This window comes from Shimia gijangensis, assembly GCF_900142085.1.
GTDB lineage: Bacteria > Pseudomonadota > Alphaproteobacteria > Rhodobacterales > Rhodobacteraceae > Shimia > Shimia gijangensis.
Genome location: NZ_FQZQ01000005.1, coordinates 115,344 through 171,680, shown reverse-complemented (window position 1 = coordinate 171,680; position 56,337 = coordinate 115,344). Strand labels below are relative to the sequence as shown.

Genomic DNA, 56,337 nt, shown 5'->3' with positions numbered 1-56,337 from the left:
GCCTGCGGCCATGCCGTTCATTTTCAATGGGCTCAAAATTTCAACAACGCTGGCGCTTATTGGTGCTATTGTGGCCGAATTCTTTGGTTCGCCCATCAAGGGCATGGGATTTCGTATTTCGACCGAGGTGGGACGGCTGGCATTGGATATGGTCTGGGCTGAGATCGTTGTCGCGGCGATCGTAGGGTCGGCATTTTATGGGGGTGTTGCGTTGCTGGAAAAGGCGGTGACCTTCTGGCACCCGTCGCAACGAGGGCAAGAGTAACAATAACAAGTACAAAAAAATCAAGTTCAACAAGGAGAGTGTAAAAAATGAAAATGATCATCAAAACATTAGGCGCAGCGGCTTTGGGGCTGGCGGCCTCAATCGCGAATGCGGCCGATGATGTGACGCTGCAGTTGAAATGGGTCACGCAAGCCCAGTTTGCGGGCTATTACGTGGCGCTGGACAAAGGCTTTTATGCCGACGAAGGCCTGAATGTAACGATCAAACCGGGCGGTCCTGATATCGCTCCGGCGCAAGTGATCGCGGGTGGCGGTGCTGATGTGGTTCTGGACTGGATGCCGTCTGCTCTGGCGTCCCGCGAAAAAGGTCTGGCGCTGGTTAACATTGCGCAACCTTTCAAATCGTCGGGCATGATGCTGACCTGTCGCAAGGATGCAGGCGTGTCTTCACCTGATGACTTCGCAGGCAAAACACTGGGCGTTTGGTTCTTTGGTAACGAATATCCGTTCCTCAGCTGGATGAGCAAACTGGGTCTGGCAACAGATGGCTCAGATGGTGGCGTCACCGTTCTGAAGCAAGGCTTTAACGTTGATCCCATCCTGCAAGGTCAGGCGGCTTGTGTGTCCACCATGACCTATAATGAATATTGGCAGATCATTGATGCCGGTCTGACACCAGAAGAGTTGATGGTGTTCAAATACGAAGACCAAGGCGTCGCGACACTTGAGGATGGCATGTATGTCATGGAAGAAAACCTCAAGGATGCCGCGTTCCAGGACAAGATGGTGCGCTTTGTGCGGGCGTCGATGAAGGGCTGGAAATGGGCTGAATCGAACCCAGATGATGCCGCCATGATCGTTCTGGACAATGACGCGTCGGGTGCTCAAACCGAAGAGCACCAAAAGCGTATGATGTCTGAAGTGGCCAAGCTGACCGCCGGTTCAAACGGCGCGCTGGACCCGGCAGACTTTGACCGCACCGTAGACAGCCTGATGTCGGGCGGTTCTGATCCTGTCATCACCAAGAAACCTGAGGGCGCATGGACCCATGCGATCACAGATAAGGCGCTGAACTAAGCGTTTCTTCCACGGGGAGTGGAGGAGGGTCAGAGGGAAACCTCTGGCCCCTTTTTTTTGGTGCAGGGTTCAAAATGCCAGAGGTGTGCCCTAAATATGCAAAAAGAGCGATGTTAAGGAAATAACCGATGAGCGGCAAGAAGCTGACGTGCCTCGACTGTGGTCAGGTAAACCGTGTGCCAGTGGACAAGCTGGGGGCAGGAGCAAAATGCGGCACCTGCGGCAGCCGGTTGCTGTCGGGCAAAGTGGTCGAGGTTGATCTGGCTACGTTGCAAAAGGCTGCGCGCAATGACGATGTGCCGCTGGTGGTAGATTTCTGGGCGCCCTGGTGCGGGCCCTGTCGTCAAATGGCGCCGCAGTTCACGCAGGCGGCCAACGACTTGGGCGGCCAGGCGCGCTTGGTCAAGTTGAACACCGAGGACCACCCGCAGGCGGGCGCAAAATATGGCATTCGGGGTATTCCTACGATGGCGGCTTTCGCAGGTGGCAAGGAAAAGGCGCGCCAGTCCGGGGCGATGCCGTCTGCTTCAATCGTCAGTTGGGTCCGTCAGAATCTGTGACCGCCTAGCCGGTTCACCACAAGCCGAGGCAAACGCCGTAGCATATTGCGGGCCAGTTCCGGATATTCTACCTGACCGGCAAGAAGTTGCAGATATTGCGTTCGCAAGGTGCCGGAACGGCGAAAGGCGCCAACAAAGGTTTGTTGCCAGCCCGGCGCAAAAACGATGCGTCGTATCCCGCGTGCAATACGCAAAGAGCGATGCATGTCTTTCAAAGCGACCTGATAGCGGTCCAATGCGGTTTCCGGAGCGCTTGCGTTGATCGCGTCCAAAGCAGCCCGAGCCGCCAAATGCCCGCTTTCCATAGCCAAGGCGATACCTTCGCCGGTGATCGGATCAACCAGCCCCGCCGCATCCCCTGCCAGCAAAACCGCGCCCCGTCCCGGTACGACGCGAAAATCTCCGAAAGGCAGGTAATGCCCTTTAAAGCGCCTGGGGTCGTGATCAAGGCCTTGAGCCTTAAGGTAGGTCGAAAACTGTCCCTTCATATCCGGGTTGGAGTTCAAAAGCCCTCCGACTCCGACCGTGGTTGAACCCTGTTTGGGAAAGGACCACCCGTAGCCCCAATTGGCAGCGCCAAAATCGACGCGTAAGGGTTGTTCCGTGGGGATTTGTTCATCCGGTGCCACTTCGACTTCTAGTCCAAAGCCAATGGTAGACTTATCAAAAGGCGCTCCGAAAAGGGCCCGCGCGGTTATGGAGTTGACGCCGTCCGCACCGATCAAAACACGTCCCCGGATTGTGCAACCGTCACGAAATGTCACGTCAGTACCGTCGAGTGATGCGATGGATTTGCCCGAAAAATCATGGGCTCCGTCTTCAATTGCGTGCGTAAAAAGCCTCTTGTCGAGATCGATCCGCATGGTCAGGTGCATTGGCGGCACATCAGGCAGGGATGACAGGCATTTGTTGTCGTGCCAAAATTCAATTTCGCGTCGAGTGACAGCGTGTGAAAAATCAAACTGCCGATCAAAGACCTTGCAATAGGTCTGATGGCTGCGTTCTGTGAACAACCCACCACAAAGCTTCGTGCGCGGAAAGCTCGCTTTGTCGACCAACGCGACAGTGGCCCCATGGCGCGCCGCCCTACTGGCTGCAGCACTGCCCGCAGGCCCGGCGCCGATCACAATAATATCGAACTCAGGTGAATTGGTTTGATCCATACGCATGTTTTTACCAACTTTCCTATGACGCGCCAGAGGGGTAGGGTGTCTGGCGAGCAGAAAGGGCAATCCATGCGTGAAGAAATCCAACCCACGGGCGAAGCAACCTTGCGAACAGTTGCCATGCCATCTGATGTCAACGTCAACGGAGATATCTTTGGCGGCTGGGTACTGGCCCAGATGGATATTGCCAGCGGCATCAAGGCGGCACAGCGGGCCAAGGGCCGTGTTACCACGGTTGCCGTGGACGCAATGCAATTCATTCGTCCCGTCGGTATCGGCGATATTCTGGGTGTTTGGGCCTGGGTCGAGCGCGAAGGGCGCACGTCAATGGGCATTAGGATCGAAGCCTGGGCCGTGCGTCACAAAACCGGTCAGTCGGAAAAAGTAACCGAAGCTGTGTTTACCTATGTCGCTATCGACGATGATGGTCGCCCGCGCGTTTTGCCGGCGGACGACTAAAGGCTTGCGTGCGTTAGCGCAGACCTTCGTTGATGCTTTTCAACACTTTGCTGCCCGGGCATAGCTCGTCTTTGCCCAGTTCATTCAAGGGGCGCGTGGCCAGCTCAAGCGAGGTGCTGAGGTTCTGCGTGTCGGGATCAAGGAACAACAGCCCGGTGAGAATCCGGGCCTTGTCTTCGTTAGACTTGATCGTATTCAGCGCGGACTGACGGTCGTTGGTTGCAAGGCCGGAAACAGCCTTTCTCAGATGAATGACCGAGCCGTCATGCAGGGTTACACTTTGGCTGGTGCCCTCGGCGTATTGCGTGCGGATTTCATCGCGCATGGGTACGAAATCAACCGGCATGGCATCCAGATGATCACGGGTTTCGGCATAGCTTTTGGTTGAACCATTATGATTGTTGAAAGTCACGCAAGGGCTGACAACATCGATAAAAGCAAAGCCATTGTGCGCCATCGCAGCACGGATCAGGGGTTCAAGCTGTTCTTTGTCGCCGGAAAAGCTGCGGGCCACAAAACTGGCACCCTGAAGGATCGCAAGGCTGGCCAGATCAATGCCGTCAAAGCCGTTTACATCGCCGTATTTGCTGATCGATCCAAGGTCAGCGGTGGCGCTGTCCTGCCCTTTGGTAAGGCCGTAGCAGCCATTGTTGGCGACAATGTAGGTCATGTTTACGTTGCGGCGCATCAGGTGGATGAATTGCCCCATCCCGATAGAGGCCGTGTCGCCGTCACCGGAAACCCCAACATAAGTCAGATCACGATTGGCAAGGCTTGCGCCGGTGGCCACCGATGGCATCCGCCCATGCACCGAGTTAAAGCCGTGCGAGCGGCTTAGGAAATAGGTCGGCATTTTTGACGAACAGCCAATGCCGGAAATCTTGGCAATGCGATGCGGATGCAGAGATGATTTGAAACAGGCGTTGCGGATCGAGGCCGAAATGCTGTCATGTCCGCAGCCTGCGCAAAGCGTTGAAATCGCGCCGTCATAATCCGCAATCGTGTAGCCCAGATTGTTGGTGGGCAGACGGGGGTGGCGGAATTTGGGTTTGATATATGACATCAGGCGGTCTCCGCATGCAGGGGCACGATCTTGGCGCTTTTGGTGTTCAGGCTGGTACGTATCTGATTGGCAATATCACGCGCGGTGATGGGCGTGCCCGAATAGTTCAGGATCGACGTCAGCTTGGTCGGCGCAATCTGACACTCGTTCATAATCAGCTGACGCATCTGGCCATCGCGGTTCTGCTCGATGACAAACACCAGGTCGTGGTCGTGAATGAATTGATCCAGATCGTTGTGAAACGGGAAGGCGCGGATGCGCATCGTGTCGATGGGATAGCCTTCGGGTGCCAGCATTTCGACCGCTTCATAACTTGGCGAGGCCGAAGTGCCAAAGAACAGAGCCCCAAGTTTTAGCTTGGTCTTGGGCTTCTTGACCTCAATCGGCGGGTGGGTTTTCGGCTGAGGGACCAGATCTTTGGCCGTTTCAAATTTGCGCAAAAGCCGATCCACGTTTCTTACGTAGTCGTCTCCGCTTTCGGAATACACGGCCATTTCGTTTTTGGATGATCCGCGGGTGAAATAGGCGCCCTTGGTCGGATGGGCGCCGGGCAGAGTGCGATAACAAATGCCATCCCCATCCACATCCAGATAACGGCCCCATTTCTTGGCGTCGTCCAGACCTTGGGCATCCAGAACCTTGCCCCGGTCCATTTCATAGTTGTCGTCCCATTCAAGCGGTGGCGACATCCAGTCATTCATGCCCAGATCAAGGTCCGACATCATGATAATCGGCGTTTGCAAACGCTCGGAAAGGTCAAAGGCATTGACCGTCATCTCAAAGCACTCTTGCGGTGTGGCCGGGAACAACAACACCTGTTTTGTGTCGCCATGGCTGGCATAGGCTGCCGCCAGAACATCAGACTGCTGGCTGCGCGTTGGCATCCCGGTTGACGGGCCCGAGCGTTGTACGTTGATCAACACCACGGGCACTTCGGCGAAATAGGCCAGACCCAGAAATTCACTCATCAGCGAGACACCTGGCCCGGATGTGGCTGTAAAGGCACGCGCGCCATTCCAACCGGCCCCGACAACCATGCCCATCGCGGCCAGTTCGTCCTCGGCCTGCACAACGGCGTAGTTTTTCTTGCCGCTACCGGCATCAATACGCAGGCGTTTGGCATATGTGGCAAATGAATCGATGACCGACGTCGATGGCGTGATCGGATACCAAGCAGCCACCGTTGCCCCACCATAGATCGCACCCAATGCAGCGGCCGTGTTACCGTTCATCAGGATATGCGGCGTCTCAAGAATATGCGGCGCAACATTGCCGCCCTTTTTCAACTTGATCGGCAGCGGGCACTGAAAGTTTTCAGTTGCGTATTGGTAACCCATTTCCAGCGCATGCACATTGGATGAGATCAGCTTTTCTTTGCCTTTGAACTGGTCGTTCAAAAGACCTTTGAGAACACCAAAGTCGATATCCAGAAGGGCGGCGAGCGCGCCCACATAAACCACGTTTTTCAACAGCTGCTGAAGACGGGGCACCGAGTATTCGCGCATACACATTTCGGTAAAGGGAATACCAAAGAAATGGATGTCATCGCGTTTTAGATGCGGCGCAAGCGGTTTGGTGTTGTCGTAGACAAAGTACCCACCCGGTTCCACGCTGGCGATGTCTTGCTCCATGCTTTGCGGGTTAACGCATACCATGAGATCCACCCCCCCGCGACGCCCAAGATAGCCTTTGGAGCTGACACGGACTTCGTACCACGTTGGCAGGCCCTGAATGTTTGAAGGAAAGATATTGCGGGGGGAGACCGGAATACCCATGCGGAAAATCGCCTTGGCAAACAAATGGTTGGCCGACGCCGACCCAGTGCCGTTCACATTGGCGAATTTGACGACAAAGTCGTTGGTGCCTTTGATCTGTTTCATTCTGCGGCCTCCAGCAGGTCTGGTGTGGCTTTGGCCATCGTGTAGAAGAATTTCTGCATATCCCATGCGGCTGTTGGGCAGCGCTCTGCACAAAGTCCGCAGTGCAGGCAGACGTCTTCGTCTTTGACCATCACTTTTCCGGTGGGAAGATTACCCGAGACATACAAGTCCTGTTCCTCGTTGGTGGCAGGTACCAGAAGTCGGGCACGCAGATCTTCCTCGGAGCCGTTTTCCACAAAGCTGATGCAGCTGGTTGGACAGATGTCCGTGCAGGCGTCACACTCAATACAGGTGCTTTCCGTGAACACGGTCTGCGCGTCGCAATTGAGACAACGTTCGGCCTGAACAAAAGCGGTTTCTACATCAAAACCCAGTTCAACCTCGAGTGTTTTGCTTTTTAGCGCTTTTTCCAGATCGACCAATGGAACGGCTTCGCGTTTGTCATCGATCGGAATGCTGTCATAGCTCCACTCGTGGATACCCATTTTTTGGCTGACCAAAGTGAACCGCGGATCGGGGCGATCAACCTCGGGGTTTTCGCCACGGCAGAACATATCAATCGATACGGCGGCCTTATGACCATGCGCCACGGCGGTGATGATGTTAGCGGGGCCAAAAGCCGAGTCGCCGCCAAAGAACACGTTCTTGCGTGTGGACTGGAACGTCTCATCATCATTGATGATCGGGGTGCCCCAGCTGGTGAAGCGAACGCCAGTGGACTTTTCGATCCACGGGAAGGCGTTTTCCTGACCGATGGCGACCAGAACGTCGTCACAGGGGTAGAACGCGGGCTCTTCTCCGGTTGAAATCAGTTCGCGGTTGCCATCTGCATCATAGACCGCTTCGACCCTGTCAAAGGTCATGCCAACCAGTTTGCCTTTTTCGACGACAAACTCTTTGGGGACATGGTTGTCGATAATTGGGATGCCTTCGTGAATGGCGTCTTCTTTTTCCCAAGGGCTGGCTTTCATGTCCGCAAAGGGCGAACGCACGATCACTTTGACGTCTTCACCGCCCATCCGGCGCGAGGTGCGACAGCAGTCCATAGCGGTATTGCCACCACCCAGAACGATGACTTTCTTGCCAATTTTCTTGGTGTGCTCGAAGGCCACGTTGGATAGCCAGTCAAGGCCGACGTGAATATTCTTTTCGCCTGCGTTGCGGCCCTTTACGTTGGGCAGATCGCGACCACGCGGGGCTCCGGAGCCGACAAATATCGCGTCATATTTTTTGTCGATGATGCTTTGCAGACTGTCGATGTAAGTGTTGAAGTGGGCCGTGATGCCCATATCCAGAACATAGCCGACCTCTTCGTCGAGCACCGAATCCGGCAGGCGGAACGACGGAATTTCCGACCGCATAAAGCCGCCGCCCTTGGCTTGGGCGTCAAACAAATGCATCTCATAGCCCAACGGGGCAAGGTCGCGCGCAACGGTGAGCGAGGCAGGGCCTCCACCGATCAGGGCGATCTTCTTACCGTTCTTTGGGCCCGCCTTGGGCATCAGGGCGCTGACGTCATCCTTGAAATCAGCGGCGACGCGCTTCAGGCGACAGATGGCGACAGGTTCTTCCTCGACCCGACCACGGCGGCACGCGGGCTCGCAGGGGCGGTCACAGGTGCGGCCCAATACACCGGGAAAGACGTTGCTTTCCCAGTTCACCATATAGGCGTCAGTATAGCGTTCCTGAGCGATGAGACGGATGTATTCCGGCACAGGGGTGTGTGCGGGACAGGCGAATTGGCAGTCAACGACCCGGTGAAAATATTCAGGGTCGGCCGTATTCGTGGGTTTCATGTCGCCTCCTTTGCGGCGATGATACGTGGTGTACGACGGTATACGTACCTTTCTCTTTCTGGGGGCTAGTGTAAAGAGCGAATTGTAAACATGGGGAGAATTGTTGCTGGCCGGTATTTACGCTCACTCTCCGAAAGACAGATGCGTCACACTGCGTCTTCCAAGGCTCTTCAATTCGACCACAAACAGGTCACCGTATTTCAACGGTGGCTCTCCGGATGCGCCGAGGTCTTTCCACAAGGCCTTGAGATTATCCTTGTTTCCCACCCAAACCACTGTGCCATTGGGATAAGCGGTGGTCATCTGACCAGCGGCATTGTCGGTGATGATCTGGGTCACAGGCAGGCCCGTGGCCTTGGACAGAGGCGCGGCTGTGTCCAGGTTTCGTTGGATATCCGGGGCAAAGATCGCGTCGATGTCATAGCCTTCAAGCGCCGCCGGAAGAGCGGCGGAACGGGCGCGCCCCTTGGCATTCAGCTCGGTGCCATCGCGGTCCGCGTGGCGCAGGGCGATGATGGTGGTTCGGGCATTGTTTGGCACGGTGACCGAAGAACAGGCCAGCAAGGTGACAGACAAAGCGGCAAGCAGCAGCAGGCGAAATCTGGTCATGGAAACCTCCCTTTTGGGCGCGCGGTTCCTGTGCAGAGTGGCAAATCCAAACCTGTGCTGTCTAGGGGGGTGTTGAGCGCGCAAAGGGCAAGGTCACCGGTTTGTACAAAAGTTTTTGGCCGAATGTCCGTTTTGTACAAATTGAAAACAGCGGTTTTGGTCAGAGATATGACCAAAGGGTTAACGATTGTCAGGGCAGGGTCAGGCGGCTTTGCGCAGGGTCAGCTGAACCAGTGAGAAGCACATCGCAGCGGCCATGACAGCGATGCCAATCCAGCCGAAATACCAAAGTTTCCCCGCCAGTGTGTCCTCGGCATAAGAGGCCGCGAACTGGGTCTGGCCGTATTTGGTGATGCCAAACGCGGCGAGGGTGAACAGGGCAAATAAAACGGTGCGGGGCAGGGGGGCGATCACACGGGCCGAGAGCGCGCCAAGGATCAGGCCGATGGGCGCGCCGATCATCAGGGTTTTTTGCGACCACCACGGATGCGCGCCAAGCGGTTTGGCGATGTCCAGCGCGATGAGGGCCGCCATGAGGAGGATGGTGACGATGAGAGTGAGGATGAAACGCATGAGGGGCCTCCGAGGGGATGTGTGGTGAAGGATGTCAATGCGAGGGTGCCAAGACCAGAGGAGACAGGTTTGGATCACGGGAATGTGACAGGGTGCCCGGGCCCTGTAGGGCGGGGTTTCACCCCGCCGTTTGTTGGAGGTGTAGTGGGTGTGGTGGGTTTGGTGGGCTGGAAGGTTTGGCGGGGTGAAACCCCGCCCTACGGATTTTAGGAAGTGCCGCGCGTCCGGCACGGGGTGGGTGCGGAACGCGCCCGCCCATGGGGCGGGTCGGACGCGTAGCCCGCTTTGCGGGCTTTTGAATGAAAACCTATTTTGACTGAGGTGGAGAAATCCGCTTCCCCAAGGCGAGTGAAGTAGTTAGTAATTGCCATCGAGGGTTGAATAATTTCGGAATGAACATGACAACTTCGGCGCAAGCATTAAACCAAGTTTTGGCTCACGTTAATAAAAGAGGTCAGCCAAAAGACAGATTTCTTAAATGCGCGGCAGAGTACTTTGGACTTGAAGGGGAATTGGCTGAACCCGAAGCGGTTAAGTATTTTTATAAAATCCATGCTGATATTAGTCGTGACATTGAAGGTTTGCCGTTGGATGATGGCGAAAAGAAGTACTTGAATAGTTATCTAAGTCCGTTCAACGGACTGCGCTCATTTGCACATGTTCATATGGACGTGCAAACAGCCAAAAACAATTTCCTTAAGGATAGCAACCTCGTCGGTTTAATAAATATTCATATGGCAATTAGTGGTCACAAGAGACGGCCAGAACTGGACTTGGAAACCATCGAGCTGGCAAGTCTGGCAGATGAGCTTGCCGAAGCCGTTCGCAACTCAAGTTTGCCTGACCACTTGAAAGAGACTCTTGCATATCGACTCCTACAAATTTCAGCTAGTTTGAAGCACTTCCTGTTCTTTGGGTCCGACAAACTGGAAGTGGAGTTAGCGGCTTTGTTGGGGGAGCTTGCGATAAACCGCGATGTCGCGGAGGAGTCCGGAAATCAAGAAACTTTCGGACGTATTTTTGAGTTTTTTGGACGTTGCGCAGAAGGTCTTTCTAAGGCTGACAAGACTTATTCCGTCGCCCAGAGCTTACTCGAAAAAGGTCAGCAGATTTTCAGCCTGCTGACCTAATGTATATACTTACCGCGTAAACTTCTTATGCTTCAACCGCTTTGGCATCCCTGCCACCGAGCCTTCTCAACGGGGTGCGCACGCGTGTTTTCTTTGAAAACAAGCTTTCGCGCACGCCTTGACCCCAAGCGGCAACCCCAAGAAACGCACCCTAGCGGGTGAATTTCTTGTGCTTGAGGCGTTTAGGTTCAAGGGCATCTGCGCCCAGTCGACGTTTCTTGTCTTCCTCGTAGTCCTCAAAGTTGCCTTCGAACCATTCCACGTGGGCGTCGCCTTCGAACGCCAGCATGTGGGTGCAAATCCGGTCGAGGAAAAAGCGGTCGTGGGAGATGACCACGGCGCAGCCGGCGAAATCGACGAGCGCGTCTTCGAGCGCGCGCAGGGTTTCGACGTCGAGGTCGTTGGTCGGCTCATCGAGCAAAAGCACGTTGCCGCCTTCTTTCAACAGACGCGCCATGTGCACGCGGTTGCGTTCACCGCCTGACAACAGGTTCAGCGGTTTTTGCTGATCGCCGCCCTTAAAGTTGAAGGATGAGCAATAAGCGCGGGAATTGACCTGCGCGTCACCGAGTTCGATGATTTCAGCACCGCCGGAAATCGCCTCCCAGACGGTTTCGTTGTCTTTCAGGTCATCGCGGGATTGGTCGACGTAGGACAATTGCACTGTGTCGCCGTATTCAACCGAGCCTTCGTCAGGCTGTTCCTGACCGGTCAGCATTTTGAACAGGGTCGATTTACCCGCACCGTTGGGGCCGATGACGCCGACAATACCACCGGGGGGCAGGGAAAACTCAAGGTTCTCAATCAGTTGCTTGTCGCCATAGTGTTTTGACAGGCCCGAGACCTCGATCACTTTGGACCCCAAACGCGGACCGTTTGGAATAACGATCTGGGCGCGGCCGACTTTTTCACGTTCGGACTGGTTGGCCATCTCGTTATAAGACGAAATACGCGCCTTGGATTTGGCCTGACGGGCCTTGGCGCCCTGACGCATCCATTCGAGTTCCCGTTCCAGCGTCTTTTGCTTGGACTTGTCTTCGCGGGCTTCTTGTTCCAGACGTTTGGCCTTTTGTTCCAGCCAAGCGGAATAATTGCCCTCGTAAGGGATGCCCTTGCCGCGATCCAGTTCCAGAATCCAGCTGGTGATGTCATCGAGGAAATAACGGTCGTGGGTGACGATCAGGATGGTGCCTTTGTAGTCGATCAGGTGCTGTTGCAGCCAGGCGATGGTTTCCGCATCAAGGTGGTTGGTCGGCTCATCGAGCAAGAGCATGTCGGGCGCTTCCAGGAGGAGTTTGCAGAGCGCGACCCGGCGGGCCTCACCACCGGAAAGATCGGCGATACGCGCGTCATCGGGGGGGCAGCGCAGGGCTTCCATCGACACGTCAATCTGGCTGTCGAGATCCCAGAGGTTCTCGGCGTCGATCTTGTCCTGCAGTTCGGCCATTTCGTCGGCGGTTTCGTCCGAATAGTTCATGGCGAGGTCGTTATAGCGATCCATAATGGCCTTTTTGTCGGCCACACCCAGCATGACGTTTTCGCGCACAGACAGGCTGTCGTCGAGTTTTGGCTCCTGCGGGAGATAGCCAACCTTGGCGCCCTCGGCGGCCCATGCCTCGCCGGTGAAATCCTTGTCGAGACCGGCCATGATCTTCATCAGGGTCGATTTACCGGCACCGTTGACGCCAACCACACCGATTTTCACGCCGGGCAGGAAGGACAGGTGAATGTTCTCAAAGCATTTCTTGCCACCGGGATAAGTCTTGGAGACCCCCTGCATGTGATAGACGTATTGATAAGCGGCCATGGGACGACTCCGGGTTGGGTGTTTCTCGCGTTAGAGGGGGTGATAGCGGATGGGGTCAGGGGGGGCAATGCAGGCTGAGTGTTTCGCGGTGCGTTAATCGAACACGTCGATGATCATTTTGGTCAAACCTTGGCTGCTTTCTAACGAGATACCGCGTTCTTCTAGGTTTTTGGCAAGGCGTGCTGTGGATTTTTTTGCCGCAGTTTCGCGCGTTGACCGGATGGCCGCGGCATTGGCGAGCAGGAATTTGGATGTGTTGGCGAACACTTTCTTGCCCGTTGGAGACGAATAAAAGCGGGCCAGGTCGCGCATTTCTGAGGCGGTGTAGGTTTTGTGATAATACGCCGCGATTTCATCCTGCATGAGGGCGATGAATTCAACAACAAAGGCTTCGAACAAGAGATCAAAAAAGGGTTCGGGTTCTGCGATGTCAATCCCGAACGTTCGTAGCCTGCGCACCACCTCAAACATAATCGTGCGCATGTCTGACTGATAAATCTCGTTAAAATGCTCGACCGTAATGGTGTGTTCTACGATAAACCGAATATCGCTTTCTTTGTCTGCGTTGGCAGGTTGGGCCAGCCCAAGAAGCATCCAAGTCAGGGTGGGAATGAGCCAAGCAGCTTTTGGTTTTCGAAAATACGACATATCCTTTGTTGTAGCGTGGAAATGCGCGCAGTAAAGGACGTCATGACCGGAACACAAAGTGGATACCGTGGCCAAACCATTGGCCTGCTCGGCGGCTCTTTTGATCCGCCGCACGCGGGTCATGTGCATATCACGCGCGAAGCCTTGAAACGCTTCGGGTTGGATCGGGTGTGGTGGCTGGTGTCTCCGGGCAATCCTTTGAAGGATCGCGGGCCCGCCAGATTAGAGCGACGGATGGCGGCGGCACGGGCGCTGATGGATCATCCGCGCGTTGAGATCAGCGATTTTGAGACAAGGGCCGGGACGAGGTACACCGCAGAAACCATTGCGGCCTTGCAGCAGACCCATCCGGGCGTGCGGTTTGTGTGGCTGATGGGCGCGGATAATCTGGCGCAGTTGCATCGCTGGAAGGACTGGCAAGAGATTGCCTTGCGCGTGCCCATGGGGGTGTTAGCGCGCCCCGGAGACCGGGTGGAAGCGCGCACAGCCAAGGCGGCGCAGGTGTTTCGACATGCGCGGTTGCATCCGCGTTCCAGTCAGCTTTTGGGGCAATGTGATGCGCCAGCGTGGTGTTTTGTGAATGTGCCGATGCAGGATATCAGCTCAACCCGGATACGGGCCCACGGGGACTGGGCGCGCGACTAGGGGCGGGGTCTGGTGGCGGCCAGGGCCGAGGCGATGCCCGCGCCGACAATCAGGGTCAGGCCAACGATGGTAAACCCGTCTGGCAGGTCTTCGAACACCAGCCACCCCAAAGCCACGGCAGCGATCAGTTGGAAGTAGACATAGGGCGCCAGCGAGGTCGCAGAGGCGCGCGCGTAGGCAAACAACAACAGGAAATTGCCGCCCATGGAAAACAGCGCGCTGAGGGTTGTCAGCCCAAGGATGGGCGCGGTGATCGGGGGCGCTGAATTCCAGCAAATCGGCGTCATCATCACAAAGCTGAGGAACAGTTGCGTGAACAACAGGCTGCCCGGTCGGCTCACCGGGGCCAGCCAACGCGAAGAGGTCAGGAAGGCCCCGTAACACAGGCCCGCCAGCACGGCGAAAATCAGCCCCGGTTCCATGTCAAAGCCGGGCCTCACGACCAACAGAACGCCTGCAAAACCCAACAACATCAGAAGGCTGCGCAATAGCGTGACTTTTTCCCCAAGCAAAAGCACGGACAGTCCATAGCTGAAAATCGGGCCGATAAAGAAGGCGGCAAAGGTGTCGGCCAGCGGGATGGTGGCCAAGGCGGTCTGAATCGACAGAATTCCCCCGGTCAAAAGCATAGCCCGAAGCCAAATGCGCCAATCGGCCAAGAGCCGGATGGTGTCGGCCCGCAAAAGGGGCAGGGCGACCAATGCGCCAATCGCAAATCGCGACCAGGCGACATAGTGCGGGCTGGCGTCATGCGCGTTCATCAGCAGCTTTCCGGCCGTATCGCCTGCCGGGATCATCGACATCGCGATGAACATGATGAAAAGAGCCTGCCACATAAGGCGGCCCTTAGCATGGTGTGCGATAGGCGGCCATGGGCAAATTCAGGTCTGCTCTATCCGCCGGAGTGGTCTCGACGCTCGTCGGGCCATGTCGCATTCTGCAAGCGGGCTTCGGAACGAGGCAGGACAGGGGATGATGTGTGCGCCATGTTGCAGACAAACCACGGAGACTGCCCATGACTGAGACTGCTACACCCACCCGCTCTCGTGCCGGAGGCCGTGCGGCGCGGCGCGCCATTCGGTCTGCCCCGAATTTTGAGATGTTGCCGGGGCTGACGCGCAACATTCCGGTCTGCGAGGTCATGGATGCGGGCCAGGTTGAACGGATTGATGCCGCGTCGATGGATATTCTTGAAAACGTGGGTGTGGTGTTTCGTGATGATATTGCGTTGGCGGACTGGAAACGGGCAGGGGCCAAAGTTGTCGGCGATACGGTCTATCTGGACCGGGGGTTGGTGCGCGATCTGATCACGACGATTCCGGCGGATTTCACCTATCACGCCCGCGACCCAAAGAAGAATGTGCGCCTGGGCGGCAAACATTCGGTGTTTGTGCCGATGACGGGTGCGCCTTTCTTGCGGGATCTGAACGATGAGCGGCGCAATCCATTGCTCGAAGATCTGGCGATGTTTCACAAGCTCAGTCACATGATGCCCAGCCTGCACAGTTCGGCGCATCACATTGTGGAACCTTACGATCATCCGATCAGTCAGCGGCATCTACGCATCACCTATTCGTCGATGAAGCATTCCGATAAGATGTTCATGGGCATGACCACCAGCCCCAAGAATGCCGAAGACGTGCTGGACATGTGCGCCATCCTGTTTGGTGAGGAGTTTATCGATCAAAACCCTGTCACCACGGGCAATATCAACGGTAACTCGCCACTGGTCTGGGATGAGACTATGCTGGGGGCGATGCGGGCGTTTTGTCGGCGGAACCAACCGGTTCTGTGTTCGCCTTTTGTGTTGGGCGGGGCCAATACACCGGCGTCCGTGGCGGCCTCTGTGGCGCAGTTGAATGCCGAGGCGTTGTCGGCATTGGCTTACACACAAGTTATTCGCAAAGGGGCTCCGGCGATTTACGGCCATTACCTGTCGACCGTGTCGATGAAGTCTGGCGCACCGATGGCGGGCACGCCGGAAATCAGTTTGATGAACTTTATGATTGGTCAGATGGCGCGGTATTATGACGTACCGTGGCGCACCTCAAACACGCTCGGCGGGGCCAAAACCTTTGACGCACAGGCGGGATACGAGAGTGCCACCACCCTGTCGGCGGTGATGCATGCCGGGGCGAATTACATCTGGCATTCAGCGGGCTGGAATGAGGCCGGGATGCATTGTTCGGTGGCCAAGTTTATTGTCGATGCCGAACAATGCGCGATGGCCTACCGGATGGCGCAGGGGCCGAACTGGGATGATTTTGACGCCGCGCTGGCGGCGGTGCCGGACGTGGGTCCGGGTGGGCATTATCTGGGGCATCCGCACACGCAGGAGAACTTTCAGTCGGCGTTTTTCATGCCCGAGATGTTCGACAATAACTCGATCGAACAATGGCAGGCCGAAGGCGGGATCGAGATCACCGAACGTGCGCTGAACCATGCCAAAAAGCTGCTGCGCGAATATCAGGAGCCGACGCTGGATGTGGCCAAGAACGAAGAGCTGCTGGAGTATATCGCGCGCCGCGAGCGTGAAATTCCTGCGAGCGATGAGTTGAACCAGAGTTTCTGAGGGATTGCGCGGGTTATTCGTTGCCCGCGCGCCATTCTTTCCAGCGCAGCACTGCATTGGCGCCGATCTTGGCAAAGGGTTGCGGGGGGAGCCTTTGGGGTGGGGCTGAGCGTGTGAAAAAGGCCGTGATATCCGAGGTCTCACCACAGGCGAGTTCCGCTGCTCCAATACCGGTCAGGGTGCCGCGTGCTGTGCCAAGGCCGTTTTGAACACAGCCAGAAAACACGCCGTTCTCGATCTCGCGCATCACGGAAACGCCATTGAGGCTGAGGCACAGGTGACCGGCCCATTTGTGCTCCATCTGCAGGCCTGCCAATTGCGGGAACCGTTGGTCGAATTTGCGCTGCTGCACACGAGCGGCGCGCGCGACATCCGATGCGGTGGGTGTCATGTTGGGGTTCAGGGTGGCACAGGTGCGAGTGATGATGCGATTGCCGCCTTGGCTTGTATTAATGCGGCGCACGGTGGTGCCCATGGGGTCGCTGGGGGTGATGCCCCAGCGCGGCGCGCCACCGAGTTTGGCCAGCGTGTCTGTCTCCAGCTCCGGCGTCATGGAGGCGTAGAGAAACAGCTGCATCAGGCGGCCTTTCTCGTAGCCAAAACTTTCGAGATGACCATTGTTTGTCAAAAGAATGCGCGGTGTGGTGACGGTGCCTTTGGGGGTGGTGACGCGCCAATCTGATCCGACACGTGCAAACCCGGTAACGGGCGAGTTTTCGCAGATGCGCATATGCGCGGCCAGCCCTGCACCAAACCCGCGAACATAGCCTGCGGGTTGCAACATGACGGTGCCGGGGGTGAACAGGCCAGACTGGTAATGGGCACTGCCGGTGAGCGCGGTCATTTGTGCCTGATCGAGCATTTCCGAGGCTTCGCCAAGGGATGTCAGGTGTTTGGCATAAGAGAGGTTATGGGCGTGACCCGCAGCGCTGGCGGCGCCATTGATCTTGCCAGCTTCGTCAAAATAGTTCGGATCGATTGCGAAATCCGACACAGCCTCGCGCGCAAAGGCGATGGCCTGACGGTTGAGGGCAATCATGGTGCGATCATCGCCCGCACCGGCGTAATCATCAGACGCCAGATCATGCGGCAGGTCGATCATAAAACCCGAATTGCGCCCCGAAGCGCCTTCGGCAAGGCGTCCTGCTTCGAGCACGATGATCCGCGCTGTTGGGTGCAGTTGCAGCAACCGCCGGGCCGCCGACAACCCGGCAAACCCCGCGCCAACAATCACAAAGTCGGCCGTGGCCTCGCCTTCGAACACATCCGGTACACCCTGCGCGCCCAGAATGACGTTCCAGGCGGCAGGGCCCTGATGGATTGGCAGGCGCCGGGCGGTGACCTGTGTCGCCATGGCGCTAGTCGACCGCCTCATCGGCGTCGTCGGACAGGTCGATCCAGATGGTTTTCAGCTGGGTGTACTGATCGTGTGCATGGACCGAGTTGTCGCGTCCGCCAAAGCCGGATTGCTTGAAGCCGCCGAAGGGTGTGGAAATGTCCCCTTCGCCAAAGCTGTTGACCGTGACGGTGCCTGCCCGAAGGCTGCGTGCGCCGCGAATGGCGCGTTTGGCGTTGGCGGTGAAGATCGACGCGCACAGGCCATATTCCGTGTCATTGGCGATGCGGATGGCTTCGTCAAATCCGGCCACGGGGATGACGGTGAGGACCGGGCCGAAAATCTCTTCGCGCGCCAATGTGTGGCTGTTATCGGGGACTTCGATCACCGTGGCCTCGACAAAGGCACCATCGTGGGCTTTGCCGCCGATACGCACGTTTTCTGCCCCTTCAAGATAGCTGCAGACCTTGTCGAAATGCGCCTTGGAGACCAGCGCGCCCATGCGGGTTTCAGGGTTCAGGGGCGCACCGACATTCCAATGCCGCGCGTGGTCTTCGATCCGGGAAAGCAGCTCTTCTTTGACATCTTTGTGCACGATCAACCGCGAACTGGCCGAGCAGTTTTCACCCATGTTCCAAAAGGCGCCGTTGACCACATGTTGGGCCACGACATCAAGATTTTCGGCGTCTTCCATGACAATGCAGGGGTTCTTGCCGCCCATCTCAAGCACCACCTCTTTGGCGTTGCTTTCGGCAGAATAGCTGAGGAACCGTTTGCCGGTCACGGTGGAGCCGGTGAAGGACACCATGTCGATATCCATATGGCGACCGATGGGTTCGCCCACATCTGCACCACTGCCGGGCACGATGTTCAGAACACCGCGAGGCAGGCCCGCCTCGGATGCAAGCTCTGCTACGCGCAAGGCCGTCAGCGTGGTTTCTGCTGCGGGTTTGATGACCACCGAACAGCCTGCCGCGAGCGCTGGGCCAATTTTCCACGCCAGCATCAGGAGCGGAAAGTTCCATGGCAGCACAAGGCCAACAACGCCGATGGGTTCACGGACCACCATGGCGATGTGATCGTCTGAGGCCGGTGCGACCTGATCATATATTTTGTCGATCGCCTCGGCGTGCCATTTGAGACAGTGGATGGTTTCGGGCACATCCACGGTTTCGCAGTCATAAATGGTTTTGCCTGAATCCAGGCTTTCCATCACGGCCAGTTCACGGGCATTGCGGGTCAGGAGTTTGCAGAACCGGATCAGCACATCCTTGCGTGCGGACGGATGCATTTTGCTCCAGCGACCATCATCAAAGGCCTCGCGCGCTTTGGCGACGGCAAAGTCTACGTCCTCGGCACCGCAGGCAGCGATTTTGGCCAACGCCTCGCCCGTTGCCGGGTTCGTCGTGGTGAAAGTGGCGCCGGAGGCTGCAGGTCGATAAGACCCATCAATAAAGGCGCTGGTGGGCAGGATCAGATCGTCTGCGATGGCTTGGTATTCTTCTTGGGTCAACAGGTCCATGGATCAGCCCTTTGCCTTTGGTTGTTCATTTGAGATGTCGGCGATGGTGGTTTTCAGCACCCGGATCACTTGTTCCAACCCGCGTTTGTCATCCTTGTTGAGCCCTTTGAGCGGCGGACGCATGGGGCCAGTGGGGATGCCGTTCAGAGCGACGCCGTGTTTGACGCATTGAATGAATTTGCCACCCTGTTCGAGGATGCGCATCAGGGGCATCATTGCCGACATAATACGCCGGCCTTTGTCAAAATCGCCTTCGACGGCGCAGGCCTGATAAAGTGCCACATGTTCTTCGGGCAGGAAGTTTGACCCCGCACAGACCCAGGAGCGCGCGCCCCATGCGAAGAACTCCAGCGCCTGGTCGTCCATGCCACAGGACATCTGAATATGAGGGTAGTCGCGCGCCAGAAGGTGCACGCGGTTGATGTCGCCCGAGCTTTCTTTGATGGCGCAGATGTTGCGGGACCGGCCCACGCGATCAAGAAACTCTTCGCCCATGTGCACACCCATGCGACCGGGGTAGTTGTAGAGAATGACCGGCAGGTTCGCGGCCTTGTCGATGGCCAGCGCATTGAGGGCGTTTTCACGCTCGGTCGGCACCGAATAGGGTGGAGTGGCCAGCAGGATGGCATCAGCACCTATGTCGCGTGCGCCAGAGGCCAAGGCAATCGAGTCCGGTGTCATCATTGCGCCGGTGCCAACGATGGTTGGCAGCCGTCCTTTGATTTGATCTTTGGTGAAACGGGCCACTTCAAGGCGTTCAGCCACGGTCTGGGCATAGTTTTCACCGGTGGAGCCGCCGGAAATCAGGCCATGCACACCCTTGTCGATCAGCTGTTCGATGACATCAGAAAGGGCGTCGTAGTTGACAGAGCCATCGGCGTGAAACGGGGTCACGACGGGGGTGTATATCCCCTCAAAACGAAAAATCGGTGTCATGCGGTCCTCATGCTGGGGTTTGGCGCGCGATGGAGCCAAGCGGCATATCCAAGGCGGCGGGCATTACGAAAAGTTCAATCTGGTCCCTCGACAGGTTCCAGTGTTCCACGGCCAGCCTGCCGGCTTGCGTTTCGTCACCGGTTTCAATGGCGGCGATGATCGCGTCGTGCTGAAGGCTGGCCTCGGATAGGTTTTCGACCATAGTCGGGTTTTGCGGGCGGTAAAAAGTCATGCCGATGCGGGCGTGATCGATCAGCAGGCGGCGGAACGACGGTAGCAGATAGATATTGTCCGCCATCTCTCCGGTGATTTCATGAAACAGGTTGTTGGCCATGGTGCGATCGGCGCCCGAGCCGTGACGCAGCGCCGACTTGAAGTCTTCTTGTGCCTTTTTCAGCGCTTCGATTTGCGTTGAACGCGCATTTTTGGCGGCCAGTTGCAGTACCGCGCCATAGATCATCGGGGCTGCAAGAAAGAAATCGCGCAGGGTTGTGTGGGACATTTCCGACACCCGCGCACCACGGTTTTCGCGCAAATCTACATATCCGTCCCCGGCCAGCTGGCGAAAAACTTCGCGCAATGGCGTACGGGACAGGGAAAACGATTCGGACAATTGTGTCTCGTCCAGATCGGCACCCGGACGCAATTCGAGCGTCATGATGGCCGTTTTCAGATGAGAATAAAGCTCGGATTTCCGACGCTTAGCCGCATCTTTCATCATTCTCTCCAATTCGAAGTTCAGTCGGAAAAGACACCCAGTTTAGGCAGATTTGGGCACGCGCAATGGCGCGGTGTTACTTTTGCTACCAAAGAAAATACAATTTGAATACAATAAAAATTCGCGTAGAGTGCAATTTCAAATCTGGCCTGTTGGTGCACATGGACGACACAAAACATTTTGTATTCATTCTTGTGGATGAATTTTCGCACATCGCATTTTCCTGCGCGGTCGAGCCATTGCGCATTGCCAATCTTGTGAGTGGCAAGGATTTGTACAAATGGTCTTATGTGTCTGAGGATGGTGTGTCTGCGGCCTGTTCAAACGGATCCGTTACACTGGTGCACCACAGCTATGGCGATATTCCCAAAAGCGACCGGCTTTTTGTGTTGTCGGGCATCAATGTGCATAAGAAAGTGTCCGGCAAGCTGTTGGCGACTTTGCGCCGTGAACGGGTTCGGGGCACGGCACTTGGTGCGCTGTGCTCTGGGGCCCACATTTTTGCCAAGGCCGGGTTTCTGGATGGGGTACAGGCTGCGATCCACTGGGAATTTCACGACAGCTTTATGGAAGAGTTCCCCGAGGTGGCGTTGGTGCGCAATGTGTTTGTGGCCGATGAAAAGTTCATCACCGCTTCGGGAGGGACCGCGACCGCGGATCTGATGCTGCATCTGATTGAAAACGCGCATGGCCATGATCTGGCCGTCGCAGTGGCGGATCAGATGGTTTACAACGCGGTGCGCGATGCAACGGCCGAACAACGCGTATCGCTGCAATCGCGGCACGGCATGCGCAACCCACATATGGCCAAGGCCATTCAAAGGATGAATGACACGCTGGATGCGCCAATCTCTCCGGCGCTTATCGCCGAGGAAATTGGGATATCCGCCCGGCAACTTGAGCGGCTGTTTGGCAAGTATCTGAATTGTTCTCCGAAAAAATACTATGTGGAAATGCGGCTGGAAAGGGCGCGCAACCTGCTTGTGCAGACGGACAGGTCCATCACCGACATTGCCCTGGCCTGCGGTTTTGAAAGCCCGGGGCATTTTTCGCGGGTGTACCGCGCAAACTTTGGTGTGTCTCCGTCATTGCAACAGGGAAAGCTCACCTGAAAGACCTCCAGAGGAATTGTGGGTTACCATGAACTGTTCCAGACAAATTCTGTACGATCCCCCACTTGTCTGACGCGGCTTGCCAAGGTTAGTATCCCGCCATGGTTAAAGGCATTTCCCGGCGGTATTTTTTATCAAGTTTATTGGCAGGTGTTGCGACACCTGTTTGGGCCAATCCGCCGAGTTCTTCGTTAAGGCCGCGACTGCGCCCAGAGTCTTTGCGTCAGCTGGCGGCTCCTGGTCCGGGCAATCTGATCCGCGCATCCGGGGTCACCGGAAACGTGTCCTTTTCCGTAGCAGATGTGGCCACGGGATTGGTGCTGGAGGGGCATCAGGCCGATCAGGGGTTACCACCTGCCAGCGTGACCAAGGCTGTGACGGCGATGTATGCGCTGGACACGCTGGGCGCCGGGCATCGTTTCACTACCCGGGTGATGACAGCCGGCGCCGTGAGCAACGGCGTGCTCAAGGGTGATCTGGTGTTGGCAGGTGGCGGTGATCCGACGCTGGACACAAATGGGCTGGCGCAGTTGGCGGCACAGCTGAAAAAGGCCGGAATTCGGGAAGTCTCTGGAAAGTTTCTGGTCTGGGGACGAGCGTTGCCGTCTATCCATGCGATTGATCCCTCTCAGCCGGACCATGCGGGGTATTCTCCGGCAATTTCTGGGCTGAGCCTGAATTACAATCGGGTGCATTTTGAATGGAAACGTGGGGCGCAGGGCTGGGTTGTGTCGATGGATGCACGGTCTGACAAATATCGTCCCGATGTGACCATGGCCAAGATGCGCGTCGTAAAACGCAGTATGCCAGTTTACACCTATGAAAACCGGGGCGGCGTGGATCACTGGACTGTCGCCAGCGGGGCCTTGGGCAATGGCGGATCGCGGTGGTTGCCGGTCCGACAGCCGGAAATTTATGCGGGACAGGTGTTTCGCACCCTCGCGCGGGCGCATGGCATTGTTCTGAAGAAACCAAAGCTGTCGCATAGCCCACCCACGGGGCAGGTTTTGGCCGAGATTCACAGCGCTGCGCTAAAAGACATTCTGCGAGGGATGTTGAAGTATTCGACCAATATCACCGCAGAGATGATTGGGCTGGCGGCGACGCAGGCGCGGGGCACCTCGGCCAACACATTGAAGGCATCCGGTCAGGAAATGAGCCGTTGGGCTGCCGGGGCGTTGAATATGACGAACGCATCTTTGGTCGATCACTCCGGGCTGGGGGATCAGTCCCGCCTGAGGGCGGATGAAATGGTCATAGCGCTGGCACAGAGCGCGCGTCGCAGCGAGTTGCAGCCGCTGCTGAAGAACATCAAGCTGCGTGATAGCCAGGGCAACGTTAAAAAGAACCCCCCGATGAAGGTTGTGGCAAAGACCGGAACGCTGAATTTCGTGAGCGGGCTGGCGGGGTATTTAGAGGCCCATGACGGTACCGAGCTGGCCTTTGCGATCTTTGTGGCCGACACCGGAAAACGCGCTGCGATCCCCGCACAGGACAAAGAACGCCCCAAGGGCGCACGTGCGTGGAACGGCAAGGCCAAGAAATTGCAGCAACGCCTGATTGAGCGTTGGGACGGATTGTACGGGGCGTGATGGCTGGGGCGGTATCGCTGCCCTAGCTCTGGTTTGAGCCCATAGTGATCGATGCTGCGGAATGCCCATTTTGACAGTGTGAGCGGAAAGTAGTCATTCGCTACGGAATGCACCAAGGTCCGCTCCGCGAAGATACCGAGCTTTCGCTGCGATTGCGCCAATGTCGGCTTAAGTGCATATTCTACTTGAGAAATTTGATCGCTTTTTTTGTCAATCCTGCGCTGTGCTGCATGCCCTAATGCTGGCAACATGAGCCTGCGAGATGACATCTCAAGCATTGTGTCCTTTAAACCAAATCGTTCAATTCAGGTACCCCAAGTTGCGCGGCGGTGCCCGACTGCCAAGGACGCGCGCTCCAGTACGTTGGGGTGCACGGGGGGATGGCCGCTGAGGTTGTAGCCTAACGCGGACATCAGCGGTTCCGCTTGCGCCTCGGCCAATCCTACCTCTCTGGGGTCAGTTTTCTGCGCCATTGGTAGGTCAAGGCAGCGTCGGGTTTCGAATAGGTGCTGTTTTGGTCATATTCGAGCACGCTTGGCTGGAACTGGACGTCGAGAAACAAACAAATCTTGTTCAGGGTTTCTTCGGGCTCTTCGATAAGCGTTTCATATTTGACTTCCAGCACTTGTTCAGGTGCCATATCCGGCACCATCGCGGCCCACTCCTGCCCAGCCAAGGAAAATCCAGCGGAAAACTCTAACCAAAAACGAGGACGTTTTTGGGGATCACAGCATGACGTTGTTGTCATCATATCGCAGAGCGCCTGCTTGCGGCGGGCGTCGTCCAAGCTGTCGAACCATTCTTCGTTCAGCAACTCGTCGCGCAGGCTGCCGTTGAATGACACGATGAAGGCGTTCTGCTGGGGTTTGCCGGATCGATGTAGTGCCATTCGACGTCATTCTCATTCGCCCATTTCAGGATCGCCCGACTGGTGAACTCCGTCCCGTAGCACCTTGGGAAACACGTTGATTTGTGGGTTACGGCGACCTGCGGAGCCCCTCATCGAGCGGAGCAGGTGGCCATAACCGGGCATCGGGTCTCTACAGTGGTTTTGTGCAAATCACACTGAAGAGGAGACCGATTATGACCGACCACAAGATTACACCTGATGCGCCCGTTCTGGTAGCAATTGATATCGCTAAACATCGCCACGAGATTTTGATCTCAGCTTCGGTCAAAGTCTTGATCCAGTCAGCACCCGTATATTGGCTGCGTTGATCCGTTTTCATGATCTCGGGCGTTCCGTATTTGGCGATGGCTTCTTCCCAAGCCGCAGGGCAAAAGTTGGCATCGAGCGTGTTTGATAGCCGCCAGGACCATACCTTACGCGTTGCCCAATCCATGATGGCGACCAGATACAGTAAACCGTTCTTGACGGGGATATATGAAATGTCGCTGCACCAGACTTGGTTAGGGCGCGTGATCGCCAGCTTTCGCAGCATGTATGGCCAGAACATGTGCCGGCGATGATTCTTGCTGGTGTTTGGCCCCTTGTAGATGGCCTGAAACCCCATGATGCCCATAAGGCGACGCACGCGGTGGCGGCCCGTCGAGAACCCTGATTGGGGAAGAGACGCCGCAATCTGGCAGCTACCGAAGAAGGGGTGCTTCGTAAAGGTCCAGTCAATCTCGTGCATTAGGTCTAAGGTCGCCTGATCAAAGCCGACCGGCGTGTAACAGATCGAGGAACGGCTGATCTTGAGCAGTTTACACTGGCGTGTCAGGCACAAATCTGGGTTCTCTTTGCAGATTATTTCGCGGCGTTCAGACGAGATCATCACCTCTCGGCAGAATGCTTCACATTCGCCTGTCGGTCGGCGGCATTCAGCGCTTGGGACAAAAAGTCATTTTCCACCGCAAGCTGGCCAAGCTGGCCAATCTTGCCATCCTTGTTCTCAGTCTTTTTGACCTTGTCTGAGAAGCCCCCGGGTATGCCTTCAAGCGCCACTGTAGCCTCAAATTATCTGAAAAGCTCCGTCGCGTCGTCATTCTCGCATCCAGTCAATCGTGTTGGATACATTCTAGCACGCTGTCCAAATCTGCCGGACCACTTCAGAAAACCAGCACTGTTATGCTGGCATTCTGCCCCGTCTCAACTCTTCGACTAGGGCTTCGATCGTCTAAAAGTTCCCCCAAGCCCAATGACCAGAAACCATTGTTTTACGAGTACGACGAGTTTTGGAAGCCAGGTGATACGACCTACTACCCTGATAACTATGAAATTATGAAAGACAAAAAGGCTGGCTTTTAACCCTATTGGACGGGAAAATGGCCCTGAGAAACGGCTTTGCAAAACGGAGATTTTTCTACAGATCACTGGTAACGCGATGCCGGTCCAGGACAAAATTCTTATCAGTTGCGGATATCGTAGAATAACGAAGCGTTCCTGCCCCAGAATGCTGCTGCGTCATCTCCGGAATACCCTGTTATTGTTGCAACCATGTCAGCCCAACCTTGGTAGTCCTTGGCGAGGTTGAGCACCGGCCAGTCGCTTCCGAACATCAAGCGATTGGCGCCAAAGGCTGACAGTATTAGGTCTGTCGCGGGCTTTAGATCCTGAGGGGAACAGCCAGTGTGTGCTTCGGTGACCAAACCGGAGAATTTGCAAAAGCAGTTGGTTTCATTTGCCAATCGAAGCATCCCACGACGCCACACCTCAAGATTTCCGCCCCTCAGATCCGGTTTGGCGGCATGATCGATCACGCACTTAAGGCTTGGATTGCGTGCCAGCCTTGTCAAAAGATGCGGCAGGTGATGAGGGAGCACAAGCGCATCAAACGCGAGCCCCATGTTCTGAAGAGCGTCAAATACCGGATCCAGTTCAGGTTTCAAAATCCATTCATCGTCTTCGATGCTCTGGATCATTGGGCGGATGCCCTTGAAGTATGGGTTTTGGGCCAATCGTTCGAGTGTTCCGATCGCATTTTCGGCTTCCATATCGATCCAACCGACGACCCCAGCGATAAAGTCATGGGCGTCTGCCAATTCCAGTAAGAATTCGGTTTCGGCGACTGTATCGGTGGCCTGAACCACAATTGTTTTGTCAATCCCAGCGGAATTGAGAAGTGGGCCCAGATCACCGGGGGTAAAGTCGCGATAAATTTGTTCGAGTTCGGGGGTTAACCAACCATAGTCTCCGCGTGCCAGAGACCAAAAGTGCTGATGGCTGTCGATTTTCATGATCTGTCTCCAAATTCTCTAAGCAAGAGTGCCAGCAGGTACCGGCGCCTCTGAGGCTATAAGTCCGGCGTCTTTGAGGTCGCTCCATAGCCCCGCCGGAATGGTATGTGACCACCAGCCTAAAATCTGGTGTAGTTCCTGCGGCGTACGCGGGCCGGGAATGACCGATTTCACGACGGGATGGGCAAGCGGAAATTGCAAGGCTGCAGCAGGCAAGGGGACGTCATGGGTCTGACAAATACGCGTCATTTCCAACACTTTTCCAGTAATTTCGGGGGGGATCGCTCCATAATCAAAGCTGTTGCCTCCGACCAAAACACCAGAGTTGAACGGGCCACCAACGACGATATCTACGCCTCGCGCCGCACATTTTGCCAAAAGCAGGTTTGAAGGCGATTGTTCCAGCAACGTGTAGCGCCCTGCCAGTAGGAAAGCGTCCCAATCGCCCCTTTCCAGGGCGGTCTCACAGACAGCCACTTCGTTCACACCTAAGCCAAAGGCATCAATGGCGCCCGAGTTTCGAAGCTCTTCCAAAGCCCGGTATCCGCTGGTCATTGCCGTTTCAAATATCTCGCGACCCATTACATCGCCATGTGTCATGGCGCCGATATCGTGGAAATAGAGAATGTTGATCCTGTCGCGTCCCATCCGATGTAGGGATGCCTCGTAGCTTCGCATGACCCCGTCGTAGGAATAATCATAGGTCGGCGTGAAAGGCAGTGCAGAAACCCAAGCGCCCGGATTGGAGGCAGGGCCCGGGGTCAAAATTCGCCCCACTTTGGATGAGACCACGACATCAGATGCGGCGCGCACACCGTCCCCAACCAGCCGCTCGGACAGGCCATGACCATAGAACGGTGCTGTATCGACATAGGTGATGCCCGCGCTCAGCGCCTCGGCAATGGTTGCGCGTGCGTCTTGGTCACGAACTGCTTCGAAAATACCGGCCAAGCTGGCACAGCCCAGTCCCAATTGGCTAACGGTCAACTGATTTCGGCCGAGTTTGGATGTGGCAAGAGACATAGTTATTCTCCGTTGATCTGGCGACCAATTTCGCGGGCGGCTTTGCCAAACATTTCGGTAACCTGCTCTACGTTTGGTGCGCGATAGTCGTCGATTCGCTCAATGAAGGGGCAGGTTAAGGCGGCGATGGCGTTGCCAGATGGGTCGAGAACCGGGAATGAAATATTGGTAGTGCCGCGAACGGTTTTTGACGGCTCAACGGCGCAGCCTTTCACCTTTAAAGCATCCAGTTCAGCATTTAGGCCGGTCGTGTCGGCCTGTTCTTCGCCAATAACCAGATTGTGGTCCGCCAACATACGCAGGCGCGCTTCCTTGGATTGAAAGGCGGCCAGAACGCGTCCCGAACCTGTATTGTAAATGCCGATTACGGCGCCCGGACGAAGAGATTGGCGCCAGTTGCCGGGCGCTGAGAACGCAGAGGCAATAACAATGTCGCCGTCTTCCCAAAGGGCCAAATGGCACGATTGTTCGCTTTCAAGACTGAGTGCCCGCATCAGGGGTTCGGCAATGTCCAAAAGCCGCCGACGTGGGGGGTGCTGCTGCGCGAGCACCAGCATCTTTAACGAAAGCATAAACCGGTCGCCTTCTGGTGAGCGGGTCACATAATGCCTCCGCACAAGCGTATCGAGCATGCGATAGTTCTCATTGGTGGTTCGTCCCAAAGATTTTGCTATCTCAGCCTGGCTCATTCCGGTTGGGGCGCCTGCCAGTAACTCAAGGATATCCAGGCCTTTATCCAAAGCCGGGGCGCGATACTTGCCGCTTTCATCCATGTCCAAATCCTTGTCCTGCCGGGTCTTGTGAAAACAATGTCTGATTTTTTGGATTGACTCAAGTCATTTATTTACGGATAAATCGATCACTCAAATATGAATATTCGCGTTTCGATTTCGGGAGGAAATCATGAGAAACATCAATAAAATCGGTGCATTGAGTCTGGCGACTTTGATGGCTGCAAGCAGTGTAAGTGCCTCTGATTATGGAAGTTTTGACGGCTATACGTTGCGTGTAAAACTAATTGGCGGGGCACAGTACGAGCCGCTCTACACGCTGATTCCCGAATGGGAAAAAGCCACGGGCGCCACAGTAGATATCCTGTCTCGCAAAAGTCATTTCGAGCTTGATCGGGAAATGAAGCAGGATATCGCCGCCGGGAACACCGATTATTGCGTGTTCTCCAACCACACGAACTTTGCGCCGCAATATGATGTGATGACAGAGCCACTTGATGGCCACATCTCGGCTGATGTCCTTGCCGATTTCTCGCCCTTGGTGGTCAGCCACGCCACCGTTGGCGGTAAGCTGTTCTCAATGCCGCGTCACTCAGATGTATCCAACATGTACTACGTAAAGTCGCTGTATGAAGATGCGGATAATCAGGCGAAATTTAAGGCCGAATATGGCTATGACCTGACACCACCTGCAACTTGGGCGCAAGCATCGGATCAGGCGAAATTCTTTACCGACGCGCCTGACCGTTACGGCACGCATTTCGCTGGTAAAGACGAAGGTATCACCGGTCGCTTTTACGAAATGCTGGTCGCCGAAGGCGGCGTAATGCTGAATGATGACATGAGTCCTGCATTCAACAGCGAAGCAGGTGTTCGGGCCCTGAACTGGTTTGTCGATCTGTATGAAGCCAAAGCGGTTCCCGCTGGCACAACCAACTATGTCTGGGATGACCTGGGACTTGGCTTTGCCGCAGGTGCGGTTGCCTTCAACCTCGACTGGGGCGGCTGGGCTGCGTACTTCAACAGTGACGACAGCAAGATAAGTGGTGACGTTGGTATCGTGCTCGCGCCAGCTGGCTCAAGTGGTAAGCGTACAGGTTGGTCCGGGTCGCATAGCTTCTCGATGACAAAAGGTTGTGACAATCAGGCGGCTGCAGCCAGCCTCATCACGTTCCTCACCAGCCATGATGCGCAAATGTTGGAGGCCCGCGCGGGTATTCTGCCAACGCGTACTCAGGTTTGGGATGACGTGATTGCCGAGTTTAAGGCTGAGAAAAACGACTACATGGTCGAAATCTTCGCAATCTACAGCGACTCGATGGCGAACCATGCCTTTACTCCGCCGCTGATCGCCGAATGGGGCGAGATTTCCAATGCATTGTGGCCGCGTTTGCAAGCCGCAATTCTGGGCGACAAGACTGCTCAGGAAGCATTGGATGAGGCTGCCGAAGACGTGCTTGAAGTGATGCAAGATGCCGGTCATCTCTAAGTAGCGCTTTGCTCATTTGCCGCCCCCACGCTGGGGCGGCAATACTTCTCTGACAATCTAAGCCAAGTCACCCTGTTTGCGCCCCCCGCAGAACGGAGCCACTTTAGTCATGACCAGACTACGTCGAACAATTCGGGAAAACGCTGTCCCCTTTGCGTTGATATCCCCCGCGGTGTTGATCATTTTGATGGTGGTCTTACTGCCTCTGATCTTCTCCTTTTACACAAGCTTTTCGAACTACCGACTGATCCGGCCAGACAGCCTATGGGATTGGGTCGGGTTGCGAAATTACAAACGCATTATGGGGGATTGGGACTTTTGGGTCGCGTTTGGACGTACGGTTTTGTTCCTGACTGTTGCTCTCAACCTAGAGCTTTTGTTTGGATTGGGGCTGGCTCTGTTGGTGAACAAGATCACGTGGGGGCAGCGCACGATGCGCACCATCATGATGTTTCCGATGATGTTCTCCCCGATCCTTGTTGGGTTTCAGTTCAAGTACCTGTTCAACGACACGATTGGGCTTGTGAACAACGGACTTCAGTCTTTGGGGCTGACCCATGAGGCCATTCCGTTCCTGGTCGATCGCTGGCTGGCCTTCTTCTCGATTGCGTTCGCCGAGATATGGATGAGCACATCGATCTTTGCCATTCTGATTTTGGCAGGGCTGTTCGCGTTACCTAAAGATCCAATCGAGGCGGCTCGTGTCGATGGCTGTTCGAACTGGCAGGTTTTCAAACACATAACACTGCCTTTCCTGATGCCCTTTATCTACATCGCGATGGCTATTCGCTCTTTGGACGTGGCACGAGCGTTTGACATAGTTGATGTCATGACCGGAGGCGGCCCGGCGGGTCGTACCGAACTGCTTTGGACGCTGATCTCGCGTACGGCCTATGACGATGCGCGCATGGGGCGGGCGAATGCGATGAGCTATGTCGCGATCCTGCTGTCGATCTTCTTTACCTGGTTCTTCTTCAACAAATTGATGGAAGCCCGCAAACATCTGGGAGCGTTCTGATGCCATCACGCACCAAAACGGTCCTGATCTGGATCGTCACCTTCTTTATCATGCTGATCATCTGCATGCCGGGACTGTGGATCATTCTGTCAGCTTTCCGCACGAACGGAGAGATCCTGACCAAACCAGCCATCTGGATTCCACAAAACCTGACGCTCGACAATTTCCGAGCCATTTTTGGTTTTGGAGAGAATGTCGTAGGCATTCCGGTCGCCAGCTACTTCCGGAACTCGCTGGTGATTTCGATCACGTCTACTGCGCTGGCACTATTGATCGGTATGACCGGTGGGTATGCCTTTGCCCGTTATTCCTTCCCTGGTAAGAAACCCGCATTTTTGTGGTTGATGTTGTCACGCACAGTCCCGGGAATTGCGCTGTCACTGCCGATTTTCATCATCTGGTCCCGTCTGGGGATCATCGACACGAAATTTGGCGTGATCCTTGTGTTCACCGCGATCAACGTGCCGTTCACAGTCTGGCTGACTGAAGGCTTTTTCCGACAGGTGCCAAATGATCTGAATGAAGCGGCACAGATTGATGGATGCACCCGCTGGCAAGCCTTTTGGAAGATCGAATTCCCGCTTGCTAAGTCGGGCATTGCCTCGGCCGGCATCTTTGCCTTTCTCACCTCTTGGAATGAATATGCGCTGGCCAGTCAGCTGACCCGCTCGACCGACAGTAAAACCCTTCCGGTCGGCCTCATGGACTTCACCGCTCAGTTTACTATCGACTGGGCAGGCATGTGCGCCATGGCGGTGATTATCATCATCCCAGCACTGATCCTGACCTTCCTTGTACAAAAACATCTCATTGCCGGCCTGACCTTTGGCGGCGTGAAAGGATAATTGAAATGGCAACCGTAACGCTAAAAGACGTTGTAAAACGATATGGTGCTGTAGAGGTGGTCCACGGGATCAATCTTGATATCGCCCACAATGAATTTGTGGTGCTGGTCGGTCCTTCGGGCTGCGGCAAGTCGACCACGCTGCGAATGATCGCCGGGCTTGAGGAAATCTCGGACGGGGACATTTTGATCGGTGATCAGGTGGTCAATCAGCTTCCTCCGCGAAAACGCAATATCTCCATGGTTTTTCAAAACTATGCGCTCTACCCACATATGACAGTCAGCGAAAACCTTGGTTTTTCTCTTAAGATTGCGAGCCGCTCTAAGGAAGAAATTGAGGCGGCAGTGCAAGACGCCGCTGATATTCTAGGGCTGGATGAACTGCTCGAGCGCACACCCGCCGAGCTTTCAGGTGGTCAGCGTCAGCGTGTGGCCATGGGCCGCGCAATTGTGCGCCATCCGGATGTATTTCTGTTCGATGAACCTCTGTCCAATCTGGATGCCAAGTTGCGCACCCAGATGCGGGTCGAGATCAAGAAACTGCACGCCAAGGTCAAGACAACCATCGTTTATGTGACCCACGATCAGGTCGAAGCGATGACGTTGGCGGATCGGATCGTCATCATGAAGGATGGCCACATCGTACAGATCGGCACTCCTTTAGAGGTGTTTGAGCGTCCTGTTGATACCTTTGTCGCTGGTTTCATCGGGTCCCCGCCCATGAACCTGATCGATGGCACCATAAAAAACGATACTGTCGTATTCAGCGATGGCCGCTCTGTCCCTGTGCCTCCGGATTTTTCAGGCAAGGTTGTTGATGGTCGCCGCGTTGTGTTTGGGTTTCGCGCTGATGTGTTGATGCCCAAAGGTCATACCCTGGCCGAAAGCGGTGTGCTGCACGATCTTGATCTGACGATCGATCTGGCCGAGCCACTTGGATCAGAATCCATCCTGCTGTCCTCTTTTGGTGGCAAAGACATTCAGGCCCGCATGCATAATCCACGCCCCGTTAAAGGCGGCGAGGTTCTGTCTTGTGAGTTGCACTTAGAGAAATGCCACCTGTTCGATGCCGAAACTGGCCAAAGTCTGAGAGGATAAATCATGGCCCGAATTGAACGCGTCGAAATTCACATGGTTGACCTCAAGCCCAAGGTGCTTCGGACGGATGCCATCCAAAGCTTTGTCAGCCAAGAGACGCCCATTGTGCGCATCACCGACAGTGAAGGCGCGGTTGGGGTCGGCTACAGCTACACGATTGGGACCGGCGGCCCGTCTGTCATTGCCCTGTTAGAGCACACGCTTGCACCGAGGCTTATTGGGCGAGAAGCCGAAGCAATCCAGTCGATCTGGAACGACATGCTGTTCACCACTCACGCGACTGCCGTGGGGGCAATTACCTCCCTTGCGATGGCAGCCGTCGACACAGCGCTATGGGATATGCGTTGCAAGAAAGCCGGGTTGCCACTGTCGATTATGGCCGGCGGTGCGAGAGACTCTGTTCCGCTTTACACGACCGAAGGCGGCTGGCTGCATATTGAACCAGAAGCTTTGATTGAAGATGCGCTGGCAGTGCAAGAGCGTGGCTTTTTGGGTTCAAAAGTGAAAATTGGCAAACCGCATCTCAGTGAAGACCGGGCCCGCCTGATGGCGCTGCGTGAGGCGGTTGGCCCTTCGTATGAAATCATGGTCGATGCCAATCAAAGCTTTACATTGGGTGAAGCGATCCGGCGCACAGATATGCTGAACGAGGCCGGAGTTGGCTGGTTCGAAGAACCGCTGCCCGCAGACGACATAGAAGCCCATGTGCAACTGGCACGTCACTCCAAGGTGCCAATCGCGGTTGGCGAAAGCATGTATTCATTGTCGCAATTCAAAGACTACCTGACCCGAGGTGGGGCTTCGATTGTGCAGGCCGACGTTGCGCGCGTGGGTGGCATCACACCGTGGCTTAAGATTGCGCATTTGGCCGAAGCCCATAATGTTGCGATTTGCCCGCATTTCCTCATGGAACTGCATGTTAGCCTTGTGTGTGCCGTTCAGAATGCACGGTGGTTGGAGTACATCCCGCAGTTGGACCTGATTGCCGAAGATAGCATGCAGATCACAGATGGTTGGGCACGCCCGTCCTCAAAACCTGGAATCGGGATTGATTGGGACTGGTCAGCGATTGCAGACCAAGCCGCTATGACCCCGATCGATATTCGTAGCTAAGGGAAAACGAGATGCAGCGCATGGCCATGGTAACTGGGATCAAGCCCGAAAAAATCGCCGAGTATAAACGGCTGCACGCCAACGTTTGGCCCGACATTCTGGATCAGATCAGCCAGTGCAACATTCGCAATTACTCGATCTACCTGCGAGAGCCGGAAAACCTGTTGTTTGGCTACTGGGAATACCACGGCAACGACTTTGCAGCAGATGCCGCCAAGATGGCCGCAGATCCAAAGACAAAAGAATGGTGGGTGCTGACCGACCCCTGCCAGACACCTATGCCAAACAGCGCGTACGGCGAACAATGGTCGATGCTAGAAGAGGTGTTTCACCATGACTGAAGAATTAAGAAAAGAACTGGCCACCTGCTATTCTGGAGTCGCACATGACGTGATGCGCGGGATGGGGCTGCGCAATTTCACACTTCCTGCGTCGATAACGCCCCTGATGCCGGAAAAAACCCTTTGCGGCCCGGCTTTCACAATCGAAGGTCGTTTGGACGAAACAGCCGACGCCCATGAAACGCTGCTGGCGTGGACGGGGTTGCTGTCGAAGGCCCCTGCAGGCCACATCTGGACCTGCCAGCCTCATACACATGATCTTGCTCAGATGGGTGAACTATCTGCCGAAACCCTTCAAAAGAAGGGGGTTCTTGGCTGCGTACTGGACGGGCATGCTCGCGATACCAATTTCCTGATGGATATCGGCTTTCAGACATGGCGGATTTCTCACACCCCTAAAGACATCGTGGGACGCTGGCTGCCAACGGCTACAGACGTGCCGATCCAGATTGCAGATGTGCGGATCGAACCAGGTGATTTCCTGCTGGGTGACCGCGACGGGATGGTGCGCATTCCAAAAGCCATTCTTGCTGAGGTGACAGAGAAATCCGTTGCCGCCATGCACACGGAAAACAAGGTCCGCACCGCCATCATGGACGGCATGGATCCACAGGATGCTTACCTGAAATACGGAAAGTTCTGATGAAGATTACCGGTCTGGATATTCGTGCCTGTGCATTGACCAGCGACGTTGCCGCAAGCGACGCGCTCAAGGGTGTTACACGTCCGGACAAAATCGAATTTCTGGTTTACACGTTGCGTACGGAATGCGGTCGATCCGCTTCAATGTTCGGGTTTGCCGGGGCCGACGGTGAAGGGTCGGCACGGCTGGCCAAATCCCTGGGGCCTTTCCTAAAAGGTCGCAACGCTTTGGATCGCGAGGCCCTATGGCATGATTTTCGCAAGCAAGACCGCTTTTGGAGTCTGTTGCCAATCTATATTTGGGGACCGATAGATTGCTGTCTCTGGCTTTTGGCTTCAGAGGCTGCAGGTCAGCCACTTTGGCGCTATATCGGGGGATGCCGCTCTGAGGTGCCAGTTTATGTCAGTTCTATGTTTCACACCAATGGGCAGGCTTATGTTGACGAAGCTCTTGCGGCCAAGGATGAGGGGTTCGCGGCCTATAAATTGCACCCGCCCGGAAGTTCGATCAGCGAAGATCTCGATATTCACGTAGCCTGCCGCGACGCGGTTGGGCCTGATTTTGGGTTGATGAGTGACCCGGTGGCTTTCATGACTTACCCCGAGGCTTTGCGCTATGGTCGGCGGCTGGAAGAGCTTGGGTATTTATGGTTCGAAGAGCCCATTCAAGACGAAAACATTCCCGCGCTTAAGGCTTTGACCCAGAGTCTTGATATTCCCGTGGTTGGCACCGAAACCCTCGCCAAACACCCCTATTCCGTTGCGGGGTGCATCGCGGATCGGGTGGTGGACGTTGTCCGGGCAGATGTCAGCTGGTCCGGTGGGGTAACAGCGGTCTTGAAGACAGCGAATCTTGCCGAAAGCTTTGGGATGAACTGCGAGATTCACACCTCAATTTTTCACCCCCTTGAGATGATGAACCTGCATATTTGTGGGGCGGTGCGAAATTGCAGTTATCTTGAACTGTTGGCTCCGGTGGCTCAGTTCAACTTTGGGCTTACAAAACCACTGCCCATTTCCAATGGCATGGCACGTCTACCCGAAGAGCCGGGTTTGGGCCGCGCGCTGGACTGGGCTCTGATCGACAACACGACGACTTGGGTCGGATGAAAGGCACGAAGATGGCGGACGCACGGTTCAAACTGATTTCTCTTCATGACAGCGACAATGTGCTTGTCGCGCTGTCAGCTGTTGGGCCCGGTGACGTGCCACTCGCACGCGGTCAAATCTTGTCGCTGAGTGCGCATGTCACTCTTGGCCACAAGGTCGCAGCGCGACCGATTTCGAACGGTGAACTGGTGGTCAAATACGGGATGCCAATCGGCACAGCCACTGAAGATATCCCAGCGGGCGCACATGTGCATGTGCACAATATCGCCAGCCGTTACACAGCGACCCATTATCGCGACGAAGAGGCAGGACTGGCAGATGAGTAAAACATGGCAAGGGTATCTGCGGACCGACGGACGCAAGGGCATTCGCAACACGGTTGCCGTTGTCTATCTTGTGGAGTGCGCGCGGTTTGTGGCGGATGAAATCACCCGCGCCTTCCGGGATCAGGACGTGCATCTGATCGGCTTTCCCGGATGTTTTCCCAACGACTATGCCCAACACATGATGGAACGCTTGTGCACCCACCCGAATGTTGGCGGTGTTCTGTTGGTCTCGTTGGGTTGTGAAAGCTTCAACCGGGGCAAGCTGGCCGAGGTGATCGAAGCCAGCGGCAGGCCGGTGGAAACGCTTGTGATCCAAAAAACGGGCGGGTCTGCGGCGACAATCCGGTCAGGTCAGGCGCAGGTCAAGAAGACCCTAGCCGGCATTGCAAATGTTCCTCGCGTTGAGATGACCACGCAGGATCTGGTGGTTGGCACGATCTGCGGCGGGTCGGACGGTACCAGCGGGATCTCGGGCAACCCGGCCGCGGGGCGTGCGTTTGACCAACTGGTCGCAGAAGGGGCCGCCTGTATTTTTGAAGAAACCGGTGAGCTGATCGGCTGCGAACATATCATGGCCGAACGAGCGATTACCCCGGAGCTGGGCGAGGCGCTTCGTGAAACAGTTGCCAAAGCCGCGCGGTATTACGACACCTTGGGCTATGGCAGCTTTGCCGCGGGCAATGCCACGGGGGGATTGTCAACGATCGAAGAAAAGTCGCTGGGGGCCTATGTGAAAAGCGGCGACGCCCCGATCAGTGGCATCATCAAACCGGGAGATATTCCTCCCTCAGGAGGACTGTATTTGATGGATGTCGTTCCTGATGGCGAAGTCCGTTACGGGTTCCCAAACATTGCCGACAACGCCGAGATTGTTGAGATGATCGCCTCCGGAGCCCATATGACCCTGTTCGTCACCGGGCGCGGGTCGGTTGTGGGGTCGGCTCTCGCACCAGTGATCAAGATTTGCGCCAACCCTGACACCTATGAAGCCTTGTCAGAAGACATGGACATCAATGCCGGCGCCATCATTTCCGGAACCAGAGATTTGGATGAGGTGGCTGAAGAAATCCTGACCGCCATTCATGACACGGCTTCCGGACACCACACCGCCTCGGAAGCCATGGGGCATCAAGAATTCATCCTGACTTACAAAAGCTTTGAACCGGTTGGGCCAGCCTGCCTGCCCACCAAATAAACGGAACCTTATTATGAAACGACTCGAAGGAAAAACCGTCTTTGCCACCGCGTCAGCGCAGGGCATTGGGCGGGCCACCGTTGAACGCATGGCCGCCGAAGGTGCGCGCGTGATTGCGACGGACATCAACATTGCGCCGCTGGAAGGCGTGACAGGCATGGACGTGCGTCAACTCGACGTGACAGATGTGAACGCAGTGAATGCTGCCATCGCAGGTGCCGGAGAGGTTGATATCCTGTTTAACTGCGCTGGTGTTGTGCACGCGGGCAGCGTGCAAGACGCCACGCATGCGGATCTCGATTTTGCCTTTGCTCTCAATGTTAAGGCGATGTTTGATACCATTCGGGCCGTCTTGCCGGGCATGCGCGAACGCGGCAAAGGCTCGATTGTAAATATCGCGTCGGTGGCAAGTTCGACCATCGGTGTGCCGAACCGCTGTGTCTACGGCACGACAAAAGCAGCTGTGATAGGCCTGACAAAATCAGTGGCGGCGGACTATGTAGAAGAAGGCGTGCGGTGCAATGCGATTTGCCCGGGCACTGTTGATAGCCCCAGCCTGCACGAGCGCTTGCGTGCCACCGGCAATTATGAACAGGCGTGGACCGAGTTCAACGCACGTCAAAAAATGGGACGTATCGGTACGGCTGATGAAATCGCCGCACTGGCCTGTTATCTAGCCTCAGACGAGGCGGCTTTTACCACTGGGCAGGCAATGAACATTGATGGCGGCTGGACAATCTAAACTCAATAAGAACGAACGGAACGAACATGAAACTTTTGCGTTATGGCCCGCGCGGGGCCGAGAAACCCGGCCTTTTGGATGCAGACGGTCAAATCCGTGATCTGAGCGCGGTGGTCAGCGACCTTAGCGGTGATGTCCTGTGCAATCTGGATCAACTGGGAGATCTGAACACGGCCGAGTTACCGGTGGTTGACGGCAATCCTCGGTTGGGGGCCTGCGTCGCAGGAACTGGCAAATTTTTGTGTATTGGCCTCAATTACGCAGATCATGCAGCTGAGAGCGGCATGGACGTGCCATCGGAACCGGTTTTGTTTATGAAGGCCACCTCAGCGATTTGCGGGCCAAACGACCCCATCATCATTCCCCGCGGATCTGTTAAGACAGACTGGGAAGTTGAGTTGGGTGTTGTGATTGGCAAATCCGCCAAATACGTGACGGAAGAGAACGCACTGGATCACGTCGCCGGGTATTGCGTCATCAATGACGTATCAGAACGCGAATATCAGATTGAGCGTCAAGGCCAGTGGTCCAAAGGCAAGTCATGCGACAATTTTGGTCAAATTGGCCCGTGGCTGGTGACCCCGGATGAAGTCAGCGATCCCCAGTCATTGTCTATGTGGCTTGATGTGAATGGTGAGCGTGTTCAGGACGGATCAACCAAAACGATGGTTTACGGTGTTGCCCATCTGGTCAGCTATCTTAGTCAGTTTTTTACCCTACATCCCGGCGACGTTATTTCGACCGGTACGCCTCCGGGCGTTGGCCTTGGTTTCAAACCACCGCGCTACCTTAAGGCCGGAGATACCGTGCGTCTTGGCATTGAAGGGTTGGGAGAGCAGAGCCAGGTTTGTGAGAACGACGCATAAATTGCAGGGATTTCGGTGCGCTCTGAGGACGCAATTTGGTGCTCCTCAGAGCATGCACCGGACCTGTCGCGACTTGATCAGCTCCGTTGATAGCATTTACGGCCTCAAAGGAGATTGACTAGGGGATCGAAACGGACGGACGAAATCCGCCAAGACACGATCCGTATTGCGCCCATCACCTGTGTTGGTTACGACGATACAACGTGTTCTGTGCCGATGGCACCCAATGCCTGAAACAAGCCCGAGGTGTTGCTAACCCCAAATTTCTTGAGCATTTTCGCGCGATAAACCTCAACCGTTCGGTAGGACAGATCCAGCCTGAGAGCGATTTCCTTGCTGGTCAGCCCATCAGCCAGATGCGAGACAATCTCGCGCTCGCGACGGGTGAGCGGATGGTAAGGGCGCACTTCTGACAAGTCGGCAAAGCTCCAGACCGCGCGCATCAAAGGGTCTTGCGGCGTGAAAGAATGCCCCCTTGTGCGACACCAGAAAAGGCTTTTGTCCTTGCGGGCCATAATGCGTTCATCCCAGTACGAGTTCGTCTCTCTAAGTCTTTCAACACCCCTGTCGCGAATGTTCACAAACTCTTCGTCGCTAGGGTAAAGCATGGCAAAGGTCTGGCCTTGCAGTTCCTGTCGCTCGTAACCAAACATCGACGCAAAGACGATGTTGCAATCTCGCATTACGCGGTTTTCTGATACCACCAAACCGATTGGTGCATAGGTGAAGGCCAGCTCTTCAAACGAGCCCGTGCGATAGCTTTGATCGATAAGTGTTTCCACAATATTGATTTGTCACAGCGCTTGAGTGACCCTTTCCTCAGAGGATTCTACGAAGGCAATCTAAGCGTGACAATGCTTGGAACGCAAAAGTTCATTCAGGGAGGACCAAATGAAACCACTATTTAGAACCCTAGCAGGTGCGGTTGCAGGCCTGGCCATGGGCACCGCCGCCTGGGCTGATGACCCAATTAAAATTGCACTGGTACACGGCATTTCAGGCCATTCTTTCGAGGTCTTCTCGAAGCAGGCGCAAACCGGATTCGAGCTGGGTATCGAATATGCCACAGACGGCACTGGCATGGTCAAGGGCCGCAAAATTGAGATCATCCACAAGGATACGCAGTTCAAGCCCGACGTGGCGCGTGCTGTTCTGGCCGAGGCCTATGGCGACGACGAAGTATTGCTGGCCGTTGGTGCAACATCATCCGGCGTGACAAAGGGCTTGCTTCCGATTGCGGAAGAATACGAGAAAATCCTGATTGTTGAGCCTGCCGTGGCTGACAGCCTGACCGGGCCTGACAGCAACCGCTATATCTTTAAAACATCGCGGAATTCGTCAATGGATATGCAGGCGCAGGCATTGGCATTGAAGCCAGACGAAAACCTGCATGTTGCAACATTGGCCGAAGACTATGCCTTTGGTCGTGATGGCATCAAGGCGTTCAGAGCCGCGCTTGACGGTTCGGGGGCAACCATCGAGGCCGAAGAATACATTCCGCAAGGCACAACAGACTTCACAGCCGCAACCGAGCGTATGTTCAACGCGCTGAAAGACAAGGAAGGCCGCAAGGTTATCATGATCTACGTTGCCGGTGGTGGCGATCCGATGGGCAAAATTCAGGCAATGCAGCCAGAACGGTTTGGCATTGAGATTTCCACGGGCGGCCACATCCTGCCTGTGTTGCCTACATACAAGCGCGTGCCGGGCATGGAGGGCGCAATCTACTACTACTACGAGGCGCCCAAAAACGAGGTGAACGACTGGCTTGTGAAAACCCACCAAGAGCGTTTTGACGGCCCGCCGGATTTCTTTACGGCCGGTGGTATGGCAGCGGCTATGGCTGTTGTGAAAGCTCTGAACACGGCTGAAGAACTGGAGACCGAAGCGCTTATCACTGCGATGGAAGGCATGAGCTGGGAGACCCCGAAGGGCACAATGACATTCCGCCCCGAAGACCACCAAGCGCTGCAGTCGATGTATCACTTTAAGATCAAAGTTGACGAGAATGTCGACTGGGCGATCCCCGAGCTGGTCCGTGAGATCAAGCCGGAAGAAATGAACATCCCCGTTGGTCGCAACAACTAAGACCAATCACTGGCTCCGGCAGGCCCTGTTTGCCGGAGCCCATCTGAACCACATGAAATGAGCGTTCCCATGTCGCAGCCTTCGTTGGTGACAGAAAACCTGACCATCCGCTTTGGTGGCCATGTCGCGGTAAACGCCGTGAGTTGTGCCTTTAATCCCGGTGAGCTGACTGTGATCGTCGGCCCCAACGGCGCTGGCAAGACAACCTATTTTAATCTCATCTCAGGTCAACTGACAGCCTCTGAAGGACGTGTCCTGAAAGGTGGCGAGGACATCACGCGGCTTGCGCCTTCGGCCCGTTCCCATCGCGGAATTGGCCGCGCCTTTCAGCTGACCAACCTGTTTCCGGCGCTCACCGTGCTTGAAAACATCCGTCTCGCCGTTCAGGCCCGTTCAGGTCACGGCTGGCGGTTCTTCTCGCCCGCCTCACGCCTTGGCGCATTAAAACAAGAGGCCGATCAATTCTTGCAGGCCACCAAACTCTCGGACAAGGCCCACATGGCCGCAGCCGAATTGCCCCATGGCGATCAGCGCAAGCTCGAAGTTGCACTTTTGATGGCAATGGAACCTGACATCTACATGTTTGACGAACCAACCGCAGGCATGAGCCTTGATCACACGCCCGATGTCCTGAACCTCATTGCTACGCTCAAAGAAGACAAAACCAAAACCATTCTGCTTGTTGAACACAAGATGAGCGTCGTGCGGGCATTGGCAGACAGGATCATCGTTCTGCATAACGGAGAGTTGCTTGCTGACGGGCCTCCAGACGAAGTAATGCAAAGCCAGATCGTGCGGGATGTATACCTTGGATCCTCTGGGGAGGATGCGGCATGAGCCTGCTTTCTCTTTCCCAGATGAAAACCTCTATCGGCCAGTATCATGTGCTGCATGATGTGACGTTTGATGTGCCCGAAGGCGGTGTTTTTGTGCTGTTGGGTCGTAACGGAGCTGGCAAGACCACAACCCTGCGTTCGATCATGGGGCTGTGGAAACCAAGCCCCGGATCGGTGCGTTTCAGGGGCGAAGATATCGCGGGGCTGCACGCCTCGGACATTGCCCGCAAAGGGATCGCCTTTGTGCCCGAGAACATGGGTGTTTTTGGCGGTCTGACCGTTGAGGAAAACCTCGTGCTTGCCACAGCCAAGGGAAAATTTGATGACGTGCGTCTCAAACGTATTTACGATTTGTTTCCAGCACTAGAGCAGTTTTGGACCAAGCAGGCTTGGTCTCTTTCGGGTGGACAAAAACAGATGCTGTCTGTCGCCCGCGCCATCATAGAACCACGCGAACTTATTCTTATTGACGAGCCGACCAAGGGTCTTGCGCCTTCGATCATTGACGGTATGGCCGAGGCGTTTGCCGAGATTGGTCAAAGCACGACGATCCTCCTTGTCGAACAGAACTTCAACTTTGCTAAACGGCTGGGTCAGGGCATGGCCGTGATCGACGATGGCCACATCGCCCACACCGGAACTATGCCAGACTTTGCGGTCGATACCGCTCTGCAAGAGCAACTTCTCAGCTTGTCGTCGTGAGGGAAAAGATCAGATGAACCAGATTTCTCAAACTCTCGAACGTTTTGGCGGAGTGTACCTCTTGCCCGTCATTGTTGGTCTAATCGCCTTTGTGCTGATCGGTGCACCGTCGAGCTGGGTTACGCTCACTGTGGCGGGGCTGTCGATGGGGATGATGATTTTCCTCATGGCGTCGGGCCTGTCGCTTATTTTTGGGTTGATGGATGTGATGAACTTTGGCCACTCGGCCTTTGTCAGCTTTGGCGCCTTCGTGAGCGCAAGCGCGCTTGCCTATCTGTCGGGCTGGCTTGGCGCAGACAGTGTGGCACTCAATATTCTGGCTTTGTTTCTGGCCTTTGCTGCAGCGCTGGCATTTGGCCTGGTCGCAGGTTGGTTTTTCGAAGTGGTGATTATCAAACCAGTTTACCACGATCACCTGCGCCAAATTCTGATCACAATGGGGGCCCTGATCGTCTCTGAACAGATCATCCTTGCCATCTGGGGCGGGGCGCCCGTTTCTGTGCCACGCCCTGCATTTTTGGAAGGATCCTGGTTAATCGGCGATGTCACCATCGAGATTTACCGTGCCTTTGCATTTGCACTTGGGCTGGCGGTTTATCTTGCGCTGTTCTTCGTTCTTACCCGCACTCGTATTGGTCTGTTGATCCGCGCAGGGGTGGAAAACCGCGAAATGGTCGAAGCTCTTGGCTATAAAATCAACCGGTTGTTTGTCGGCGTGTTTATGGTCGGCTCGGCTTTGGCTGCGTTGGGTGGCGCCATGTGGGCGGGGTACGAGACGCTGATTACCCCTGCGCTGGGCGGTGAGATGATGATTGTTGTGTTTATCGTTGTCATCATCGGCGGGCTTGGTTCTGTCGAAGGCACACTCTTAGGCGCGATCATGGTTGGTTTGATGGCCAATTACATAGGCTTTCTGGCCCCGAAACTTGCGCTGGCATCGAACATGATCCTGATGATGGCAATTCTTCTATGGCGGCCAAGCGGCCTCAAACCGGCCGTGAAGTGAGGAGAGGCGCGTGACACATTCATCCCCCGCCAGAGGCGAACTTTTCATCAAGGCGCTGGTACTGACCATTGGTGTGTTGCTGCTGTTTGCACCATTTCTGTTTCAGGACACACGTTCGCTCGAAGTGGCGGCCCGCATCTGCATCTTTGTGGTGCTGGTGGCGAGCTATGATTTGTTGATTGGCTATACCGGCATCGTCAGCTTTGCCCACACGATGTTCTTTGGCTTTGGGGCTTACGGAGGTGCCATCGCTCTGAAACAAATGGGCCCCGGGTGGGATGCGGTGATTGTAGGTGCGATAACGGGGTTGGCAGTGTCCATCATTGTTGCCATTGCCATCGGTCTTCTGTCGCTGCGCGTAAAGGCGATTTTCTTTGCTATGATCACACTGGCGGCGGCCTCGGTTGCTCTTGTTTTGGCTTCGCAACTGTCCGGTCTTACCGGTGGCGAAGACGGGATTACTTACAAAACTCCGCAGGTGTTCAAGACCGCGACCAAGTTGCTGGTGGATGAAAACGGCAAAGTCGCCCGCCTGTTTGGTGTTAAACTCAATGGTAAACTGGCGGCCTACTATTTTGTTTTTGCAACCTCCCTGGCGTTGTTCATTCTGTGTCTGCGCATGGTTGCCTCTCCACTTGGAACCGTGTTGAAAGCGATCCGCGAAAACGAGGCCCGTGCCGAGGCTATCGGGTATCGCGTTGTGGCCTATCGCACCTTCGTATTCTGTATGGCCGCCGCAGCAGCATCCCTGGCCGGAACGATCTATGCGATCTGGCTGAAGTATACCGGTCCTGACACCGCGCTTAGCTTTACCATTATGATCGACATTCTGTTGATGGTTGTTATCGGCGGAATGGGCACGATGTATGGCGCGGTGATCGGTGCAGTTTTGTTGGTGCTTGCCCAGTATTACTTGCGAGATCTGATGGGCGTTGCTGCTGAGTTTTTTCATGGTGTGCCGGTGTTGCCCGAGCTGTTTGACCCGGATCGCTGGCTGCTTTGGCTTGGTATCATTTTCATTCTGTTGGTTTATTTCTTTCCCAAGGGCATTGCTGGCACGATCTGGACCAAGGGAGCACGCGATTGATCACGCCACGTCATGAATTTATCGCAGCCTGTGGGCATGAGATACACGTCACGCTTTGGGGAGATCCTGCGGCCAAGCCGATTGTCATGTGGCACGGTCTTGCACGCACCGGCCGGGATTTCGACGAATTGGCCGGCGTGCTCGGTGAAAGCCATTTCGTGCTTTGCCCCGATACGTTTGGGCGTGGTTTATCAAGTTGGTCGGTCGCCCCAGAAACGGACTATTCTGTCGCCCATATGGCGGATACGGCAGAGGCGTTGTTGGATCATTTCGATCTAAACCAAACCGGCTGGCTTGGCACCTCTATGGGCGGGCTGATCGGAATGTATCTGGCGTCAGACCACCGTGCCGAACGGCTGAATTACCTCATTATCAACGATATTGGCCCCGAGGTTCCCCAAGACGCCGTCGACCGCATCCTTACCTATGCGGCTGATCTGCCTGTGTTCGCAAGCTTTGGCGAAGCCGAGACTTGGCTACGCACAGTCTATGCGCCGTTTGGCGAGGCCCCCGACGACTTTTGGCGTCGCATGACGCTGACGTCGCTGCGCCGTCGAGATGATGGCATGTTAACGTTACACTATGACCCGCAAATCATCAGACAGTTTGATTGTTTTGCCGACGAGCTGAACAGCTGGGATCGCTATGCCAGAATTTCACTGCCAACCCATGTTCTGGCGGGGGCGTATTCTGACATACTGACGACCCCGATTTTGGAACGAATGTGCACCGAAGGTCCGCTGCCGCAGGTTTCGGTGTTTGACAACTGCGGCCATGCGCCTGCGCTTGCCAGCCCCGAAGACATTGATTTTTTGTGTTCGGTTATTGACCGGTTGGAAAGTCGTGAGCACGCCTAACTGCGTTCAAATCCGGGTGGTCAGTATTTGCAAAATCGCTCGCGGCAATCGTTTTGCGGCGGCTGGTCACTTCGCTCAGAAACCTTTCCAAAACTGGTTTATCGCGAACGCGGTGTTGAAAAACACACTCTTCAGTCTTTGGTTCCGAACAGGGTGCAAATCGGTTACTGGCACAGGCAAGCGGTCTTCGCGTGCTCCGATCATCAGGTCGGCCAGAGCCTGACCAAACAGTGTGCCAGTGATAATGCCCCGTCCGTTGTATCCAATTGGTGCAAAAAGGTTTTCGGACGGGCGATGAATCCGGAAGATATGATCGGGTGTCATCGCAATCTTGCCATGCCAGGCGCTTTCAAACGCCACTGGCCCAAGAGCAGGGTAAATCCGCCGGAGTGTTTTGCTTGCCCATCGCTGGGACAGGCCTTTGATATTGCCATGAACTGCCCCCATCGACCCAATGATCAGCCTGTCAAAGTTGTCGCGCCGCAATGAAAACATGATTGGCGCAGTGTCCCAAAGCCCCTGATTTTCTTTTAAAATACCTGAGATACGCGACCCCAGTGGTTTTGTTGACAGCTGGAAGAAAGGGATGGTCGTATAGGATTGGCACAGGCCCGGCCACAGTTCGTCAGAGTAGGCGTTGGTTGCGATCACGACATATTTGGCTGTCACCATCCCCCGGGCCGTCCGCACATGCCAAAGCCCATTTTCACGAGACAGGGATTGGGCCGTAACACCTGTCGAGATTGTTGCGCCTGCGGTTTTGGCCATACGCGCCAGTCCGCGGGCAAAACCCATCGGGTTGATCGTTCCTGCTCGGTGATCCAGCAGCCCGCCATAAAAAGCAGTCGACCCGGTTTTGTCAGCCACCTCTGCAGCGTTCAGAAGGTTCACTTCAACGCCCATTTGCCGCCAGCCTTCAGCGCGGCGCTGCAAATCTTGGAACCCCTTGGGCGCGTGGGCTGCGTGGATGGTTCCTGAGCGATGGGGTTCGCAGGCAATCTGATGTTTCTCGATCAGAGAAAACACATAATCGGGCATGTCGCCCAATGTCTTCATCAATGGCACACTGGCCGTTTTGCCCAACATCGCATGCACGTCCTGCGGTGGCAGCCAAAGCCCGGCATTGACCAGTCCGACATTGCGGCCAGACCCTCCGTAGCCAATGTGCTGCGCTTCGATCACATGGCAATTCAACCCCTTTTGGGCTGCATGGTATGCTGTGGAAAGTCCGGTGTAACCTGCGCCGATGATTGCGACGTCACAAATGTCGTCGCTGTTCATAGGAGACCCGACGTCGGGTTCCGCAGAAGAATTGTCCCAAAGTGATATGGCTGTGGTCTCAGACACTGCGCCGACCTTCTGATGGTTGATTTCGAATCTCGTGGGCGGTCTTGAGACACGCTAAGTTGACCTTGGTGAGATTCCCAGCGCGGGTCAAATTGTGATGTTCACCCGGTAATTTTGACGCAAGGGTGACCGTGGTTCAGCTTAAAGCCATCAATTTTATTCAGGCAAAGCAGGATCACGCAGGATTTGCTTGACCTCGCAGCAATAATTCCAGAAGTTCGCGCATCGCGATGGCTTTGGGCCGGTCGCATTCCTGAGCATCATAATAGGGATTTTCTTATGCAGGACGCGCGCAAGTTTTACATCAATGGCCAATGGGTCAATCCACTCCAAGGACAGGACTTCCCTGTTATTGATCCTTCGACAGAAGAATCGATTGCGACGATCTCGCTTGGTGGGCAGTCGGACACGGATGCAGCAGTTGCCGCAGCTAAGGCGGCGTTTCCCAGCTGGCGCAAGTCATCCAAGGCAGAACGTCTTGAGTTGATGGAAAACATCCTCGACATTTATATGAAGCGCTCGGACGAGATGGGCGCCGTGATCAGCAGCGAAATGGGCGCGCCGATCGACATGTCCAAGATGCAGCAATCCGGCACCGGCAGCTTTCACCTTAAGGCGTTTATCGACGCGTTGAAGGGTTTTGAATTTGAACGTGGCCTGCGCGATGACGCACCCAATGACCGGATCCTTCATGAACCCATTGGCGTGTGTGCGCTGATCACCCCATGGAACTGGCCGATGAACCAGATCACCCTCAAAGTGATCCCGGCGCTGGCCACGGGTTGTACATCGATCCTCAAACCGTCTGAGCAATCGCCTTTGTCTGCTGTTTTGTTCTCAGAAATCCTGCATGAAGCTGGCGTGCCTGCCGGTGTATATAACATGGTGAACGGGGATGGACCGGGTGTGGGTAGCCAGCTGTCGACCCACAAAGACGTCGACATGGTCAGCTTTACCGGCTCAACCCGCGCTGGGCGCGCGATCACTATTGCGGGCGCGGACACCATCAAACGCGTGAGCCTCGAGTTGGGTGGCAAAGGTGCCAACATCGTGTTCGCTGATGCCTCAGAGAAAGCCGTGAAGCAGGGCATCCAGCGCTGCTTCAACAACACAGGTCAGTCTTGCAACGCGCCAACCCGTATGCTGGTTGAACGGTCGCGTTATGATCAGGCCGTTGAAGAAGCCAAAGCTGCAGCAGAGGCAACAACAGTGAATACCGCCGCCGAAAGTGGCCGCCACATTGGTCCGCTGGTGTCCGAGATGCAGTTCAACAAAGTGCAGGATCTGATCCAGAAGGGCATCGACGAAGGCGCCAATTTGGTTGCTGGCGGAGTAGGGCGCCCGGAAGGATTGAACCGGGGCTACTTTGTACGGCCAACCGTATTCGCGGATTGCAACAACGACATGCAGGTGATGCGCGAAGAGATCTTTGGACCAGTTCTGTCGATGATGCCATTTGACACCGAAGAAGAGGCAATCGCGATTGCCAATGACACGGAATATGGCCTGACCAACTACATCCAGACTTCTGACCCCGAACGTGCCCGCCGTGTGGCGCGTGAAGTGCGCTCTGGCATGGTCGATATCAATGGCCAGGCCCGCAGTGGTGGATCGCCCTTTGGAGGTATGAAGCAATCCGGCAATGGTCGCGAAGGCGGTATCTGGGGACTGGAAGAGTTCCTTGAGGTGCGTGCCATCGGTGGCTGGCCTGCTGAGTAAGCTCAGCGCTTAAGACAAAGAAAAAGGCCCGCGAACCGGTTTGGTTCGCGGGCCTTTTTTGTTTTGAATTAGCAGTGGATCAGCTGCGGCCTTTCCATGGCACCAGGAAGTTCTCGGCTTTGCGCATCAGGATATCGATGCCAAAACCAATCACCCCAATCAGGATGATCCCCATCAGAACGATGTCTGTCAGGGTGAACTTGGACGCGACCATGATCATCATGCCAGCGCCTTCTGTCGCAGCCACAAGCTCGGCCGCAACAACCGTTCCCCAACAAACGCCCATGGCAACACGGGCACCCGTAAAGATGTCAGGTAAAGAGTTCGGGATGATCACGTGACGCATGATCTGGAACTTGCTGGCTCCGAGCGAATAAGCCGCGTGCACCTTAGGCACGCTGACGCCGGATACGCCTGAGCGCGCAGCAATCGCCATGATCCACAATGAGGCGAGGAACAAGAGGATGATCTTGCCAGTTTCGCCAATGCCGAACCAGATGATGATCAAGGGGATCAACGCCAGCGGCGGCACAGGGCGCATGAACTCCACAATCGGGTCAAACCAACCGCGGAACCAGCCATTCAGCCCCATGGCATAGCCCAGCGGAATGCCCACAAGCGCACCAAACAGGAAGCCTGCGATCACCCGAAATAACGAGTATCCAAGGTGGGTTACTAAGGTGCTGCCGCGATAGCCTTCGGTGCCGATTTCGACAATACGGCTTACAACCGCTTCGGGTGGTGGCAAATAGACTGGATCCATTTGCAGACCACCGGGAGGCGTATAGCTGATCGCACCTTTGTCGGTCAGAGCGAAACGTCCTTTGTCAGTCTTGATCGGATTGCCTTTGGAAATGGGTTCTCCGTCAATGGCTACAACCGAGGCCCCCATTTTGCGCGTGGTTTCATCGTTTTTGTCAAACAGGATCGTTTTGGAACGCGACGCGGTCATCGACACAGCGTCATTCTTTGCCATGCCATCGCCCGGCTCAACTTCGAATTTCTCGGTATCTTCGCCGAAGTTGTAGACACGGACGGAAACAGTTCCATCATCGCGGGCACCGGCACCATCATCCAGCGTGTAGTCAAACGAGACTTCACCAACAAAAGGGCCAGGCGCCTGCAAAAAGCCCGGTACAAATTTCGATCCGGTAAATGCCCCCCAGATCAGAAAGATCGTCAGAACCGAAATGATGCTTGCTGCGCGGCTGGACACAACGGCGCTTTCATCTCCAAATGTCACTGTTTTCAGCGAGGTGTAGTCCGACTGCGAACGATGCACGAGTGTCTTGATGATGAAAAAGGCACCGGCAAAGATCGCGATATAAACGAGAAGAATGATTAACCCGGTCATTGTGAATCCTCCGTGCGGCCCATAATTTCTTCTTCCATGTCCCAGATCATTTCGAGGATTTCCTCGCGGGTACTGGCGTAATCAGGGTGTTTCTTGACCTCGCGCAAATCCGCGCCCACGCCCAGGTCAGCAAACGGCAGACGGTACTCTTTGTGGATACGTCCCGGACGCGGTGCCATAACCAGCAGGCGTTCACCCAAAAGCAGAGCTTCTTCCACCGAGTGAGTGATCAGAATAATGGTCTTGCCGGTTTCTTTCCAAAGTTTCAGAACAAGACCTTGCATCTTTTCACGGGTCAGCGCGTCAAGAGCTCCGAGCGGTTCATCCATCAGGATTACGTCGGGATCATTGGCCAGACAACGGGCCAAAGCCACACGTTGCTGCATGCCCCCGGACAGTTCGTAAATCGCCTTGTCTTTGAAATCGCCAAGCCCTGTCACATCCAGCAGGTGATCAACATGCTCGCCATATTGGGATTCTTTCTGGCCTTTCATGCGCGGGCCAAAGCTGACGTTTTCGCGCACGTCCATCCATTCGAACAGCGCGCCTTGCTGGAACACCATGCCGCGTTCGGCGTCTGGTCCTGTGCAAGTGTGACCGTTCATGACGATCTGGCCTTCGGTGGGCGCCAGAAAACCCGCGACGATATTCAAGAGAGTGGTCTTGCCACAGCCCGAAGGCCCAAGCACGCTCAACAGTTCGCCTTCTTTCAAGTGTAGAGAGACATCTTTCAATGCTTGCACCGCACTCCCATTGGGGAGGTCGAAGCGCATCGAGATGTTCTCGATGGACAGTCCTGACATAGCCAGCCTTCCTTATTGTTCAGTATCGTGGGGGACGTCGGAGTGCCGACGTTGAACAAAATACGGGCGGCGGACTTATATCCGCCGCCCGGAATGTTCGACTTACATGCCGCCTGCAGCTGCCAGCGGACCAGTGTTTACAGCGCCATCGTAGGAATCAAGCGCGCTGTCGATGCTTTTGGCTTCAACAAAGACGTCTGCGACACCTTTCATGAAGGTCTGAGCGTTGCCACCCAGCCAACCTGCGCCCATCTGCTCTTCCACGGTTGGGAAAGAGAAGGTCGCGATGGTTGACATGGTCGACTCTTCGTCCATGCCCGCGTCCTTAGCAATCACAGGAAGCATTTTGGCCTGGTTCGCTTCGTCGGCCCACATCGCGTTCGCGTCGGCTGTGACTTTGAGGAACTTGGCGACCAGATCGCCATTTTCCGCAACCCAGCCAGAAGGCCCGGAAGTCACATCAAATACCAATATGCCCAGTTCAGTTTTTTCGTCGCCCGTCAGCAATACGTTGCCGTGCTCAAGTGCGCGACGCAGCGAGCCACCCCAGCCGCAGAACATGTCGATTGAGCCTTGTGCAATGGCTGCCGCCGCATCCGGTGGGTCCATATCGACCACTTCGATGGATCCGACATCGACGCCAAAGTGGCTCATCTGCTTAAGGAAGCCATAGTGAGCGGCCGTGCCCAATGGGACAGCGACTTTTTTGCCCGCAAGTTCGCCAGCGTTCGTTTTGTCGATTTCAAGCTCAGAGCGCACAACACAGTTGTCGTTGTCTGCGTAGCTTACCGCGACGTCGAGAATCTGAAGGTCCTGTCCGGCACTGGTGGCAACTACGAAAGGAGGCAGGCCTTGGCTGACAGAAAGGTGTACATCGCCTGATGCCATGGCCGCCGACATTTTCACGCCGGATTCAAAGCTGACCCAGTTGACTTTGACGCCCAGCTCTTCGTCGTAGGTGCCCATTTGTTTGGCGTACTCAAATGGCATTGGCCATTCGAGGAAATACGCAACCGTGATCTCATCCATCGCCATCGCCTGCGATCCGGTCAGCATTGCTGCACTGGTGGCCAGCGCCGCGATGGTGCCCTTAAGATGTTTCGAATTCATTTTACACTCCCTGGTAATGTGTGTTGCCCAGCCATTTTTTTGCTGACCTTTCAGGCATTCCCCATCTCGCATGATTTTCAGTGCAATTGTCCATCAATTCTTTTAGTTTTGAAATTTATAGAATAGATATTCGAAAAATTCGAAAAATTCGAAACTTTCGAAAAATGCCTTTGTGCATGGGAGACACTGATGAATAAACCAAACCTTAGTCTGCGCGGATTGGAGGTTTTTCAGCTTTTGGCCAAATCGGGATCAGTGCAGAAAGTGGCCTTTGACACTGGCTTGTCGATTAGCACGGTGTCCCATCACCTAAAAAGCGTCGAGGAAAGTCTTGGTGTTAGTCTGGTGGATCATTCACGACGCCCGATGATTCTAACCCCGGCAGGCGCAATTTTTGTGCGCTACGTGGAGGATGGGCTCAAGCTGATCCGACGTGGAGAAATTGAACTCACGTTGGGCAATCTCAACGAGGTGCGGGATTTGCGATTGGGCATTGTGGATGATTTTGACAGCGAATTGTCCCCCGAGCTGGCGCAGCTGTTAGCTGAAGCAATGCCCAAGTGTGTATTCAAACACCACACTCGCCCAAGTCACCAGATCATTCGACTTTTGTATGAACAGAAACTGGATGCCGGGGTCGCGACGCGCCCGATTTCTGATCTGTCTAATTTGGTCGAGTATCCATTGTTGCGCGATCCGTTTGTTCTGGCGGTACCGCACGGCAGCAAAATTGCACCCGAAGACTATTTGGCAGGCGTTTCAGGGCTGCCATTCCTTCGGTATTCTCAGAACCAGATTATTGGAACATTGATTGAAACACAGCTGCGGCGATTGAAGATCAGTTTACCAAACCGTTTTGAGCTGGAAAGCAACCCATCTATTTTAGGAATGGTTGCTGAAGGCAGCGGCTGGGCGATCACCACCCCGGCAAGTTATGTGCGCGCCCGGCGATTTCACGGTCGCGTTGAATTGCATCCATTTCCGGGCAAAGGTTTTGCGCGAACTATCGCGTTGTTCACGCTCGAAGATTATCCCAAGGCCATGGCAGATATGATTGCCGAAACTCTGCGGCGCCTGATTACACGACACTACCCGGAACCGATTTTGCGCAGTTTCCCATGGCTTGCGCCGGATTTTCGCGTGTTGTCTGATCCCTGAAAATCAAAGCCCGACCACATGGCTCAGCAGTTCGATCGTGTTGTTCACGCCGAATTTTCGCAATAGCCGCGTGCGCACATCATCGACCGTACGCGGGGACAATCCCAATGCACGGGCGATTTCCTTGCTGGTTTTCCCGCTGCTCAACCCGACAATGACTTGTCTTTCGCGGGGGCTCAGAGGAACGCCGGGATTGGGCAAGTCCAGCTCGGCAAAAGACAGAACGATTTCGGCAAGAGGGTCGCTTGGCTGCAGTGTTGCTGCCCGCACCCGGCACCAGAATTGGTCACCGTTCTTGCGTTGCATCAGGCGTTCATCGCTAAAAGGGCGGCCAGATTTCAGGTCGCTAAGGCCCATATTCCTGACCCGGTCAAAGTCGCTGTCTGACGTATAGAGAACACGAAAGGATTGGCCTTCAAGTTCGTTCGGATCATAGCCGAACATGCGGGCAAATTCGTGATTGCAGGCCCGAATTATTCTTTGTTCCGAGATTACAATTCCTATGGGCGCATGTTGAAAGGCCCGCATCCATTTTTCATCTTCGATCTGCATCGCTCGCCTATCCGTAATGTTACGGTATTGCCCAAAGGGGTCGCGCCAACGGATACTAAAACAAGATAAGATCAATGCACCGGGGCGGTTCATCTAAATGACAGCACATCACAGGCCTGAATCCAAGCTGAATGAAGCCATTGAACGGCGGCGCGAGGATTTGATTGTCCTGACACAGGAACTGATCCGGATCCCGACCCTAAATCCTCCAGGCGAAAACTATCGTTTGATCTGCGAGTATCTGGCTAACCGGTTGAAAGTCGTAGGGTTTGAGATTGAGATGGTGCGTGCCGAAGGTGCACCGGGCGATAGTGCGAAGTATCCGCGGTGGAATGTAGTTGCCCGCCGTGAAGGCAAACGTACCGGGCAATGTGTGCATTTCAACTCGCATATTGACGTGGTCGAGACCGGTCATGGCTGGACCCATGATCCGTTTGGCGGCGCACTGGTCGACGGGCGCATTTACGGGCGTGGTGCCTGTGATATGAAAGGCGGTCTCGCGACTTCGATCATTGCTTGCGAGGCGTTCTTAGAGGTTTACCCGGATTATGCTGGTGCCATCGAGATATCAGGCACGGCAGATGAAGAATCCGGCGGCTATGGTGGGGTGGCTTATCTTGCCGAAAAAGGCTTTTTCTCGCCCGAGCGCGTTCAGCATGTAATTATTCCCGAACCTTTGCACAAAGATCGTATCTGTCTTGGACACCGTGGTCTGTGGTGGGCTGAACTGGAAACCAAGGGGCGCATCGCCCATGGGTCGATGCCATTTCTAGGCGATTGTGCGGTGCGCCATATGGGGGCGGTGATTGATGAGCTGGAAGATAGCGTGTTTCCGGTTCTTAAAAACCGGCTGACAGAAGCGCCCGTCATTCCGGAAGGGGCGCGCAACGCAACAATGAACCTCAATTCGATCCACGGCGGGCAAACCGAAATTCCAAAGGAAGACGGTGGGTTGCCGTCGCCTTGTGTGCCTGACAGCTGCCGCCTTGTCGTGGACCGCCGTGTCCTCTGGGAAGAAAATCTGGAGGAAACCAAACAAGAGTTTCGGGATGCAGTTGAACGGGTCAAAGCCCGCCGCGACGGCTTTGACTACGAACTGCGCGACATGTTCGAAGTCCGCCCGTCGATGACTGACAAAGACGCACCCGTGGTGCAAACCGTCACCAAGGCAATCGAAGACACGCTGGGGATCACACCCGAATATGTGGTGTCGCCGGGAACGTACGATCAAAAACACATTGACCGCATTGGCCAGCTGAAAAACTGCATAGCCTATGGTCCGGGTATTCTGGATTTAGCCCACCAGCCCGACGAATATATTGACGTAGACGACATGGTAGCATCTGCTTGTGTCATGGCCGCATCGCTGGAACAGCTGTTGGTTGTGCCAGAGTGACGCCAAAAGAATAGTAGTTCAGGGAGGAACTGATGAAATTTACATCTAAACTCGCATTTGCCGCTTCGGCGCTTGCCCTTTCCGTATCCGCCGCTTGGGCGGATAGCGGAGAGATTTCAGTTGGCATGGCGCTGGAGCCGCCACATCTCGATCCGACAAGTGCTGCCGCTGGCGCCATCGATCAGGTGCTCTATGCAAACGTGTTTCAGGGGTTGACCCGATTTGCCTCGGACGGCTCGATCATTCCAGGTCTCGCGGAAAGCTGGACCATTAGCGATGACGGACTGACCTATGTGTTTCAGTTGCGCCACGGCGTGAAATTTCATGATGGAACGGATTTTGACGCCTCTCACGTGGTTTTTTCGCTGGACCGTGCCCGCGCAGAAGACTCTACAAACGCACAAAAAGCTCTGTTTGCCGACATTGCCTCTGTTAAGACGGGGGATCACTATTCGGTGATTGTGACACTGTCCAAACCAAACGGCTCACTCTTGTTCAATCTGGCCTGGGGTGACGCGGTGATAGTGAGCCCGGAGTCCATCGACACCATCAAGGAAAAACCAATCGGCACAGGTCCGTTCCGGTTTGTTGAGTGGGTCAAGGGGGACCGCATAGAACTTGAGCGTACGCCTGATTACTCGTGGGGCGATCAAGTCGCGTTGGACAAGGTCACCTTCCGCTTTATCTCGGATCCAACCGCCGCTTTCGCCGCCGTGATGTCCGAAGATGTGGATGTGTTCCCTGTGTTCCCGGCGCCAGAAAACCTCGCTCAGTTTGATGCTGATCCGCGTTTTCAGGTGCTCGTCGGCTCGACCGAAGGCGAAACCATCCTTTCGACAAACAACAAACTGCCGCCGCTGGATGACGTGCGTGTGCGCAAAGCAATTGCCCACGCGATCGACCGCAAGGCGATCATTGACGGTGCCATGTTTGGCTTTGGCACACCCATCGGCACACATTTTGCGCCGCACAACCCGGCTTACCTCGATCTGACAGGGAACTCGGCCTACGATCCGGAAATGTCCAAATCCTTGCTGGCGGAAGCTGGCCTTGCAGATGGCTTTACCACCACGTTAAAACTGCCACCCCCCTCGTATGCCCGTCGCGGTGGCGAGATTATCGCGGCACAATTGCGCGAAGTTGGCATCAACGTCGAGATTTCCAATCTCGAGTGGGCA

At 55.3% G+C, this 56,337-nt stretch carries 55 protein-coding genes and 1 pseudogene (2 of these 56 running past the window's edge); 31 read left to right on the top strand and 25 right to left on the bottom strand.

Annotated features, from left to right (window positions below):
- The 3 genes from BUC32_RS06455 to trxC form a co-directional block, all read left to right on the top strand.
- Window positions 1-265 carry the 3' end of an ABC transporter permease gene (locus BUC32_RS06455; protein ID WP_073250811.1) on the top strand. Its footprint begins 581 nt before the window's first position, so the window shows 265 of its 846 coding nt (coding positions 582-846); its start codon lies off the left edge, out of view; its stop codon occupies window positions 263-265.
- A 53-nt stretch (window positions 266-318) separates the two neighbouring features.
- Window positions 319-1,302 (top strand): ABC transporter substrate-binding protein, encoded by a 984-nt coding sequence (locus BUC32_RS06450; RefSeq protein ID WP_407695244.1) that lies wholly within the window; start codon window positions 319-321, stop codon window positions 1,300-1,302.
- 128 nt (window positions 1,303-1,430) lie between these two features.
- The gene (trxC, locus tag BUC32_RS06445; RefSeq protein ID WP_073250807.1) at window positions 1,431-1,862 is read left to right on the top strand and encodes a thioredoxin TrxC; all 432 of its coding nucleotides are present in this window, start codon (window positions 1,431-1,433) and stop codon (window positions 1,860-1,862) included.
- Here the strand turns inward: trxC and BUC32_RS06440 are convergent.
- Window positions 1,850-3,031, bottom strand: a complete 1,182-nt coding sequence (locus tag BUC32_RS06440; protein ID WP_245815142.1) for an NAD(P)/FAD-dependent oxidoreductase — start codon at window positions 3,029-3,031, stop codon at window positions 1,850-1,852. The two genes, trxC and BUC32_RS06440, sit on opposite strands and share 13 nt — an antisense overlap.
- A 66-nt stretch (window positions 3,032-3,097) precedes the next feature.
- Here BUC32_RS06440 and BUC32_RS06435 point away from each other — a divergent pair, with 66 nt between their 5' ends.
- A complete protein-coding gene (locus BUC32_RS06435) occupies window positions 3,098-3,487 on the top strand; it encodes an acyl-CoA thioesterase (protein WP_073250913.1) in 390 nt (129 codons plus the stop codon).
- Between the two features lie 13 nt (window positions 3,488-3,500).
- Here the strand turns inward: BUC32_RS06435 and BUC32_RS06430 are convergent, their stop codons facing one another.
- From BUC32_RS06430 to BUC32_RS06410, 5 genes are all read right to left on the bottom strand, one after another.
- Complete coding sequence (locus tag BUC32_RS06430) at window positions 3,501-4,550, bottom strand: 2-oxoacid:ferredoxin oxidoreductase subunit beta (protein ID WP_073250803.1); 1,050 nt, start codon at window positions 4,548-4,550, stop codon at window positions 3,501-3,503.
- A complete protein-coding gene (locus BUC32_RS06425; RefSeq protein WP_073250801.1) occupies window positions 4,550-6,430 on the bottom strand; it encodes a 2-oxoacid:acceptor oxidoreductase subunit alpha in 1,881 nt (626 codons plus the stop codon). Before BUC32_RS06425 ends, BUC32_RS06430 begins: the two co-directional genes overlap by 1 nt.
- A complete protein-coding gene (locus BUC32_RS06420; protein ID WP_073250800.1) occupies window positions 6,427-8,226 on the bottom strand; it encodes an FAD-dependent oxidoreductase in 1,800 nt (599 codons plus the stop codon). Before BUC32_RS06420 ends, BUC32_RS06425 begins: the two co-directional genes overlap by 4 nt.
- A 123-nt stretch (window positions 8,227-8,349) precedes the next feature.
- Window positions 8,350-8,835, bottom strand: coding sequence for a histidine phosphatase family protein (locus BUC32_RS06415; RefSeq protein WP_073250798.1), 486 nt, complete (start codon window positions 8,833-8,835; stop codon window positions 8,350-8,352).
- Window positions 8,836-9,036: 201 nt separating this feature from the next.
- Complete coding sequence (locus tag BUC32_RS06410; RefSeq protein ID WP_073250796.1) at window positions 9,037-9,408, bottom strand: hypothetical protein; 372 nt, start codon at window positions 9,406-9,408, stop codon at window positions 9,037-9,039.
- 398 nt (window positions 9,409-9,806) lie between these two features.
- On the opposite strand from BUC32_RS06410, the gene BUC32_RS06405 reads away from it, so the two are divergent.
- On the top strand, window positions 9,807-10,538 hold the full coding sequence (locus BUC32_RS06405; protein ID WP_139280656.1) for a hypothetical protein: 732 nt from the start codon (window positions 9,807-9,809) through the stop codon (window positions 10,536-10,538).
- A gap of 151 nt (window positions 10,539-10,689) precedes the next feature.
- Here BUC32_RS06405 and ettA read toward each other — a convergent pair whose 3' ends face one another.
- Window positions 10,690-12,345 (bottom strand): energy-dependent translational throttle protein EttA, encoded by a 1,656-nt coding sequence (gene ettA, locus BUC32_RS06400; RefSeq protein ID WP_073250792.1) that lies wholly within the window; start codon window positions 12,343-12,345, stop codon window positions 10,690-10,692.
- Window positions 12,346-12,438: 93 nt separating this feature from the next.
- The gene (locus BUC32_RS06395; protein WP_073250790.1) at window positions 12,439-12,993 is read right to left on the bottom strand and encodes a DUF2059 domain-containing protein; all 555 of its coding nucleotides are present in this window, start codon (window positions 12,991-12,993) and stop codon (window positions 12,439-12,441) included.
- Window positions 12,994-13,014: 21 nt separating this feature from the next.
- Here BUC32_RS06395 and BUC32_RS06390 point away from each other — a divergent pair, with 21 nt between their 5' ends.
- Window positions 13,015-13,638, top strand: a complete 624-nt coding sequence (locus tag BUC32_RS06390; protein ID WP_245815141.1) for a nicotinate-nucleotide adenylyltransferase — start codon at window positions 13,015-13,017, stop codon at window positions 13,636-13,638.
- Here BUC32_RS06390 and BUC32_RS06385 read toward each other — a convergent pair.
- Window positions 13,635-14,474, bottom strand: coding sequence for a DMT family transporter (locus tag BUC32_RS06385; RefSeq protein ID WP_073250788.1), 840 nt, complete (start codon window positions 14,472-14,474; stop codon window positions 13,635-13,637). The two genes, BUC32_RS06390 and BUC32_RS06385, sit on opposite strands and share 4 nt — an antisense overlap.
- Window positions 14,475-14,653: 179 nt before the next feature.
- Here BUC32_RS06385 and BUC32_RS06380 point away from each other — a divergent pair, with 179 nt between their 5' ends.
- Window positions 14,654-16,210, top strand: coding sequence for a trimethylamine methyltransferase family protein (locus BUC32_RS06380; RefSeq protein WP_073250786.1), 1,557 nt, complete (start codon window positions 14,654-14,656; stop codon window positions 16,208-16,210).
- A 13-nt stretch (window positions 16,211-16,223) separates the two neighbouring features.
- Here BUC32_RS06380 and BUC32_RS06375 read toward each other — a convergent pair whose 3' ends face one another.
- From BUC32_RS06375 to BUC32_RS06360, 4 genes are read right to left on the bottom strand one after another with little or no spacing between them, the layout of a single operon-like run.
- The gene (locus BUC32_RS06375) at window positions 16,224-17,585 is read right to left on the bottom strand and encodes an NAD(P)/FAD-dependent oxidoreductase (RefSeq protein ID WP_245815140.1); all 1,362 of its coding nucleotides are present in this window, start codon (window positions 17,583-17,585) and stop codon (window positions 16,224-16,226) included.
- Window positions 17,569-19,068, bottom strand: a complete 1,500-nt coding sequence (locus BUC32_RS06370; protein WP_073250784.1) for an aldehyde dehydrogenase — start codon at window positions 19,066-19,068, stop codon at window positions 17,569-17,571. The genes BUC32_RS06375 and BUC32_RS06370 overlap by 17 nt, the downstream gene beginning before the upstream one ends.
- A gap of 3 nt (window positions 19,069-19,071) precedes the next feature.
- Window positions 19,072-20,004 (bottom strand): dihydrodipicolinate synthase family protein, encoded by a 933-nt coding sequence (locus BUC32_RS06365; RefSeq protein ID WP_073250783.1) that lies wholly within the window; start codon window positions 20,002-20,004, stop codon window positions 19,072-19,074.
- Window positions 20,005-20,011: 7 nt separating this feature from the next.
- Window positions 20,012-20,722, bottom strand: a complete 711-nt coding sequence (locus BUC32_RS06360) for a GntR family transcriptional regulator (RefSeq protein WP_073250909.1) — start codon at window positions 20,720-20,722, stop codon at window positions 20,012-20,014.
- Window positions 20,723-20,883: 161 nt separating this feature from the next.
- Between BUC32_RS06360 and BUC32_RS06355 the strand changes: the two genes are divergently transcribed.
- Window positions 20,884-21,834, top strand: a complete 951-nt coding sequence (locus BUC32_RS06355; protein ID WP_073250782.1) for a GlxA family transcriptional regulator — start codon at window positions 20,884-20,886, stop codon at window positions 21,832-21,834.
- Between the two features lie 281 nt (window positions 21,835-22,115).
- Window positions 22,116-23,426 carry a D-alanyl-D-alanine carboxypeptidase/D-alanyl-D-alanine endopeptidase gene (dacB, locus tag BUC32_RS06350; RefSeq protein ID WP_322788014.1) on the top strand — a complete coding sequence of 437 codons (1,311 nt, stop codon included), beginning with the start codon at window positions 22,116-22,118 and terminating at the stop codon, window positions 23,424-23,426.
- 442 nt (window positions 23,427-23,868) lie between these two features.
- Here dacB and BUC32_RS20920 read toward each other — a convergent pair whose 3' ends face one another.
- From BUC32_RS20920 to BUC32_RS06315, 6 genes and pseudogenes are all read right to left on the bottom strand, one after another.
- Window positions 23,869-24,174 (bottom strand): sulfotransferase, encoded by a 306-nt coding sequence (locus BUC32_RS20920; RefSeq protein WP_407695243.1) that lies wholly within the window; start codon window positions 24,172-24,174, stop codon window positions 23,869-23,871.
- Window positions 24,161-24,374 (bottom strand): annotated as a pseudogene (locus tag BUC32_RS20635) (integrase core domain-containing protein); the annotation flags it as partial. The pseudogene BUC32_RS20635 and the gene BUC32_RS20920, both read right to left, overlap by 14 nt.
- 92 nt (window positions 24,375-24,466) lie before the next feature.
- A complete protein-coding gene (locus tag BUC32_RS06335; protein ID WP_083599260.1) occupies window positions 24,467-25,204 on the bottom strand; it encodes a DDE-type integrase/transposase/recombinase in 738 nt (245 codons plus the stop codon).
- Window positions 25,205-25,778: 574 nt separating this feature from the next.
- On the bottom strand, window positions 25,779-26,606 hold the full coding sequence (locus tag BUC32_RS06325) for an amidohydrolase family protein (protein ID WP_139280653.1): 828 nt from the start codon (window positions 26,604-26,606) through the stop codon (window positions 25,779-25,781).
- An 18-nt stretch (window positions 26,607-26,624) separates the two neighbouring features.
- Window positions 26,625-27,629, bottom strand: a complete 1,005-nt coding sequence (locus BUC32_RS06320; RefSeq protein ID WP_073250779.1) for an aldo/keto reductase — start codon at window positions 27,627-27,629, stop codon at window positions 26,625-26,627.
- A gap of 2 nt (window positions 27,630-27,631) precedes the next feature.
- Complete coding sequence (locus BUC32_RS06315) at window positions 27,632-28,402, bottom strand: IclR family transcriptional regulator (protein WP_073250778.1); 771 nt, start codon at window positions 28,400-28,402, stop codon at window positions 27,632-27,634.
- Between the two features lie 130 nt (window positions 28,403-28,532).
- On the opposite strand from BUC32_RS06315, the gene BUC32_RS06310 reads away from it, so the two are divergent.
- The 12 genes from BUC32_RS06310 (at window position 28,533) to BUC32_RS06255 (ending at window position 39,144) form a co-directional block, all read left to right on the top strand.
- Window positions 28,533-29,849 (top strand): ABC transporter substrate-binding protein, encoded by a 1,317-nt coding sequence (locus BUC32_RS06310; RefSeq protein ID WP_139280652.1) that lies wholly within the window; start codon window positions 28,533-28,535, stop codon window positions 29,847-29,849.
- A gap of 109 nt (window positions 29,850-29,958) precedes the next feature.
- Complete coding sequence (locus tag BUC32_RS06305) at window positions 29,959-30,867, top strand: carbohydrate ABC transporter permease (protein WP_073250776.1); 909 nt, start codon at window positions 29,959-29,961, stop codon at window positions 30,865-30,867.
- Complete coding sequence (locus tag BUC32_RS06300; RefSeq protein WP_073250774.1) at window positions 30,867-31,712, top strand: carbohydrate ABC transporter permease; 846 nt, start codon at window positions 30,867-30,869, stop codon at window positions 31,710-31,712. The genes BUC32_RS06305 and BUC32_RS06300 overlap by 1 nt, the downstream gene beginning before the upstream one ends.
- A 5-nt stretch (window positions 31,713-31,717) precedes the next feature.
- The gene (locus BUC32_RS06295) at window positions 31,718-32,809 is read left to right on the top strand and encodes an ABC transporter ATP-binding protein (protein WP_073250772.1); all 1,092 of its coding nucleotides are present in this window, start codon (window positions 31,718-31,720) and stop codon (window positions 32,807-32,809) included.
- Window positions 32,810-32,812: 3 nt separating this feature from the next.
- Window positions 32,813-33,922, top strand: a complete 1,110-nt coding sequence (locus BUC32_RS06290; protein ID WP_073250770.1) for a mandelate racemase/muconate lactonizing enzyme family protein — start codon at window positions 32,813-32,815, stop codon at window positions 33,920-33,922.
- A gap of 20 nt (window positions 33,923-33,942) precedes the next feature.
- The gene (locus BUC32_RS06285) at window positions 33,943-34,263 is read left to right on the top strand and encodes an L-rhamnose mutarotase (RefSeq protein ID WP_245815139.1); all 321 of its coding nucleotides are present in this window, start codon (window positions 33,943-33,945) and stop codon (window positions 34,261-34,263) included.
- A complete protein-coding gene (locus BUC32_RS06280; RefSeq protein ID WP_073250766.1) occupies window positions 34,256-34,906 on the top strand; it encodes an RraA family protein in 651 nt (216 codons plus the stop codon). Before BUC32_RS06285 ends, BUC32_RS06280 begins: the two co-directional genes overlap by 8 nt.
- A complete protein-coding gene (locus BUC32_RS06275) occupies window positions 34,906-36,015 on the top strand; it encodes an enolase C-terminal domain-like protein (protein WP_073250764.1) in 1,110 nt (369 codons plus the stop codon). Before BUC32_RS06280 ends, BUC32_RS06275 begins: the two co-directional genes overlap by 1 nt.
- Window positions 36,012-36,341, top strand: a complete 330-nt coding sequence (locus BUC32_RS06270) for a UxaA family hydrolase (protein WP_083599259.1) — start codon at window positions 36,012-36,014, stop codon at window positions 36,339-36,341. Before BUC32_RS06275 ends, BUC32_RS06270 begins: the two co-directional genes overlap by 4 nt.
- A complete protein-coding gene (locus tag BUC32_RS06265) occupies window positions 36,334-37,536 on the top strand; it encodes a UxaA family hydrolase (RefSeq protein WP_073250762.1) in 1,203 nt (400 codons plus the stop codon). Before BUC32_RS06270 ends, BUC32_RS06265 begins: the two co-directional genes overlap by 8 nt.
- Before the next feature lie 13 nt (window positions 37,537-37,549).
- Window positions 37,550-38,278, top strand: a complete 729-nt coding sequence (locus BUC32_RS06260; RefSeq protein WP_073250760.1) for an SDR family oxidoreductase — start codon at window positions 37,550-37,552, stop codon at window positions 38,276-38,278.
- A 26-nt stretch (window positions 38,279-38,304) separates the two neighbouring features.
- On the top strand, window positions 38,305-39,144 hold the full coding sequence (locus tag BUC32_RS06255; protein ID WP_073250759.1) for a fumarylacetoacetate hydrolase family protein: 840 nt from the start codon (window positions 38,305-38,307) through the stop codon (window positions 39,142-39,144).
- A 188-nt stretch (window positions 39,145-39,332) separates the two neighbouring features.
- On the opposite strand, the gene BUC32_RS06250 is transcribed toward BUC32_RS06255, so the two are convergent.
- On the bottom strand, window positions 39,333-39,926 hold the full coding sequence (locus BUC32_RS06250) for a LuxR C-terminal-related transcriptional regulator (RefSeq protein ID WP_073250757.1): 594 nt from the start codon (window positions 39,924-39,926) through the stop codon (window positions 39,333-39,335).
- 109 nt (window positions 39,927-40,035) lie between these two features.
- On the opposite strand from BUC32_RS06250, the gene BUC32_RS06245 reads away from it, so the two are divergent.
- The 6 genes from BUC32_RS06245 (at window position 40,036) to BUC32_RS06220 (ending at window position 45,720) form a co-directional block, all read left to right on the top strand.
- Entirely contained in the window at window positions 40,036-41,232 is a 1,197-nt protein-coding gene (locus BUC32_RS06245) for a substrate-binding domain-containing protein (RefSeq protein WP_073250756.1), read from the top strand.
- Between the two features lie 69 nt (window positions 41,233-41,301).
- Window positions 41,302-42,069, top strand: coding sequence for an ABC transporter ATP-binding protein (locus tag BUC32_RS06240; RefSeq protein ID WP_073250905.1), 768 nt, complete (start codon window positions 41,302-41,304; stop codon window positions 42,067-42,069).
- Window positions 42,066-42,770 carry an ABC transporter ATP-binding protein gene (locus BUC32_RS06235; protein WP_073250754.1) on the top strand — a complete coding sequence of 235 codons (705 nt, stop codon included), beginning with the start codon at window positions 42,066-42,068 and terminating at the stop codon, window positions 42,768-42,770. The genes BUC32_RS06240 and BUC32_RS06235 overlap by 4 nt, the downstream gene beginning before the upstream one ends.
- Window positions 42,771-42,783: 13 nt before the next feature.
- Window positions 42,784-43,776, top strand: coding sequence for a branched-chain amino acid ABC transporter permease (locus tag BUC32_RS06230; protein WP_073250752.1), 993 nt, complete (start codon window positions 42,784-42,786; stop codon window positions 43,774-43,776).
- A gap of 10 nt (window positions 43,777-43,786) precedes the next feature.
- The gene (locus BUC32_RS06225) at window positions 43,787-44,863 is read left to right on the top strand and encodes a branched-chain amino acid ABC transporter permease (RefSeq protein ID WP_073250750.1); all 1,077 of its coding nucleotides are present in this window, start codon (window positions 43,787-43,789) and stop codon (window positions 44,861-44,863) included.
- Window positions 44,860-45,720, top strand: a complete 861-nt coding sequence (locus BUC32_RS06220) for an alpha/beta fold hydrolase (RefSeq protein ID WP_245815138.1) — start codon at window positions 44,860-44,862, stop codon at window positions 45,718-45,720. The genes BUC32_RS06225 and BUC32_RS06220 overlap by 4 nt, the downstream gene beginning before the upstream one ends.
- A gap of 75 nt (window positions 45,721-45,795) precedes the next feature.
- On the opposite strand, the gene BUC32_RS06215 is transcribed toward BUC32_RS06220, so the two are convergent.
- Window positions 45,796-47,067 carry an NAD(P)/FAD-dependent oxidoreductase gene (locus BUC32_RS06215; protein ID WP_073250748.1) on the bottom strand — a complete coding sequence of 424 codons (1,272 nt, stop codon included), beginning with the start codon at window positions 47,065-47,067 and terminating at the stop codon, window positions 45,796-45,798.
- A gap of 279 nt (window positions 47,068-47,346) precedes the next feature.
- Here BUC32_RS06215 and BUC32_RS06210 point away from each other — a divergent pair, with 279 nt between their 5' ends.
- Window positions 47,347-48,786 (top strand): aldehyde dehydrogenase family protein, encoded by a 1,440-nt coding sequence (locus tag BUC32_RS06210; protein ID WP_073250746.1) that lies wholly within the window; start codon window positions 47,347-47,349, stop codon window positions 48,784-48,786.
- A gap of 79 nt (window positions 48,787-48,865) precedes the next feature.
- Here BUC32_RS06210 and BUC32_RS06205 read toward each other — a convergent pair whose 3' ends face one another.
- The 3 genes from BUC32_RS06205 to BUC32_RS06195 form a co-directional block, all read right to left on the bottom strand.
- Complete coding sequence (locus BUC32_RS06205) at window positions 48,866-50,140, bottom strand: ABC transporter permease (protein ID WP_073250744.1); 1,275 nt, start codon at window positions 50,138-50,140, stop codon at window positions 48,866-48,868.
- On the bottom strand, window positions 50,137-50,943 hold the full coding sequence (locus BUC32_RS06200) for an ATP-binding cassette domain-containing protein (RefSeq protein WP_073250742.1): 807 nt from the start codon (window positions 50,941-50,943) through the stop codon (window positions 50,137-50,139). Before BUC32_RS06200 ends, BUC32_RS06205 begins: the two co-directional genes overlap by 4 nt.
- A gap of 102 nt (window positions 50,944-51,045) precedes the next feature.
- Complete coding sequence (locus BUC32_RS06195) at window positions 51,046-52,053, bottom strand: taurine ABC transporter substrate-binding protein (protein WP_073250902.1); 1,008 nt, start codon at window positions 52,051-52,053, stop codon at window positions 51,046-51,048.
- Window positions 52,054-52,242: 189 nt separating this feature from the next.
- On the opposite strand from BUC32_RS06195, the gene BUC32_RS06190 reads away from it, so the two are divergent.
- Complete coding sequence (locus BUC32_RS06190; protein WP_073250740.1) at window positions 52,243-53,211, top strand: LysR family transcriptional regulator; 969 nt, start codon at window positions 52,243-52,245, stop codon at window positions 53,209-53,211.
- A 3-nt stretch (window positions 53,212-53,214) separates the two neighbouring features.
- Here BUC32_RS06190 and BUC32_RS06185 read toward each other — a convergent pair whose 3' ends face one another.
- On the bottom strand, window positions 53,215-53,763 hold the full coding sequence (locus tag BUC32_RS06185; RefSeq protein WP_073250738.1) for a helix-turn-helix transcriptional regulator: 549 nt from the start codon (window positions 53,761-53,763) through the stop codon (window positions 53,215-53,217).
- A gap of 97 nt (window positions 53,764-53,860) precedes the next feature.
- Between BUC32_RS06185 and BUC32_RS06180 the strand changes: the two genes are divergently transcribed.
- Both BUC32_RS06180 and BUC32_RS06175 read left to right on the top strand, forming a co-directional pair.
- On the top strand, window positions 53,861-55,159 hold the full coding sequence (locus BUC32_RS06180; protein WP_073250736.1) for an acetylornithine deacetylase/succinyl-diaminopimelate desuccinylase family protein: 1,299 nt from the start codon (window positions 53,861-53,863) through the stop codon (window positions 55,157-55,159).
- A 32-nt stretch (window positions 55,160-55,191) separates the two neighbouring features.
- Window positions 55,192-56,337, top strand: partial view of an ABC transporter substrate-binding protein gene (locus BUC32_RS06175; protein ID WP_073250734.1) — the 5' portion only. The gene runs 339 nt beyond the window's last position; the window shows 1,146 of its 1,485 coding nt (coding positions 1-1,146); it begins with the start codon at window positions 55,192-55,194; its stop codon lies off the right edge, out of view.

Excerpts from the sequence above, each read along its gene's own strand:
- BUC32_RS06270 (WP_083599259.1), top strand. The coding sequence starts at position 36,012 with ATGAAAGGCACGAAGATGGCGGACGCACGGTTCAAACTGATTTCTCTT.
- BUC32_RS06230 (WP_073250752.1), top strand. The coding sequence starts at position 42,784 with ATGAACCAGATTTCTCAAACTCTCGAACGTTTTGGCGGAGTGTACCTC.
- BUC32_RS06315 (WP_073250778.1), bottom strand. The coding sequence starts at position 28,402 with ATGGATGAAAGCGGCAAGTATCGCGCCCCGGCTTTGGATAAAGGCCTG.
- BUC32_RS06370 (WP_073250784.1), bottom strand. The coding sequence starts at position 19,068 with ATGGACCTGTTGACCCAAGAAGAATACCAAGCCATCGCAGACGATCTG.
- BUC32_RS06185 (WP_073250738.1), bottom strand. The coding sequence starts at position 53,763 with ATGCAGATCGAAGATGAAAAATGGATGCGGGCCTTTCAACATGCGCCC.
- BUC32_RS06240 (WP_073250905.1), top strand. The coding sequence starts at position 41,302 with ATGTCGCAGCCTTCGTTGGTGACAGAAAACCTGACCATCCGCTTTGGT.
- BUC32_RS06180 (WP_073250736.1), top strand. The coding sequence starts at position 53,861 with ATGACAGCACATCACAGGCCTGAATCCAAGCTGAATGAAGCCATTGAA.
- BUC32_RS06390 (WP_245815141.1), top strand. The coding sequence starts at position 13,015 with ATGCGCGCAGTAAAGGACGTCATGACCGGAACACAAAGTGGATACCGT.
- BUC32_RS06245 (WP_073250756.1), top strand. The coding sequence starts at position 40,036 with ATGAAACCACTATTTAGAACCCTAGCAGGTGCGGTTGCAGGCCTGGCC.
- BUC32_RS06325 (WP_139280653.1), bottom strand. The coding sequence starts at position 26,606 with ATGAAAATCGACAGCCATCAGCACTTTTGGTCTCTGGCACGCGGAGAC.
- BUC32_RS06295 (WP_073250772.1), top strand. The coding sequence starts at position 31,718 with ATGGCAACCGTAACGCTAAAAGACGTTGTAAAACGATATGGTGCTGTA.
- trxC (WP_073250807.1), top strand. The coding sequence starts at position 1,431 with ATGAGCGGCAAGAAGCTGACGTGCCTCGACTGTGGTCAGGTAAACCGT.
- BUC32_RS06435 (WP_073250913.1), top strand. The coding sequence starts at position 3,098 with ATGCGTGAAGAAATCCAACCCACGGGCGAAGCAACCTTGCGAACAGTT.
- BUC32_RS06205 (WP_073250744.1), bottom strand. The coding sequence starts at position 50,140 with ATGACCGGGTTAATCATTCTTCTCGTTTATATCGCGATCTTTGCCGGT.
- BUC32_RS06440 (WP_245815142.1), bottom strand. The coding sequence starts at position 3,031 with ATGCGTATGGATCAAACCAATTCACCTGAGTTCGATATTATTGTGATC.
- BUC32_RS06425 (WP_073250801.1), bottom strand. The coding sequence starts at position 6,430 with ATGAAACAGATCAAAGGCACCAACGACTTTGTCGTCAAATTCGCCAAT.
- BUC32_RS06395 (WP_073250790.1), bottom strand. The coding sequence starts at position 12,993 with ATGTCGTATTTTCGAAAACCAAAAGCTGCTTGGCTCATTCCCACCCTG.
- BUC32_RS20920 (WP_407695243.1), bottom strand. The coding sequence starts at position 24,174 with ATGACAACAACGTCATGCTGTGATCCCCAAAAACGTCCTCGTTTTTGG.
- BUC32_RS06200 (WP_073250742.1), bottom strand. The coding sequence starts at position 50,943 with ATGTCAGGACTGTCCATCGAGAACATCTCGATGCGCTTCGACCTCCCC.
- BUC32_RS06300 (WP_073250774.1), top strand. The coding sequence starts at position 30,867 with ATGCCATCACGCACCAAAACGGTCCTGATCTGGATCGTCACCTTCTTT.
- BUC32_RS06320 (WP_073250779.1), bottom strand. The coding sequence starts at position 27,629 with ATGTCTCTTGCCACATCCAAACTCGGCCGAAATCAGTTGACCGTTAGC.
- BUC32_RS06255 (WP_073250759.1), top strand. The coding sequence starts at position 38,305 with ATGAAACTTTTGCGTTATGGCCCGCGCGGGGCCGAGAAACCCGGCCTT.
- BUC32_RS06375 (WP_245815140.1), bottom strand. The coding sequence starts at position 17,585 with ATGAGGCGGTCGACTAGCGCCATGGCGACACAGGTCACCGCCCGGCGC.
- BUC32_RS06195 (WP_073250902.1), bottom strand. The coding sequence starts at position 52,053 with ATGAATTCGAAACATCTTAAGGGCACCATCGCGGCGCTGGCCACCAGT.
- BUC32_RS06430 (WP_073250803.1), bottom strand. The coding sequence starts at position 4,550 with ATGTCATATATCAAACCCAAATTCCGCCACCCCCGTCTGCCCACCAAC.
- BUC32_RS06190 (WP_073250740.1), top strand. The coding sequence starts at position 52,243 with ATGAATAAACCAAACCTTAGTCTGCGCGGATTGGAGGTTTTTCAGCTT.
- BUC32_RS06420 (WP_073250800.1), bottom strand. The coding sequence starts at position 8,226 with ATGAAACCCACGAATACGGCCGACCCTGAATATTTTCACCGGGTCGTT.
- BUC32_RS06365 (WP_073250783.1), bottom strand. The coding sequence starts at position 20,004 with ATGACACCGATTTTTCGTTTTGAGGGGATATACACCCCCGTCGTGACC.
- BUC32_RS06260 (WP_073250760.1), top strand. The coding sequence starts at position 37,550 with ATGAAACGACTCGAAGGAAAAACCGTCTTTGCCACCGCGTCAGCGCAG.
- ettA (WP_073250792.1), bottom strand. The coding sequence starts at position 12,345 with ATGGCCGCTTATCAATACGTCTATCACATGCAGGGGGTCTCCAAGACT.
- BUC32_RS06290 (WP_073250770.1), top strand. The coding sequence starts at position 32,813 with ATGGCCCGAATTGAACGCGTCGAAATTCACATGGTTGACCTCAAGCCC.
- BUC32_RS06280 (WP_073250766.1), top strand. The coding sequence starts at position 34,256 with ATGACTGAAGAATTAAGAAAAGAACTGGCCACCTGCTATTCTGGAGTC.
- BUC32_RS06355 (WP_073250782.1), top strand. The coding sequence starts at position 20,884 with ATGGACGACACAAAACATTTTGTATTCATTCTTGTGGATGAATTTTCG.
- BUC32_RS06210 (WP_073250746.1), top strand. The coding sequence starts at position 47,347 with ATGCAGGACGCGCGCAAGTTTTACATCAATGGCCAATGGGTCAATCCA.
- BUC32_RS06285 (WP_245815139.1), top strand. The coding sequence starts at position 33,943 with ATGGCCATGGTAACTGGGATCAAGCCCGAAAAAATCGCCGAGTATAAA.
- BUC32_RS06235 (WP_073250754.1), top strand. The coding sequence starts at position 42,066 with ATGAGCCTGCTTTCTCTTTCCCAGATGAAAACCTCTATCGGCCAGTAT.
- BUC32_RS06450 (WP_407695244.1), top strand. The coding sequence starts at position 319 with ATGATCATCAAAACATTAGGCGCAGCGGCTTTGGGGCTGGCGGCCTCA.
- BUC32_RS06360 (WP_073250909.1), bottom strand. The coding sequence starts at position 20,722 with ATGAAAGATGCGGCTAAGCGTCGGAAATCCGAGCTTTATTCTCATCTG.
- BUC32_RS06415 (WP_073250798.1), bottom strand. The coding sequence starts at position 8,835 with ATGACCAGATTTCGCCTGCTGCTGCTTGCCGCTTTGTCTGTCACCTTG.
- BUC32_RS06265 (WP_073250762.1), top strand. The coding sequence starts at position 36,334 with ATGAGTAAAACATGGCAAGGGTATCTGCGGACCGACGGACGCAAGGGC.
- BUC32_RS06305 (WP_073250776.1), top strand. The coding sequence starts at position 29,959 with ATGACCAGACTACGTCGAACAATTCGGGAAAACGCTGTCCCCTTTGCG.
- BUC32_RS06405 (WP_139280656.1), top strand. The coding sequence starts at position 9,807 with ATGACAACTTCGGCGCAAGCATTAAACCAAGTTTTGGCTCACGTTAAT.
- BUC32_RS06385 (WP_073250788.1), bottom strand. The coding sequence starts at position 14,474 with ATGTGGCAGGCTCTTTTCATCATGTTCATCGCGATGTCGATGATCCCG.
- BUC32_RS06310 (WP_139280652.1), top strand. The coding sequence starts at position 28,533 with ATGAGAAACATCAATAAAATCGGTGCATTGAGTCTGGCGACTTTGATG.
- BUC32_RS06410 (WP_073250796.1), bottom strand. The coding sequence starts at position 9,408 with ATGCGTTTCATCCTCACTCTCATCGTCACCATCCTCCTCATGGCGGCC.
- BUC32_RS06275 (WP_073250764.1), top strand. The coding sequence starts at position 34,906 with ATGAAGATTACCGGTCTGGATATTCGTGCCTGTGCATTGACCAGCGAC.
- BUC32_RS06380 (WP_073250786.1), top strand. The coding sequence starts at position 14,654 with ATGACTGAGACTGCTACACCCACCCGCTCTCGTGCCGGAGGCCGTGCG.
- BUC32_RS06335 (WP_083599260.1), bottom strand. The coding sequence starts at position 25,204 with ATGATCTCGTCTGAACGCCGCGAAATAATCTGCAAAGAGAACCCAGAT.